Consider the following 55,133-nt stretch of genomic DNA (forward strand, 5'->3'; position numbering starts at 1 on the left):
AGTCTGTTGCGCGTGGGCGGCAGGGTCGTGACGGTGCTGGTGCTGGCTGCGGCCACCGGCGCGGCGGGTGGCTGGTTGGCCAGGCTGTGGAGCAGGCGCTCCAAGGTGGGCAGCAACTGCATCATCAACTGGCTGGACAAGAGTTCGCACTGGGCGCCGGCCTGTCCGGTTTCGGCCACCAGGTGCACCACCGGCAAAGCCGGGTTGCTCGCCAGCACCGTCGCCAAGCGCTTGCGCATCTCGGGATCGCTGTCGTCCACCAGGGCGATGTCTACCGTGGCCGAGGGCGTCCGCTCGGCCACACTGAACTCGTATTTGGCGCTCTTGAGGTGGGTGAGCACGATACCGATCACCCGCATGTCTCGCTGCTGTGAAGTGAACACCGCAACTTTGAGTTCCTGCTTTTTCATAATACCCTTCGGCGCTCAAATAACTGGCACACATGGCCCTGGATTCGAGTTTGCATTATTCAAACCGGGCGTGGCAGGTACCGCAGGCATGAAATCACACAGCTCACCGGTGTTGCACAAACCAACCTTCAGTTACATGAGTAATAAACTCGCGCACCTTTTTGGACGCAGCTAGACTGTTTTCAACCAAGGAGTTGTTGTGAAAGCAGTATTGAATAACCTGTGCAAAATCACCGCTTTGACGATGATATTCGCGAGTTACGGCCCAATCGCCCAGGCGGCCGACATACCCACACCATTGCACATTGAAAAAACCGTTGAAAAACTCACGAACCAGCTGAAACAACTTTGCCCACTGGCCGATCCCGCCAGCCAAAGCGCGTTTGACCAGTGCCGCCAGGCCCTGTTCACCGATTCGCTGCTCAAACAGGCCATGGTCAAACCGGTGGTTTTGTGGGGGCGCCAGAAAGACGCCGAATCACCCTTGAAAGAAACTCACCTGACCGAATTTGACCCCAGTATATTGACCGGCCTTTATATACCTTTGTTCATGTTTGACGGCAAATACAATATCACCTACGTCGCGCGTGAGAAATTATTCCTGGCCACCCTGGGGGTGGGTTTCAGAAACCGGCTGCAACCCGGTCAATTTCCATATCCATTCTGGCACGACGCCAATAAGTGGGAAATGTATGAAAATGCCCGCTCCCTTTACCTGTGGATGGATCCACGAACCGGTTTGATTCGTTTCGCCCAATTTTCAAACCGAGGCCATCAGGCCGAGGGCCACGTGGTGAACAAAGCCACCTTGCCGGCTTTCGATGGGAAATGGCTCTGGACCGATGCACAAGGCAAAACGCAACCCGCCGTCACCCTGTTCGATGGCCTGTACCGCGAAGACAACCCCTACAAGGCGCAATTGGACAAGTCTTACCGCGAGTTCGCCACCTCACTGCGCGATTCGCAGTGCCTGAACTGCCACGTGCCCAACAACCCGGAAAAGATGAAGCGCCTGGTGCTGCTGCAATCGCCCGCCCACGCCTCGGGCGAGATCCACCGGGTATTGAAATCGGTGCGCGAACGCAAGATGCCGCTGGACGAGCAAGGCATCGAGAAAACGCTCGACCCGGCCATGGAAAAAACACTGCTGGAAAAAGGCGGCGCCTTCGAGAAGTTCGTCGATGCCGCCATCGAATGGGAGCGCACGCAAGCGCCCCGCCCCATCAAGTAACCGAGGGCTCTGAAGATGCGCTGCGCTTCTTTGCTGATGGCCGTGTTGCTGGCCCTGCCCTGGTCGGCACAAGCCCAATTCGTGCGCCTGAACGACGCGGTGAAGTACCGCAAGGCGGCCTTCCAGGTGCTGAGCACGCATGTGCAACGCGCGGGGGCCATGGCCAAGGGCGAAGTCCCTTTTGACAAGCCCGCCGCCGAAACCAACGCCGCCCTCATCGAAATGCTGTCCCGGCAACTGGCCACGGCGTTCCCGCCGGGGTCGGACATGGCGCCCTCCAAGGCCAAGCCCGAGGTCTGGCAAGAGGTCGCCCAGTTCAAGACCCATAGCGACCAATGGCAAAGCGCGGCGGCCAAGCTGTCTGGCGCCGCCCGGTCCGGCGATGCGAACGCGTTCAAGACGGCCTTCAATGCCCTGGCCCAGACCTGCAAGTCCTGCCACGACAGCTACCGCAACCGCTGAGGAGCCCATCATGAAAACGATCAGGGTGTGGGACCTGCCCACGCGAGTCTTCCATTGGGCACTGGTGGTGATCATCGCGGGCGCGTTCATCACCCAGTACCTGGGCGGCACGGCCATGGACTGGCATTTCCGATTTGGCTACGCGGCCTTGGCACTGGTGCTGTTCCGCGTGGCGTGGGGCCTGATCGGCCCCCGGTATGCGCGCTTTGCCAGCTTCCTGCGCTCGCCCGCCACCATCGTGGCCTACCTGCGTGGTCGTGCGGGAGGGCAGCACTCGGGCCACAACCCGCTGGGCGGCCTGTCGGTGCTGGCCATGCTCGCGGTGATCCTGCTGCAGGCCGGTTCAGGCCTGTTCACCAACGATGACATCGCCAGCGAAGGCCCGCTGGCCCACCTCATCGACAAGGACCTGTCGGACCAGGTGAGCTGGCTGCACGCCCAGGTCACCAGCAAGCTCATCTATGGCTTGATCGGGCTGCATCTGCTGGCCATCGTCCTTCACCGCGTGCTCAAGAAGCGCGACCTGGTCACGCCCATGATCACGGGCGACCAGGTGGTGGAAGGCGACGCCCTGCCCGCCAATGACAGCGCCCCGGTGCGCACCGCCGCCCTGGTGCTCATGAGCGTGTGCGCCATGGGCGTCTACGGAGTGGCTCACTGGTGAGCTGACAAACTAGGGATGGCAGTCCCTACCCAGGCTCCTATGCTGAGGCCGATCGTTTCGCCCACTTTCAGCCTCACTCAGGAGCCCACCATGCCCGCACCCAAATGCTGCTTCGACCGCATCCTTCCCCGTGACCTGCTGCGCCCCCGCACGATGATGGCTGGCCCTGGCGGGCGCATGCGTGCCATCAACCCCAAGGGCAAGAGCTGGATGAACGGCTCGACACTGCAGGTGCGCTTCATGGGCGGCACCGCCTCGCAACAGGCCAAGGCGCGCGAGCAGGCCGCGTGGTGGTCCGACGTGTGCAACCTGAAGTTTGATTTCAACAACGCACCACAGGCCGACATCCGCATCACCTTCGACGACAACGACGGCGCCTGGTCCACCGTGGGCACCGATGCGCGCAGCGTGCCCTTCAACCAGGCCACCATGAACCTGGGCTTCCTGGACGGCGGCACCGTCGCGCACGAGTTCGGCCACGCCATCGGCCTGGCACACGAGCACTCCAGCCCGGCCGGTGGCATCCAGTGGAACGAAGCGGCCGTGCTGAAGGCCCTGGCCGGCCCGCCCAACTTCTGGGACGCCGAGACCACGCGCCACAACGTGTTCTTCAAGTACTCGGCCGATCAGATCAACGGCACGGCTTTTGATGCCGAATCGATCATGCTCTACGCCTTCCCGGCCGAGTGGACGACCAACGGTGTGGCCACGCACGCCAACGACGTGCTGTCATCCATGGACAAGGAGTTCGTGGCCGGGGCCAAGATGTACCCCAAGTCCAACCCGGGGCTGCCAGGTGCCACGGCCTTGACCGTGGGCGCGCCTCGCCTGCAGGCCAACATCGGCCAGGCTGGCGAAGAAGACCTGTTCCGCTTCCGGGCCGACACCGAAGGCGTCTACGTGATCGACACCCGCGGCCAGACCGACGTCTACCTCAAGCTCTTCGGCCCCCACAGCGCCACCGCCCTGATCGACGAGGACGACGACAGCGGCTACGGCCTGAACCCCCGCATCTCCACGCCCTTGCTGGCGGGCGACTACTTCGTGCAGGTGCGGCACTACGACCGCACAGCGGGCACGGGCAAGTACACCATCGGCGTGGTCAAGCGCTGACCACGCTGCCGCCCATCAACTCACAGCTTCGAGAAATCGGGCCGACGCTTTTCCATCACCGCGCTGATGGCTTCCTTGGCGGCCGGTCCGCGCAGCAGCTCGCCAAAGTGGCTGAACTCCTGCTTCATCACGGCCGACAAGCTGGGGTGCGCCTGCTTCATCAGCGCCTTGGTGATGCGCAGTGATTCAGCCGGTTTGGCCGCCAGTTTCAAGGCTTGGGCCTGGGCGTAGCCAGCCACCTCATGCGGCGGCAGGATGCGGTTGACCAGGCCCATGTCCACGGCCTCTTCGGCATAGAAGGCCTCGCCGAGCATCAGCTTTTCAGCCGCGCGCAGGTAGCCCACCTGTGCGGGCAGCAGCAGGCTGGCACCGGCTTCGGGGCACAGGCCCAGGTTCACGAAGGGCAGGCTGAAGGCCGCGTTGTCACCCGCGTAGACCAGGTCGCAGTGCAGCAGCAAGGTCGTGCCAATGCCCACGGCCGGGCCGCTGACGGCCGCCACCAAGGGCTTGGGAAAGGTGCGCAGGGCTTCCAGGAAACGGAACACCGGCATCGACTCCATCTGGTCGGCGGAGGGTGGGTTTTTCTTGAAATCGGCCAGGTCGTTGCCCGCCGTGAAGATCTGCTCGTGGCCCTGGATCACCACGGCGCGCACAGCGCTGTCGGTGGCGGCCTCGGTCAAGGCATCGGCCAATGAGGTGTACATCGCCGTGGTGATGGCGTTCTTCTTGTCCAGGCGGTTGAAGGTCAGCGTCAGCACGCCGGCTTCGACGTGGACCAGGATGGCTTGGGCTTCGGTCATGGGGTGTCTCCTAGTGTGAGAGAGGGGCAAGGGGTCAGTCGGCGATCCACGTCAGGGCCAAGGGCCACAGCGCAGTCGCCGATTGAGGTTTGAACAAACCGAAATGCCCCACGCGCTGGAGGCCATGCGATTGGGGACGCAGGGCTTCAAAGCGCGTTGGCGCATTGGGGTAAAGGCGGTACAGACGGCGGATGCCCTCGGGGCTGATCAGCTCGTCGTCTTCGATCAAGGTCGCGGTGATGGGCGTGCGCACCTGCGCATAGCGGGCACGCAACTCGTTGCCCTCGGCCCCGATGTAGTCGGGGTTCAGGCACCAGCGGCGCCATTGCCACATGGCTTGTTTGGGGATGGTGCCCAGCACGCCCAGGCGCTCACCCGGGAAGTGCCCGAACAAGGTCACGGCCACAGGCGCGATGAACCACCACAACACGTGCACCGAAAAGCGCAACTGCGGCGCGTTGTAGCGCCAGTAGCCACTGCCACTGGCCACCGTCACCATGCGGTCAAAATGCTCGCGGCCATCCAGCCAGCCAAAGATCTGGCCGCCCAGACTGTGGCCCAGGTAGGTGCGCGGCACGCCAGGCCAGCGCCGCAACAGCTCGGCCAAGGCGGCCGGGTGATCCTGCTTGACCCAATCAGTGATGCTGGCCACATAGCCTCGCAAGGACGCGGGCGCGGACTCGCCCATGCCCCTGCAATCAAAGGTCAGGACCGCGATGCCTTGCTGGGCCAGCCAGGTGGCAAACGGGCGGTAGAAAACTTGGGGCACGCCCATGGCCGATGACAGCAGCACGGCGCGCCGCACTTCGCCGTCCGGCTGATAGGCCCGCGCCACCACGGTGCGGCCATCGAGGGTGGTCAGGCGAAGTGTTTCTTCCAAAGCGATCTCCAAGAAAAAGCCCGCACGGTGGCGGGCTTTTTCAACAGGCGTCAACCGACGGTGAACCAGGAACGGATCACAGGCGTTCGATGATGCCCGCAGCACCTTGGCCGGTGCCGATGCACATCGTCACCATGCCGTACTTGCCGCCGGTGCGTTGCAGGCCATGAACCACCGTGGCTGCGCGGATGGCACCGGTGGCGCCCAGCGGGTGGCCCAGGGCGATCGCGCCGCCCATGGGGTTGACCTTGGCGCGGTCGAGCACGTGGCCCTTGGCGTCCAGGTCCTTCAGCACGGCCAGCGATTGCGCAGCAAAGGCTTCGTTCAGCTCGATCCAGTCCAGATCAGAAGCCTTCAAACCGGCGTACTTCAGTGCCAGGGGGATGGCTTCGATCGGGCCAATGCCCATGATCTCAGGCGGCACACCCTTGACGGCGAAGCTCACGAAACGGGCCAAAGGCTTCAAGCCGTACTTCTCACAGGCTTCCTTCGAAGCCAGGATCAGGCAGCCAGCGCCGTCAGACGTTTGCGAGCTGTTGCCAGCCGTGACGCTGCCTTTGGCGGCGAACACGGGGCGCAGCTTGGCCAGGCCTTCCAGGCTGGTGTCAGGGCGAGCACCTTCGTCTTGCGTGATCGTCTTCTTGGTGATCGTCACTTCGCCTGTTTCCAGGTTGGGTGTGCGCACTTCGATTTCGATAGGCGTGGTCTCGGCCTTGAAGAAGCCAGCTTGTTGAGCGGCCACGGCGCGGCGGTGGGATTCGACCGCGAAAGCGTCTTGCTCCTCGCGGGTCACCTTCCACTGCTCGGCGACCTTTTCAGCGGTCATGCCCATGCCGTAGGCGATGCCCACGTTCTCGTCGTTGTTGACGATCTCGGGGTTGAAGGACGGCTTGTTGCCGCCCATCGGCACCATCGACATCGACTCGACACCACCAGCGATCATGACCTCGGCCTCACCCACGCGGATGCGGTCGGCGGCCATGGACACGGCGGTGATGCCAGCGGCGCAGAAACGGTTGACGGTGGCACCGGCCACGGTCTTGGGCAAGCCCGACAGCAGCACGGCGATCTTGGCCACGTTCATGCCTTGCTCGGCCTCGGGCATCGCGCAGCCAATGATGGCGTCTTCGATGGCAGCAGGGTCGAGCGTGGGCACTTGCGACAGCGCGCTCTTGATCACGGCCACCAGCAGGTCGTCCGGACGGGTGTTCTTGAACACGCCACGACCAGACTTGCCGATCGGGGTGCGGGTGGCGGCGACGATGTAGGCGTCACGAAGTTGAGTCATTTGGATGCTCCGATCGATCAGTTGCGGACGGGCTTGCCGGTGGACAGCATGCCCATGATGCGCTCTTGCGTCTTGGGGTTGTCCAGCAGCGAGCAGAAGTGCTTGCGCTCCAGGGCGTGCAGGTATTCCTCGGTCACCAGGGTGCCGTAATCGACGTCGCCGCCGGTCAGGACATCGGCGATGGCCGAGCTGATCAGGTAGTCGTGGGCGCTGATGAAGCCACCGTCACGCATGTTGATCAGCGAGGATTGCAGCGTGGCCTTGACGTTGCGGCCAGCGACCGGGAAGGTGCGCTTGGCCGGGGCACGGTAGCCCGACTCGAACATGGCCTTGACCTGGGCGATCGCCACGTACAGCAGTTCGTCCTTGTTGGGGACGATCACGTCGCCGTCGATCAGGTAACCGAACTTCTTGGCTTCGACCGCCGAGGTGGCCACCTTGGCCATCGCGGCAGCCTGGAAGGCTTCCTTGATGAAACCGATCAGGTCGCCACCGATCTGGCCGGACACGCCCTTGGACGGCTCCAGCAGTTCGGCCGCGCGGCGGGCCAGGTAAGCCAGGCCACCGCCGCCAGGGATCAGACCCACGCCGACTTCAACCAGACCCACATAGCTTTCCATGGCAGCGACGCGCTTGGAGGCGTGCACGGCCAGCTCGCAACCACCGCCCAGGGCCAGGCCATGCATGGCCGCCACGGAAGGCACGTTGCTGTAGCGCAGGCTCAGCATGAAGTCTTGCAGCTCCTTCTCGAACGGGGCAATGGCCTTGCCGCCGCCGGACATGAAGGCAGGCATCATGGATTGCAGGTCAGCACCGGCCGAGAACGGGCCGTCTTGCGACCAGATCACCAGGCCCTTGTAGCTGTCTTCAGCCAGCTTCAAACCCTTGGCCAGGCCAGCGGTGACTTCGGCCGAGATGGTGTGCATCTTGGACTTGATCGAGGCGATGACCACTTCGTCGTCCAGCGTCCACAGGCGGATCGCGGCGTCTTCATGCAGCGTCTTGCCAGCGGTGTCGGCCGAGACCACGCCCGAACCCAGCACGTCTTCGCGGAAGAACTGGCGGTCGTACACGGGCAGCTTGCGCTGGGCCACGTAGGTCTTCTTGGCGGGGCTCCACGAACCTTCGGGCGTGTGCACGCCGTCACGGCCGTCGAACACCCAGGCGGGCAGCGGCGTCTTGGTGATGGCCTTGCCGGCTTCGATGTCGGCATTGATCCATTCGGCCACTTGCTTCCAGCCGGCTTCTTGCCAGATCTCGAAGGGGCCTTGCTTCATGCCATAGCCCCAGCGCAGGGCCAGGTCCACGTCGCGGCAGGTGTCGGCGATGCTTTCACCGGACACGGCAGCGTAGTGGAAGCCGTTGCGCAGCATGGCCCACAGGAACTGGGCTTGCGGGTTACTCGACTCGCGCAGGGCCTTCAGGCGCTCGGCGGCGGGCTTGCGCAGGATGTCGGTGACTTCCTTGTCGGCCTTGTTGCCAGCGGGCACGTACTCGCCGGTCTTCACGTCGAATTGCGTGATGACCTTGCCGTCCTTCTTGAAGAAGCCGGCCTTGGTCTTCTGGCCAAAGTTGCCCTTGTCCAGCAGCGCTTGCACATCGGCAGGCGTGGCGAAGGCGGCCGCGAAAGGATCAGCCGCGCAACCCACTTGCAGGGTCTTGATCACGTGGGCCATCGTGTCGATGCCAACCACGTCGCAGGTGCGGTAGGTGCCCGAAGAGGCACGGCCCATGCGCTTGCCGGTCAGGTCGTCGACGATGTCGTAGCCCAGGCCGAAGTTCTTCACTTCGATCATGGTGAACAACAGGCCGGCCACGCCCACGCGGTTGGCGATGAAGTTGGGGCTGTCTTCGCAGCGCACGACGCCCTTGCCCACGGCGGTGGTGACAAAAGCTTCGAGCTGGTCGACCACCACGGCATTGGTGTACGAGGTCGGGATCAGCTCGACCAGGTACATGTAGCGCGGGGGGTTGAAGAAGTGGATGCCCAGGAAGCGCGAACGCAGCTGTTCGGGCAACACATTGGCCATGGCCGTGATCGACAGGCCCGACGTGTTGGTGGCCAGGATCGCGTGGTCATTGACGAAAGGTGCGATCTTCTTGTACAGATCTTCCTTCCAGTCCAGGCGCTCGGCGATGGCTTCGATGATCAGGTCGCAACCGCGCAGCTCTTCGAGGTGCTCTTCGTAGTTGGCTTGCTGGATCAGGACGGCATCGTCGGTCACGCCCAGGGGCGAGGGCTTCAGCTTCTTCAGGCCTTCGACGGCCTTGGTGACGATCCCGTTCTTGGGGCCTTCCTTGGCGGGCAGGTCGAACAGCACGACCGGCACCTTGCAATTGACCAGATGGGCGGCGATCTGCGCACCCATCACGCCGGCGCCGAGCACGGCGACCTTGCGGACATTGAATCGACTCATTGTTCTCTCCTAGCGGAACACTCTGTGGATGTGGAGATGGTGATGAGGAAGCGGCGTGAAAACCCCGCCTCCCCGCAAAGCCCGTTGATTAGAACAGGGCTTCGTCCATTTCCGTCAGGGGCTTCAGACCGGCCTTGGCGGTGATCATCAGGGTTTCGACTTCAGGCAGCAGCTTGGCGAAGTAGAAGCGGGCCGTGGCCAGCTTGGCGATGTAGAACTTGTCGCCAGAGCTTTGCTTTTCCAACGCGATCTTGGCCATGCGGGCGAAGAAGTACGAGTACACCAGGTGACCGACCACGCGCAGGTAGTCGACCGCAGCGGCGCCGACTTCGTCGGGGTTCTGCATGGCCTTCATGCCGATTTCCATCGTGAAGCCCTGCACCTTTTCGCCCAGAGCCGCCAGGGGCTTGGTGAACTCTTGCATGGCTTCGTTGTCGGCGTTTTCCTTGACGAAACGGCCCACGATCTTGCCGAACTTGGTCAGCTTGGCGCCACCGTCGCCCAGCACCTTGCGGCCCAACAAGTCCAGCGACTGGATGGTGTTGGTGCCTTCGTAGATCATGTTGATGCGGGCGTCGCGCACGAACTGCTCCATGCCCCACTCGTGGATAAAGCCGTGGCCGCCATACACCTGCTGGCAGTGCACCGTCGCGGCGAAGGCGTTGTCGGTGATGAAAGACTTCACGATCGGGGTCAGCAGGGCCACGATGTCGTCCGATTCCTTGCGGACGGCTTCATCGGGGTGGTTGTGCGACTTGTCCAGCTCGATGGCGGTGTAGTACACCAGGGCACGGGCGCCTTCGGCGTACGCACGGGCGGTCAGCAGCATCTTGCGCACATCGGGGTGCACGATGATGGGGTCGGCGGCCAGGTCAGGGCGCTTGGGGCCCGACAGGGCACGCATTTGCACGCGGTCCTTGGCGTACACCACGGCGTTTTCATAGGCGACTTGCGTCAGGCCCAGGGACTGGTTGCCCACGCCCAGGCGGGCGCCGTTCATCATCACGAACATGGCAGGCAGACCGCGGTGGGGCTTGCCCACCAAGGTGCCGTTGGCGTTTTCCAGAACGATCTGGGCCGTGGCGTTGCCATGGATGCCCATCTTGTGTTCCAGGCCACCGCAGTAGATGCCGTTGCGCGAACCGATCGAGCCATCAGCGTTCACGTTGAACTTGGGCACCACGAACAGCGAGATGCCCTTCGAGCCTTCAGGGGCGTCGGGCAAGCGGGCCAGCACCAGGTGGACGATGTTCTCGGCCATGTCGTGTTCACCAGCCGAGATGAAGATCTTGGCGCCCGTGATCTTGTAGCTGCCGTCGGCTTGGGGTTCGGCCTTGGTGCGCAGCAGGCCCAGGTCGGTCCCGCAATGAGGTTCGGTCAGGCACATGGTGCCGGTCCACTGGCCACTGGTCAGCTTGGGCAGGTACAGGGCCTTTTGCTCAGGCGTGCCGTGGGCTTCCAGGGCAGCGTGCGCGCCATGGCTCAGGCCGGGGTACATGGTCCAGGCCTGGTTGGCCGAGTTCATCATTTCGTAGACAGCCTGGTTCACCAGCTGAGGCATGCCTTGGCCGCCCCACTCCGGATCGGCGCTCAGGCCGGACCAGCCGTTTTCGGTGTAGGTCTTGTAGGCTTCCTTGAAGCCGTCGGCGGTCTTGACTTCGTGCGTGGTCTTGTCCAGCACGCAGCCTTGCACGTCGCCCACCAGGTTCAGCGGGGCCAGCACCTTGGAAGCGAACTTGCCGCCTTCTTCCAGCACGGCATTGACCGTGTCGGCATCCAGATCGGCGTAAGCGGGGATCTTCTTCAATTCATCAACCGCGCCCAGCAGCTCATGAATCACGAACTGCATGTCGCGCAGTGGGGGGTTGTAAGTAGGCATCGTGGAGCTCCTCGGTCACAAAAACACGGTTAATGAGAAAGACCTGATCACACTTGTGGTGTCGGTGATTACAGGGTGGGACGGGTCAAACGGCTGCCAGGGGTGCCGAAGCCAACCCGGCTTTGGCAGCGTCAGACGCCACCATTCCAGACGGTGTCGATGGCGCGCCCAGTGCATAGAACTGGACAACGCGCTCGAACGCCGCGCGGGCCCGATCCTCTGCCCCTTGCGAGCGCAGAAAACGCGCATCGTGGTGGAGCGACAGGATCAGACCATGGATCTCGAACAACATTTGCATCGGGTCGGTGTCTTCGCGCAGATGGCCCATGTCCATGGCCATGCGGATGGCGCGCCCCAGGGCACCGTGCCAGGTCAGCACCATGCCAGCCAGGGCATCGCGCACCGGGCCGGGGCGGTCGTCGAATTCGACCGCGCCACTGATGTAGATGCAACCCGAATCGATCTCGGTGGCGACCATGGCCACCCAGCGCTCGAACATGGCGCGCAGGCGAGGCAGGCCGCGTGGCTCGCGGATGGCGGGCAGGAAGACCTCGGCGGAAAAGCGCTCGTGGTATTCACGGATGACGGAGATCTGAAGTTCTTCGCGCGAGCCAAAGTGGGCGAACACGCCCGACTTGCTCATGCCGGTGACTTCGGCCAAGGCGCCAATCGACAAGCCCTCGATGCCCATTTGCGAGGCCAGGTTCAGCGCGGCTTCCAGGATGGTGGCACGGGTTTGCTGGCCCTTGGCCACGCCCTGGCTGACCCGCCCACGCTCACGCGCCGCTTCGGCGGTCTGTTTGGCGTCAAGGGGCAGGGATTCAGACAAGGCGGCTCCCGGGGAATAAAACGAACGATCGTGCTATTTTGCAGAAAACCGAGCGGTATGTGTGCGTTCCATTCAACTTTTTTTGCGGATTTTTAGACAATCGATCCGTTCAGATCACATGCAGGCCGGGTCCACCCTTGGTTTTAAGGTCGTTTAGACACGGTTCTGTCGCCAAAGTGTCGTGATCTTTGCGCAGAGTGTTGAGAATGTCATACAAGGTGATCTATCCTGTAGGCGGCAATCCCCCCTTTGGAGACTTTGTGGAGAGGCTGTATGGACGTGCTGCAACTTGACGTGTCAGGCCGTCCGCAGGCTTGGCTGTCGGCCAAGGAAGCGGCGGTTTTATATGCCAGTGACGGTGTCGCGTGGACACTGGGCGAGCCTTGCATGGTCTTGCGCGGCGGCGTGCAGCGGCGCACCGGCTTGCAGTCGCGGCTGGAGCTGCACCCGATCATCGCGGTGCACGGCAGCGTCCCCAGCCGGGCCTGGCGCCAGGAGCCGGCCTTGTCCAACCCCAAGTTGTTCACCCGCGACCGCCAGGTCTGCGCTTATTGCGGCCACCGCTTTCAACTGGATGACCTGACCCGCGAGCACATCGTGCCCACCTCGCGCGGCGGCATCGACTCCTGGAAGAACTGCATCACCGCCTGCCGCAACTGCAATGGCCGCAAGGGCAACCGCACCTTGAACGAGCTGGGCTGGCAACTCTATTACCTGCCGTACGTGCCCAGCCTGCACGAAGACATGATCCTGCGCGGGCGCCGCATCCTGGCCGACCAGATGGAATTTTTGCTGGCCAGCGTGCCAGCGCACAGCCGATTGCGGGCCTGACCCTAAACCAAGGGCCGCTGCGGTGGCCGCCCGTCGCCATACAAATCGGCCAGGCGTGCCAGGGCCTTCACATCGCGCATGTACAGCCGCCCATCGGCAATGCGGTGCAGGCCGCGCCGCTCCAGTTTGCGCAGGGTCTTGTTGGTGTGCACCAGCGACAGGCCCAGGCCGTCGGCGATGTGCTGCTGCGTCAACGGAAAGCGCACGCCATCGGCCCCCCCATCGGATTGAAGCGCTGCGGCGCGTTTGAAGAGCAGGATCAGCAACATGGCGATGCGCTCCTCGGCGCTGCGGCGACCCACCGACAGCAAAGTGTCATCGACCAAAGACTCTTCGTGGGCGGTCAGCCAGGTGATGTTGAAGCCCATCGAGGGCGAGCGCCTGTGCAACTCCCACAGCGCGTCGCGCTGAAAAACACAGAAGATGGCATCGGTCAGGGTGTCGACCCCATGGGCCGCCGCGTCACCCATCTTCTGCTGCACCCCGATGAAATCACCCGGCAGTAAAAATGTGAGGATCTGGCGGCGACCGTCGCTCAAGGTCTTGTAGCGAAAGGCCCACCCATCCAGCAGGGTGTAAAGCGGCGCATCGGTCTGCCCTTCGTGGATCAGCGTCTCATCGGCCTTCAGGCTGACCTCGCGCTTTTTCAAGGACTGGACCAACGCATGCTCCTCGGAGGTCTGCTCAATGAAGAGCGGCAAGGGCCTCAGAGGGCAAGTGGCGCACGGCACGTCAGGCATGTGAGTTCATCCGGTTGAACATGTCAAATGACACAACGATCAATGGACACTGTGCCTACATTGTCACGAATGTTTCAATGAACCGCCCACGGAGCGGGCCCAGATGACCCCAATTTCGATCGAGTCCGCATTGCATGCCCACGGCGACCGCGTCGAGGCAGGCGATTGGGACCTCCTGTTTCGCGCCGTTCAGACCAGGCTGAGGCAGGCCGCCGACAGCATGGCCGACCGCCTGCCCATCCAGGATTGCCTGGTGGAATGCCTGGATGCCTTTGAGCAACTGCGTGCCACGGCCCTGCGCGAATGGCACCGGCCTGCGCCAACACCCGGCAGCACCAGCCTGGAGCGCCACGCCGCCTTGCACGACAGCCTCACCTCGCTGCCCAATCGCGGCTTCTTCCGCACCCTGCTGGACCACGCCCTGGCCCACATTCAGGCCGAACGCAGTGCACTGGCCGTGCTGTACCTGGACCTGGATGGCTTCAGGGCGATCAACCAGGCCCATGGCCAGGCCATCGGCGATGAGCTGCTCAAGCTGGTGGGCGCGCGGATCAGCCGGGCCGTGCGCGCCGGTGACATGGTGAGCCGCCTGGGCGATGACGACTTCGCCTGCCTGCCCGCCGACCCGATGGACGCGGCCCAACTGAGCCGCCTGGCGCGCAAGCTGTTCGACGCCGTGTCGGTGCCGTTCAGGATCGGCACACTGGAGATCACCGTGCGCCCCAGCATCGGCATTGCCATCAGCCCGGCCCATGGCGCCACCACCCAAGTTCTGCTGGAGCGGGCGGAAGACGCCATGTACCGGGCCAAGGAAAGCAAGTCCGGATTTGCCTTCTTTGATTGACCTGCCCGGCCATCACACCCCGAACAGGGCCTCCCTGGCCGACTGCGTGATCGCCACCACGCAGGGGTGCGTGATCCGCCGCTCCACCGAAATGGCGTAGAACTCCTCCACCAGCTCAGAGGTGCGCCCCAGCACCTCCACCCCATGCTGGGCGCAGGTTTCATCTTCCAGCACCGTCGGCGCCATGAACACGCCACGCCCTTCGCCGCCAAATGCCTTCATCAGCGCGGCGTCGTCAAACTCGCCGATGGGACGCGGGTGCAACTGGTGCTCCGCCAGCCAGACATCCAGCCGTTGTCGCATCGCGGACGCCGCCCCTTGCAGCAGCATCGGCGCGCCATCCAGGCACTGCGGAAAAGCGCGCCCACCCAGTTCCAGCTTTGATTTCAACACTGGCGTGGCGAAGAAACTCATGGCCGTCGTGCCCAGCGCATGGCTGAAGGCCTTGACGCTGACCTGCTTGCCCATGGGCTCATCGGCGATCACCAGGTCCAGCCGGTGCACCGCGATCTGGCCCAACAGGTTGTGAAAATCGCCTTCATGGCAGATCAGCCGCACAGGTTCGGCCAGCCCCAGGGCGGGTTCCAGCAAGCGGTAGGCAATGGCCTTGGGCACCGAATCGGAAATGCCCACGCGAAAATCCAGCACGGTTTGCCCGCTGCGCACCTTGCCCACCGCCGCTTCCAGCTGGGTACCCAGGGCAAAGATCTGGTCGGCATAGCCCAATGCCACCCGGCCTTCCTTGGTTAATTCAAGCCGCCGCCCCACCTTCTGGAACAAGGCGCAACCTAGCTGGGCTTCCAGCAACTTGATCTGCCCGGACAGGGTTTGCGGCGTGGTGTGCAGTTGCTCGCCCGCCTTCATGACCCCGCCGGATTTGGCGGTCGCCCAGAAGTAATAAAGGTGCTTGAAATTCATTGACTGCGGCTTTCTCGAAGTGAAGCTTCAGAAAATTCGACTTTACGCGAAGTGTTGGCTCCGTTAGATTCAAGGCTCGCTCAACTTTGACCAAATCGTGGACTTCCTGCTCGACCCCAACATCTGGATCGCTTTTGCGATGCTCACCGCCCTCGAAATCGTCCTGGGCGTGGACAACATCATCTTCATCTCCATCCTGGTGGGGCGTTTGCCGCCCGAGCAGCGTGACAAGGCACGGCGCCTTGGCCTGGGCTTCGCGATGTTCTCCCGCCTGGCCTTGCTGTTCTCGCTGAGCTGGGTCATGGGCCTGACGGCCGAACTGTTCAATGTGGCAGGCAACAGCATCAGCGGGCGCGACCTGGTGTTGCTGTTCGGTGGCTTGTTCCTGCTCTACAAGGCCTCGCACGAGATTTTTGTCGAGGTGGAAGCCCGTGAACAAGATGGTCCCCCACCAACCGACACCGTCGCACTGGCCAAGGCCGGCAAGAAATTGATGTGGGGCATCATCGGACAAATCGCTGTGATCGACATCGTGTTCTCGCTGGACTCGGTCATCACGGCAGTCGGTATGGTCGACGAGATCGGTGTGATGGTGGCGGCTGTGGTCTGCGCCGTTGGCGTGATGATGATCGCAGCCAAGCCCATCGGCGATTTCGTTGACCGCCATCCTTCGGTCAAGGTGCTGGCCCTGGCTTTCCTGGTGATGGTGGGCATGGCGCTGACCGCCGAAGCTTTCGATGCGCACGTGCCCAAGGGTTACCTGTATGCTGCCATGGCCTTCTCGCTGGGGGTTGAAGCCCTGAACATCCGTGCCCGCAACAAACGCATGCTGGCCAAGTCGGCCGCCTGATCTGTCCCACCACTTCTTTTGTTTTTGACTGGAGGTTCACCATGAATCAATCGCTTCAAACCATCGACCAGGTCTATGGCACCTCGGTCGCCCAACGCAACCGCGTGTTGCGCAACACCTATGCCCTGCTGGCGCTGTCGATGATCCCGACGGTGCTGGGTGCCTGGCTGGGCGTGGCCTCGGGCATCGCCAGCATGATGACGCCCGGCGTGGGCGCGATCGTGTTCCTGGCCGGTGCTTTCGGCTTCATGTTCGCCATCGAGAAGACAAAGAACTCGTCGGCCGGTGTGCCCGTGCTGCTGGCCTTCACCTTCTTCATGGGCCTGATGCTGGCGCGCCTGATCGGCACCGTGCTGGGCCTGGCCAACGGCGCCAGCCTGGTGATGACGGCGTTTGCCGGCACCGGCGCAATCTTCCTGGGCATGGCCTCCTTGTCCACGATCATCAAGCGTGACCTGACCTCGATGGGCAAGTTCCTGTTCATCGGCATGATCATGCTGCTGGTGGCTGGCATCGCCAACATCTTCATCCAGTCCAGCGCCTTGATGATCACGCTGTCGGTGATCTCGATCGGCATCTTCTCGGCCTTCATCCTGCACGACCTCAAGCGCGTGCAAGACGGCTATGAAACCAACTACATCACGGCCACGCTGGGTGTCTACCTGAGCATCTACAACGTGTTCCAGTCGCTGCTGGCACTGTTGGGCATCTTTGGTGGCCGCGACGAATAAGCAAGTCACGCCATCAAGCACAAGCCGGGGCCTGCCCCGGCTTTTTTCATGGGCGCCTGGCCAGGCCCGAAAAGCAGCTCTCGATCAACCACGCGATGATCTGTTCATGCGCATGGCCACCGGCCTTGAGCACGCCCAGCACCGGGTCGCAGGCGCGGGCGAACAGCGTGTACAGGATCACCTCGGGGGGCAGGTTCTGGCTGAGCTGGCCGTCGGCCTGGGCCTGCACGATCCATTCACCCAGCTTTTCGCTCACGGCCATCAGCAGGTTCATGTAGTCGGCATCGGCCATCAGCTCGGCGCGCAGGCTGGAGTTTTGCGCGGGCAAAGAGGGCATCTCACCCGCCAGTTGCACTTCCATGGTCCAGCGCGCCACGGCCTTCAGGCGCTCGACCGGGTCGGTGGGGCCGGGCGGTTGTTCCAGCTCGGTCAGGTAATCCATCGAACGACGCAGGATGCGGTTCATGGCGGCGGCGGCCAGCGCTTCTTTCGAGGTGAAGTGCTTGTACAGGCTGGCCTTGGCGATGCCCACATCCGCGGCCACCTCGTCCATGGTCATCAGATCGAAGCCCTTGTCGGCCAGCAAGCGGTTGACCGAGGCCACGATGGCCTCTTCGCGCGCCTTGAGCACCTGCTGCTTGAACGAGACTTTGGGATTGGCCATGCCGCTGATTGTAGGCAGGCTCAGACTTTGCGCGGCCCGGGCACGCCCCGGTCGATGACGTAGCGGGCTTGCGTGTGCAGGCGCGAGTCGGCGCGCACCGGGTGGGGCGTGGCTCGAAACTCGCACGCCACCTGCTGCGGCGTCACGTCCAGCAGCACGAAACCACGTTCATCACTGCGCAGGTGCAGCAGGTCCGGGTTGACCGCTTTCATCCACTGCGAGATGAGTTCGCTCAGGCCCGGGCTGCTGATGGACGAGGTGACGATTTCGCTGGCCACGACGGGCGATTGCAGGTCGGAAGGTTGCAATCGCAGGTTGGCCGCCACGTGGCGGTGCACATCGCCCCCCAGGCAGACCACATCGGGCACGCGCGGCTGGGCGATGGCGGCCATCAGGCGCTCGCGCGCGGCGGGGAAGGCGTCCCAGCCATCGCCATACAAGAGTTTGCCAAAGCGGCCGGTCAACCCGGAAGGACTGATCTGCGTGCTTTGGACGATGAACTTCCAGGCCCGCGTGCTGGAGGCCAGGCCCTCGGCCAGCCAGAACTCCTGGTCCTGGCCCAGCATGCTGCGCTCGGGCTTGAGGGCATCGGGGCAGCGCCACAGCATGCGCCCATTGCGCGGGCCACGCCAGGTGCTGCACACATGTTCGCTGCGGAACTGGCGCGTGTCCAGGGTCCACAACTCGGCCAACTGGCCCCACTCGTAGCGGTCGTGCATGCGCATGCTGGCGGCCACGGGTGCACGTTTGGGCGAGATCGGCAGGTGCTCGAAGTAGGCCTGGTAAGCGGCCGTTCGCAGCTTGACGAACTGGGCCTGCTTCAGGGCGTCGTCCGGTTCGGTCAGGCCCGCGTAATCATTGAGCACATCGTGGTCATCCCACACCATCAACCATGGGTGCGCGGCATGGCAGGCGCGCAGGTCCGCCTCCTGGCGGTAAGCGGCATGGTGCAGGCGGTAGTGCCCCACAGTGAACTTGGCCTTGCTGCGCGGAAACTGGTGCGAATGCTGGCGCACGCGCAGGTAGCCCGGCAACTGGTTCTCATAGAAGTAGTCGCCCACGAACAGCACCAGGTCCACATCGCTGGCGGCGATGTCGCGGTGCACGCTGAAGTACCCGGCCTCGAAGTGCTGACACGAAGCCAGCGCGATGCGCAAACGCGGGGTGGCGTCACGTGAATCAGGGGCGGTGCGGGTGCGGCCAATCGTGCTGACCTGGCCTGCCACCTGGAAGCGGTAAAAGTATTCGCGCCCTGGCAGCAAACCCGACACTTCGACATGGACGCTGTGCGCGCGCGCTGGCTCGGCCAGCTCCGAGCCTTGGCGGACGATGTGGTCAAAGCGGGAATCGCTGGCCACTTCCCAGTGCACGGCCACGGACTGCGGGGGCATGCCGCCATCGGCTTGGTCAGGCTTGGGGGCCAGGCGGGTCCACAGCACCACCGAGGTGGGCCGGGGCTCGCCACTGGCCACGCCCAAGGTGAAAACCTCGGCACTTTCGCGCCAGTTGTCCAGCGTGGGGGCCTGCGCCCGCGCCAGCGGCGAGAACATCTGCTGCCAGGCCAGTGCTGCGGCGGTTCGACTGAGGTGGCGTAGGAGTTCTCGACGTTGCATGAAGCTCGTGATTATGCGGTGGCTTGGGGGCACAATGAGCCGTCGATTGCCTCAGGAGTTTTGTCCATGCCCACACGCCCGACCAGTCCCGATCCCAGCAATGCATCCGGCGGCGATGCCGCCTCGGCTTTTGGCGGGCTGGGGGCCGGCATGGCCTTCTTCCAGGATTGGATGAAAGCCGCGGGCAGCGCGCTGCCCAACCTGCAGGCAGCCCAAGGCGTGGGTGGCAAAAGCGCCACACCCTGGAGCCTGCCCACGCTCGATCCGGAAGAGCTGGACAAGCGCATCCAGGACCTGAAAACCGTGCAGTTCTGGCTGGAGCAGAACTCGCGCCTGATCGGCATGACGATCCAGGGCCTGGAAGTGCAGCGCATGACCTTGACCACGCTGCGTGGCATGAACGTGTCGATGGACGCCGTGCGCGAATCGCTGAAGGCGCGCACCGCCTCGCCCGCCCCTGAAGCCCCTGCGGCAGAACCCGAGCCCGGACCGACCGCACCGCCCACCACGGCCAGCGCCGATGACGAGTCGGCCGACCAGCCCGCCGTGAACCCGCTGCGCTGGTGGGACACCCTGACGCAGCAGTTCAGCAACCTGGCCAACCAGGCCGTGCAGGTGGCCCAGGCCAGCGCGCAAGGCATGGAGGCCGCGGCCAGTGCGCCGTCAGCGGCCCCCCCAGAACCTGCCTCACCACCCAAGGCCCGCAAGGCCACGGGCACCGGAAAAGTGGCGGCCAAAACCGCAGCACGGCCCACCCGCAAGACCTCCGCCGCCAGCGTTCGCCAGCGATCGACAGACAGTGGCTCATCTGACTGATCACCCGCCATGCCTCACACCTCCACCCTGACCATGGCGCCGCGCTTTTTGCACGCGCACGCCACGCATCCGCAGGCGGACCTGGCCTTGTCGCTGGTGTGGGCACAGTTGGAGTCGCAAGGGGCCGCCACCATGGGGGCCACGCTGGGTTGGTGTTACCTGACCGACGCGCTGGCACCGCAGGCCGAGGCCATCCTGCACGGCCTGCGTGAGCGGCTGCCCGGTGTGGCCTGGGTGGGCGGCGTGGGCATGGGGGTGTTGGCCAGCGGGGTCGAATACATCGACGAACCGGCCCTGGCGGTGATGGTGTCCACCTTGCCCAGCGAGGACTTTCGGGTGTACTCGGGCCAACAACCCTTGCCCGCCCTGCCCCGCGTTGGTTTGACGGCGCTGTCGATGTCGTCCGGCGTGGGCTTCGTGCCGCACGTGGCGCAGGTGCACGCCGACGCTCACACGCCAGACCTGCAAGAGCTGATCACGGAGCTGGCAGGCCGAACCCGAACTGGCTACCTGTTCGGCGGCTTGAGCACCGGGCGCACGCGCAGCGTTCACCTGGCACTGGACCCTCTGGCCGAGCATGGCGAGCAAGCGCAGGGCGTGTGGTCGGGCGGGGTCTCGGGCGTGGCGTTTTCAGACCGTGTGCACCTGGTGTCGCGCGTGACCCAGGGCTGCCAACCCATTGGTCAAGCACGCCAGATCACCGCCGCCGAGCGCAATGTGGTCTACGAACTGGACGGCGAACCCGCCTTGAGTTGCCTGCTGCGCGACCTGAACCTGACCGCTTCGGTGACGGCCAATGGCCTGCCGCGCGAAGCCCTGCCCAAGGTGCGGGCCACGCTGGTGGGCCTGACCGACGCGGCCAGCGACCTGCTGGAACACCGCAACAGCTTTGGCGCCGACACCCGCGTGCGCCACCTGGTGGGCCTGGACCCGCAGCGCCAAGGCGTGGCCGTGAGCGACCTGGTCGAAGTGGGCATGCAACTGGCGTTTTGCCAGCGCAACGTGACTGCCGCGCGGCGCGACCTGGTGCGCGCCTGCGCCGAGATCCGCGAAGAGTTCGACCCGCAAGACGGCCCCAGCCGCACGCCGGCTGGCGCCATCTACATCAGCTGCGCGGGCCGGGGTGGGCCGCATTTTGGCGGCCCCGACGCCGAGATGCAGATCATCCGGCACGCGCTGGGCGACATCCCCCTGGTGGGCATGTTCGCGGGCGGCGAGATCGCCCGCCATCACCTGTACGGTTACACCGGTGTCCTGACCGTCTGGGCCTGAGCCCCGACTCCCCCATCAGGTGGCCCCCTTTTGGGTTCCCCACCCAAGGGGATAGGCACCGAGAGGCCCCCCGAGCACACTTCTTCCTGTCGGCCGCGCTGGGCCAGTCAATCCACAGGATGTCGCCATGATTGCTCGCGTTTACACCAAGACCCAACCCATCCCCTTCAACACCAAGTCCCTGTCGGACGACGCCCAGCCCGAACAGCGCACGGCCGTGCCGTTGGCCACCGTGTCGTGGGCCCGCCCGGCGCTGGGCACGCACAAGATCACCACCACCGTGCGTCGCACGGCCTTGAGCAGCAGCCACGCGGCCGAACCTGCAGCGCGCCCCACGACTGCACACTCATCCATCACCCACAATGCACCCGCCCCCACGCCACGCCGCACCACGCAGCTGAGCGCCAAATACCTGGGTGGCGGCAACCTGAGCGTGCGCTCGTCGGTCACCGGCCGGCACTACCGCTTTGAAGGCCACGGCGCCACCTTGGCCATCGACAGCCGCGACCAGCTCATGCTGGGCCGCATCGCGGAGCTGCTGATCGCCTGAGTGCCTTACAGTGGGGCGATGGACACCCAACGCACCCAACGCCAGCGCGACGTGGTCGCCGCCCTGCACCGCGTGCTGCCCGCGCGCAGCGTGCTCTGGCACGACGAAGCCGTCGCCCCTTTTGAATGTGATGGCCTGAGCGCCTACCGCCAACGCCCACTGGCCGTGGCCATGCCCGAAACCCACGAAGAAGTGGGCGCCGTGCTGAAAGCCTGCCATGCCTTGCAGGTGCCCGTGGTGGCACGCGGCGCGGGCACCGGCCTGTCGGGTGGGGCTTTGCCTGACGCCCTGGGCGTGACGCTGTCGCTGGCCCGACTGACCAGCATCGTTCAGATCGACCCGCTGGCGCGCACCGCCATCGTCCAGTGCGGCGTGCGCAACCTGGCGATCAGCGAAGCGGCCGCGCCCCACGGCCTGTACTACGCCCCCGACCCCAGCAGCCAGATCGCCTGCACCATTGGCGGCAACGTGGCCGAGAACGCAGGCGGCGTGCATTGCCTGAAATACGGCCTGACGGTGCACAACGTGCTGCGCGTGCGCGGCTTCACCGTGGAAGGCGAGTTATTGGAATTGGGCAGCGAGGCGCTGGATTGCGCCGGGCTGGACCTGTTGGCCGCCTTCATCGGCAGCGAAGGCCTGCTGGGCGTGGCCACCGAAGTGACCGTGCGCCTGCTGCCCAAACCCCAGGTGGCCTGTTGCCTGCTGGCCAGCTTCGACGAGGTCGGCAAGGCCGGTGACGCCGTGGCCGCCATCATCGGCGCCGGCCTGATCCCCGCTGGACTGGAGATGATGGACGGCCCCATGACGGTGGCCGTGGAAGACTTCGTGCGCGCGGGCTACGATCTGAGCGCCGCGGCCATCCTGCTGGTCGAAAGCGATGGCACCCAGGAAGAAGTGGACGAAGAGATCGCGCGCCTGACCGCCGTGCTGCAGTACGCGGGCGCCACCCGCATCGACTGCAGCCAGGATGAAGCGCAACGCCTGCGCTTCTGGAGCGGCCGCAAAAACGCCTTCCCTGCCACGGGCCGCATCAGCCCCGACTACCTGTGCATGGACGCGTCGATCCCGCGCCGTTGCCTGGCCGAGATGCTGCACGCCATCGGCGCCATGGCCATCACCCATGGCTTGCGCTGCGTCAACGTCTTCCACGCGGGCGATGGCAACCTGCACCCCTTGATCCTGTTCGATGCCAACAACCCCGATCAGCTGAAACGCGCTGAGGCGTTTGGCAACGACATCCTGTGCACGGCGGTGAGGCTGGGCGGCACCATCACGGGCGAACACGGCGTCGGCGTTGAAAAGCTGGATGCCATGTGCACGCAGTTCAGCGACGCCGAACGGGGGCAGATGCTGGCCTTAAAGGCCGCGTTTGATCCCAAGGGCCTGCTCAACCCGGGCAAGGCGATCCCGATGCTGGCGCGCTGTGGCGAGCTGCGCGGCGTGGTCAAGTCCAGCGCCTTGAACATCGCCTTGAGCGACCTGCCCCGCCTTTGACCTCAGCTGCGGCGAGCTTGGTAGAGCATGTCCAGCGTGATGTGCCGCACCTCCAGCTTGCTCTGCTCGATGTGCGCGCGCATCAGGCGCTGGGCTTCGTCGCTGCGGCGTTGCGTGATGGCGCGGATGATGCGCGCGTGCTCCTGGTAGGTGGCTTCCACACGGGCGGGCTTGGTGAAGTCCAGGCGGCGGATGATACGGATGCGCTCGGTGATGTCGTCGTGCACGCGCGCCATCTCGGCATTGCCGGTGGCGTGCACCAGCGATGAGTGAAAGGCCTCATCCAGCATGTCGACCATGCTGGTCACCGGGTGGCGCTCATCGGCCTTGACCAGCCAGGTGTCGGCCAAGGTTTTGAGGATGGGCCGGTCTTCGGCCTCGCACAGCTTGACCACCGCGTGGGTTTCCATCAGCACGCGGAAATCGTACAACTGGTCAAAAACTTCGAAGTTGAGCGGCTCGACCTGCCAGCCGCTTTTGGGGAACACCTGCAAAAAGCCTTCACTTTGCAAGCGCTGCAAAGCCTGGCGCAAGGGCGTGCGGCTGACCTGCACACGGCCCGCCATGTCGCTTTCCGAAAAACGATCACCCGGCAGCAGCACGAAGTCGAAGATGAGTTGCTTGATCTGCGCGTACGCCCGTTCAGCCAGTGTCGCGGGCGACGAGGTGTTGAAGGGCGGCGCGATCAGGCTCACGGTGTCATCCAGGGGTGAAGGGGATCATGCTGACGTGGGCCGAGACGATTTTCCAACCATCAGAGAACCGCACCCAGGTCTGGGTCTGGAAGCCACGCAAGGTGGTATCGCTGCGGGTGAACTCGGTCATGGCCACGGCCATGTCGGGCCCGAAGGCGGTGATGCGGACTTCGTGAAGCTGGCGAGTGTAATTGGGCGGCGGCACGGTCTGGCGGTAGGCCACCAGGGCCTCGTGGCCCAACTGCTTGTCGCCAATGCCATAGCGGGTGGTGCAGGGATTGGCCCAGAAGTAGGCGTTGAGCGCGTCCACATCGTTGGCCACCAGGGCATCTTCATACCGCAGGAAGACGGCGGTGACTTCCTGCAGCACCTCGGGGTGGTTGAGCTGGCTGGTCGACAAGGTCATGAGGATTTCCTCGTCATGTAGGCACGCCAGCCGCCGTATGAACTGATGTCGTCGGCACCGACCAGGCCACAAGGTTCGCAGATGAAGCCCTTGACCCAGCTGCCGTCCTCCAGCTCGACCGAGCCCAGGCCCAGGGGTGGCGGGATCAGGGCCAGGAAGGAGCCGATGCTGGCTTGGGGCATGGCGTAGACCTCGACCGCGATGGCGTGGCCCTCGGTGGGTGGCGCATCGGCCGAGACGCGGACCAGGCCGGGCTTGGGCGGCACGGTGCCCGGCAGGGCAAACAGGCGGTAGCGCGGGGCGGTGCGGGTGCTGGACACCAATCGGGCCTGGCGCTCGGTGAGTTGCTTGTGCAGGGGCATGCCGCTCAGGTGCGCACCCACCACCGACACCATCAAGCTGGGTGCGGCCGAGGCCTGCACGCCACAAGGCCAGGTCAGCTCGGCATCGGTGGGCGTGTTCAGGCCGTGGCCCAAAGGCGTGGTGGTGCTGCGGGCCAAGGCTTTTTGCCACAGGGCACCCACGTCCAGCAAGGCCGCATCGCTGCCACCCGGGGCGATCAGGGTGATGCCGAAAGGCAGGCCGGTGGCCGTGAAGCCACTGGGCAAGGCCAGTGCCGCCAGGCCCAGCAGGTTGACGAAGTTGGTGTAGGTGCCCAGCTGGCTGTTGCGGCCCACGGGGTCGGCCTGCACGCTGGCCAGGGTGGGCATGGTGGGCGCCGTGGGCACCATCATCACGTCGATGTGTTGCCAGGTGGGCAAGGTGGCCTGGGCCAATTCACGCAGGCGGTACTGGCCCTTGAAGGCCGAAACCGCGTTGTGATTCTTGGCCCCCTCAATGATGCCGCGCACGACCGGGTTGATGTCATCGGCGTTCGATTCGATGAAGTCGCTGATGGCGGCGTAGCGCTCGGCCACCCAGGGGCCTTCGTACAGCAGGCGGGCCACGGCCATGAAGGGGCTCAGGTCCACGGGCACGAGTTCGACCGGCCAGGGCTGGCCATCGACATCGCGCAAACCAGCCCATTGCGCCTGAGCCCGGTCAAAAGCTCCCGCGTATTCGGCGTCGCCAAAGAACTCGGGTGCGATGGGCACGCCCACGCGCAATTTGGCGGGCAGGCGTGGGGCCTGCAAGCTCACCTGGTTGAAGACCGGTTCGCCCGCTTGCGGGCCCTCCATGACGGACAGCACGCGCGCGGCATCGGAGGCGGTGAGCGCGAAGATGGAGACGCAATCCAGCGACTTGCAAGCGGGCACGACACCACCCGTGGGCACCAGGCCCGGCGTGGGTTTGACGCCGACCAGGTTGTTGAAACCTGCGGGCACGCGGCCTGAACCGGCCGTGTCGGTGCCCAAGGCAAAGGCCACCTCACCACGCGCCACCACCACCGCCGAGCCGGAGCTGGAACCACCGCTGACGTGTTCATCGCTGAAGGTGGACGCGGGGATCCCATAGGGCGAGCGGGCACCCACCAGGCCGGTGGCGAACTGGTCGAGGTTGGTCTTGCCCACCACGATGGCCCCGGCCTTCATCAGGCGCTGGACCACGGTGGCCGACTGATCGGGCGTGTAGGCAAAGGCCGGGCAGGCCGCGGTGGTGGGCAGGCCCGCCACGTCAATGTTGTCCTTCACGCCAAAGGGGATGCCGAACAGGGGCAAGGTCGCGGGGCTTTGGCCGGCCAGGGCGTCCAGCTGCGCCTGGATGAAAGCGGCGGGCGCGCGGTGAATCCACGCGGGATCCTCCGGCGTGGCGGGTGGCAGGGTGAGGAAGCTGGCGAACACCTGCGCAGGCGTCAAGGTGCCTTCGCGGTAGGCGGTCAACAGGCCCGAGATGGTGTGGGGAATGGACATGGTGGTCAACAAGATCGATCAGGAGGGCAGGACCGCCAACAGGGATGCGCTGGGCGCCGTCCAGCCCACGATGGCGCCTTGCGCGCGGATCATGGCCAGGGCGGCTTCCTTGAACGCGGGGAAATAACTTTCGGTGCCGTCTTCGACCAGCAGGCAGTCATAGCCACGGTCATTGGCTTCGCGCATGGTGGTCTGCACGCAGACTTCGGTGGTCACGCCCATGACGATGAGGTGGGTGATGCCGCGTGTCTTCAGCACCTCGCCCAGGGCGGTGTCGTAGAAGGCGCCTTTGCCGGGCTTGTCGATGACCAGCTCACCCGCGATGGGGGCCAGCTCGGGGATGATGGCGTGGCCAGGCTCGCCGTGGATCAGGATGCGGCCCATGGGGCCCTCGTCGCCGATGCGCAGCTTGGGTTCGCCGCGCAGGCGTTTGGCGGGCGGGCAGTCGGACAGGTCGGGCGCGTGGCCCTCGCGGGTGTGGATGACGTAGCCGCCGCTGGCGCGCCAGGCCTGGAGCACGCGCTTGACGGTGGGCACGATGGCGGCCAGCAGTGACACGTCATTGCCCAGCGTTTCACCAAAGCCGCCCGGCTCGATGAAGTCGCGCTGCATGTCGATGATGAGCAGGGCCGTGTGCGCCATGCTGAAGCTGTATTCAAAGGGCTGAGCGGGCACTTTCAGGAGGGTGGTGTCAGCGGTCATGCGGCTTGCTCCAAAGGGGCGGTGACTTCGTGGTGGCCGCCGCCCATGAAGGCACCGAGCACGCGGCGGTCAGCGTCGGCTGCCTGGCATTCGTGGACGATGCGGCCTTCGCTCATCACCACGATGCGGTCGGCCAGTTTCAACAGCTCGTCCAGGTCTTCGCTGACCAACAGCACGGCTCCGCCTTTGTTGCGCACGCCCATGATGCGCGAGTGGATCTCGGCCACGGCGGCGAAGTCCAGACCGAACACGGGGTTGGACACCAGCAGCACATCGACTTGCCCATCCAGCTCGCGGGCCAGCACGGCGCGCTGCACATTGCCGCCCGACAGGGATTTGATGGGCGCGTTCTCGCCTTGCGTCTTGACGCGGTACTCGGCGATCAACTGTCGGGCCTGGTCGCGCAACACGCCGCCACGAATCCAGCCACTGCGCGCGGCCGGGGCTTGGTCGAATCGGCGCAGGCCGATGTTCAGGGCCACGCTCAGGTCGCCCACGCAGGCATTGCGCAAAGGCTCTTCGGGCAGGCTGCGCACATTGAGGCGCTGGTTCTGCTCGCGACGCGCTTGGTACGATTCATTGGCGATCTTCACCTGGCCAGATTCGCGGTCGCGCTGGCCCACCAGGGATTCCATCAACTCACGCTGGCCATTGCCGGAGACACCGGCGATGCCCAGGATCTCGCCAGCGCGCACGTTCAAGCTGAGTTGGTGCACGGCGCGCTCGCCCCGGTCACCTTGCACGTCGAGCTGGTCAACTTCCAGGCGCAGGGGCGCGGCGGGGTTGAGCAGCACGCGGTGCAAGGGCGCGGTCGAGACCACCTCTTCCAGCACGGCTTCGGGCACCAACTCGATCACATCATCGGCCGCCTTGCTGGGGGCCTTGCGCGCATGGCTCTCACCCACCATCTCGGCACCCAGCAAGGTGGGGTTGGTGTCGGCAACGCGGTGGCTGCCCACCAGGCGGCCTCGGTGCAGCACGCTCACGTCATCGGCGATGTCCATCACCTCGCGGAACTTGTGCGTGATCATGATGATGGAGACCTCGCCCGCGTGCGCCCGGTCGCGCAGCAGGCCCAGCACCTCGTCGGCCTCTTGCGGCGTCAGCACCGAGGTGGGTTCGTCCAGGATCAGAAGGCGCGGCTTGAGGTAGAGCTGCTTGAGGATCTCCAGCTTCTGCTTCTCGCCCGCCGACAGGTCCATGGGCCGCGCGTCCAGATCGAGCTTGAAGGGTGTGGTGGCCAGGAACTCCTTCAGCTCCTGGCGCACCTTGTTCCAGGGGATGATGGTGGGCAGCGTTCCCCGCGCCAGCAGCAGGTTCTCAGCCACCGTCATGCCGGGTACCACGGTGAAGTGCTGGTAGACCATGCCGATGCCCAGGTCGCGGGCCACCACCGGCGAGGTGATGGCGTGCTCGCGGCCATCGATCAGCACCGAACCTTCTTCCGGCTGGTGGTAGCCGACCACGGCCTTGACCAGGGTGCTCTTGCCCGCGCCGTTCTCGCCCAGCAGCGCATGCACGGTGCCGGGCCGCACGTCGATGGAGACCCCGTCCATCGCGGTGAAGCTGCCAAAGCGCTTGGTCAGCTTGTAGGTGGACAGCGCCAGCGCGCCGGTCTTGGGGGGGACGGGATCGAGGGGGGCTGTCATGGTGATGGTGCTCCGGTCAGGCTTTCATCTCGCGCCGGAAGACTTCCAGCGTGTGCGCCTTGACGCGCACGAACTCGGGGTCGGCGACCGACTCGGGTTGACGCGGCCGCGGCAGCCTGAACGGCACGATCTCGGCGATGCTGGTGGGCCTTCGCGTGAGCAGCAGGATCTCATCGGCCAGGAAGACGGCATCTTCCAGATCGTGCGAGACGATGATCATGCTGACGCCAGTGGCCAGGTGGGCCTCTTGCAGTTTTTCGCGGATGAACAGGGTCATCTCGAAGTCGAGGGCCGAGAAGGGTTCGTCCAGGAACATGACCTCGGGGTTGGGGGCCAGGGCCCGCATGATGCAGACCGTCTGCATCTGGCCGCCGGACAACTCATAAGGGTAGCGTGCCAGGTCGAAGCGGATCTCGAACAGCTTGACCAGCTCGTCCACGCGCGCCTGCACTTCGGCCTCTTTCATGCCGTGGCGGCGCAGGGGGTAGGCGATGTTGTCGCGCGCGGTGATCCAGGGGAACAGCGCATCGCGGTAGTTCTGGAACACGTAGCCGATCTTGGTTTCCTTGAGTGTCTTGCCATCGAACAGGATCTCGCCTTTGTCCAGGGGGATCAGGCCGGCGATCATGTTCATCAAGGTGGACTTGCCGCAGCCATTGGGGCCAAAGATCGAGACGATCTTGTTGCGGGGCAGGTCGAGGTTGAAGTCGGTGTACAGCGGCTTGCCCGCGAAGGACTTGCTCAGGCCGCGCACGGTGACATGAGGACGAGAGGTGGTGGGCATGGCCACAGGTTCATCGGGTTGGAGAACGGCGTTCATGTCAGGTGCTCCTTGAGCTGTTGATGCTGATGGAGATGGTGGGTGGGCGCGTTGAACGGGGCAGACAAGCGGGGCGCATGACTGCGCTCATGTCCCCCGTCATGGGCTTCGCCCATGCCTCCTCCTTTACTTCGCTCCGCCATGCGCCCCGCCCGTCCGCCCCTCACAGCGCGGTGGTGGTGGGAAGGACATTGGCAGCGGCTCACGCCGATGCCAATGTCCTGGCCCTCGCGAAGCGAGGGCTTTGCCAGAGCGCCGCCAGACAGAGCGAGGCGGGTGGACAGCGGAGCGAAGTAAAGGAGGAGACCAGGCGCAGCCTGGGCGGGGGACATGAGCGTAGCTGTCCACCCGCCTCGCTCTGTCCCAACCCCAAGCGACGGCAACACCAGGCCTCTCATGCCTTGCCACTCCAGTGAACCACCTTGGTCTCAATCAACAAAAACATCAAGTTCAGCAGATAGCCCAGCGCCCCCGTGATGAGGATGGAGGTGTACATGTCTTTCACATTGAACACCTGCTGCGCATCAATGATCCGGTGCCCCAACCCGGTCTCCGAGCCAATGAACATCTCCGCCACGATCACGATGACCAGCGACATCGACACCCCCGTGCGCAAACCCACAAAGGTCTGAGCCAGGCTCTCCATCAGCATCACATCCTTGAACACGTGCCAGCGCGACACCCCCATGATCTGCGCCGCCATCACCCGCGTCTTCTTCGCGTTCATCACACCGTAAGCACTGTTGAACAACACCAGCAGCACCGCCGCAAAAGCCGCGATGGCGATCTTGTTCGCATCGGTGATGCCGAAGATCAGCAGGAACAAAGGGATCAGCGCCGACGAAGGCGTGGAGCGGAAAAAGTCGATCAGGAACTCGACGCTGCGATAAGCGTTCACCGAACTGCCCAGCATCACCCCCAGCGGCACCCCAATGGCCACGGCGATGCCGAAGGCTGCCAAAGTGCGCCACAAGGTGGCCAGAAAATCGGCCTTGATGGCACCACTCCACACGCTGTCCCAAAGGTGAAGCAAGGTCTCGCCCGGCGGCGGCAGCAGCACCGGCTTGACCCATTGCGCGGCAATGACCAATTGCCACAGCGCGAACAGCAGCAGCGGCCCAATCAAGGGCAGCAAGCGCGCATCGAACAAGCGGTCGAGCTGTTTGGGGATCATCGCGTTCAACCTGTGTAGATGAGGGGCTTGACCGGCACGGCGCGCGAGAAGATCTTGCGCTCGGTGAACACGTCGAAGAACTTCTGGAAGTAGCCCAGGTCCGACGCCGTGAACTCGTTGTAAAGCGTGAAGCCCGACAGCGGCACCTCGTTGACCAGCGAGGGATCGATGGAGGTGAAGCCATCCAGGTGCTTGCGCACTTCAGCCGGGTTCTTGCGCACGAAATCAACCGCGCGCGCATAGGCCGCGATGTACTTCTTGGCGGCGTCCGGGCGGTCTTTCAAAAAGCTGGTGGTGACGCTGGCCGAGCCGCCAAACCACGGGGCATCGGCCGCGCCCAGCACGTACTTGGAGATCACACCGTTTTCCAGCACGCGGGTCAGGCCCTTGAGGCGGCCTGCGGTGCCGGTGGGCTCCAGCGTGTAGACGGCATCGAGCTGATCGGCCGCCAGCGCGGGCACGTGCTGGCCAATCGGCAACTCGATCACCTTGGGGTCCACGATGCCGTTCTTCTCAAGAATGATCTTGGCCAGGGTGACGTTCTGGATGCCGGGCCCAGAGGCCACGCGCTTGCCCTTGAGCTCGGCGATGGACTTGATGGGGCTGTCCTTGGGCACCACGAACTGGTCGAGCACCAGCTTGTGGTTGGAGGGGTTGGAGCAGATGATCTTGTACAAGCCCGGCGAGACGATCTCGGCCAGGCCCAGCGCGGCCGAGGCCGTGCCATTGGCCGAGCCATGCGTGCGGCCCGCGATCATGGCCTCGGCCACCTGCTGGGCGCTGGCGAACTTCACCCCTTCCACATTCAGGCCGGCCTCCTTGAAGTAGCCCCGCTCCAGCGCGGTGTACAGCGGCAAGCCCGAGGCGATGGGCCAGTAGCCGATGAGGATCTTGTCGTCGTTGGCCTGCGCGGTGCGCGCCGACATGAGCCCGGCGCCCAGGGCCACCGACGCGGCGCCAGCCTGGAGAAACTGGCGGCGCCCGGGTTTGTTCGAAGAGGATGAGTTCACAAGGTCTCCAGTGCTTTGATGACGGATGGGGAATCAGACACGGTGCCGAACACGCCGCCCTGCATCAACACCATGTTGAAGGCGGCCGCGTGGTTGGCGGGATCGGTGGCGCCGGTGCAGTCGGTCAGGATCACGCACTCGAAGCCGCGGTCATTGGCCTCGCGCATGGTGGTGTGCACGCACACGTCGGTGGTGATGCCGGTGAGGATGATGTTCTTGATGCCCTGGGTGTGCAGCAGCATCTCCAGGTCGGTGGCGCAGAAGCAGCCCTTGCCCGGCTTGTCGATGATGGGCTCGCCTGCAATCGGGTACAGCTCGGGGATGATGTCCCAGCCGGGCTCACCACGCACCAGGATGCGGCCGCATGGGCCCACGTCGCCAATGCCCACGCCATTGGTGCCGATCTGGCGAGAGCGCCAGCGCTTGTTGGCGGGCAGGTCGGTCAGATCCGGGCGGTGGCCTTCGCGGGTGTGGATCACCAGGATGCCGGCCTTGCGCGAGGCGTCGAGCAGCTTCTTGATCGGCTCGATCGGCGCGCGCGTCATCGACAGGTCGTAGCCCATCTTGTCGACGTAGCCACCCACGCCGCAGAAGTCGGTCTGCATGTCGATGATGATCAGCGCCGTGTTCGAGGCTTGCAGGTCGCCGTCATACGGCCAGGCGTAGGGTTTGGAGTCGATGGTGATGGTCATGCCGCATCCTTGAACAAGGGACTCTGGGCCTTAGCGCCCAACAGATTGGGCTCGTTGCCCTGGAACTCGCGGGTGGGCGCGGGGATGCCGCACGAAGTGCCGTCCGTCACCACCACCTGCTCATCCCAGGGCAGCTCGTACTGGCCCGACACCATGTCCTGCATGTAGGTGTAGGGGCAGTCCTGCGCCCCACCCTTCACAGCGGCGTAACCACGGCGGTAAAGCTGGTAGATGTTGTTCTCGACGCCCCAGTTCAGGCGCGCCTCGCGGATCAGGTCGGGGCGGATCTCGGCGCAGATGATTTCATCGGGCCGACCGCCGCCTTGCACGGCCACCGTGCCGTCAAAGTTGCACACCATGGCCTCGCCCATCGAATCAAACGTGCCATCGCTGCCGCACAGACACACGCTGGCCGTGGCCATGAGGTTGTGAAAAGCATTGGCCTGGTTGGTGATGCTCCAAGCGTGGCGCACCGGCGCGGTGTAGCCCGCCGTGCGGATCATCAGCTCGGCGCCCTGGTAAGCGCACTCGCGCGCCATCTCGGGGAACATGCCATCGTGGCAAATGATCAGCGACAGCTTGACGCCCTTGGGGCCATCGATCACCGGGATGCCCATGTTGCCGGGCTCCCAAGGCTCCACCGGCACCCAGGGATGGAACTTGCGGTAGTACAGCTTGAGCGCGCCCTGGTCGTCGAAGATCAGGCCCGTGTTGTACGGGTTGCCTAGCGGGTTCTGCTCCATGATTGAGAAGCAACCCCAGATTTTGTTCGCGATGCAGGCCGCGCGCAGGGCCGCCACTTCGGGGCCATCCAGCGTCACCATCAACTCGGGCGCGGTGCTCATCGACAGGCCATGCAGCGAGTACTCCGGGAACACCACCAGGTCCATGCCCGGGTAGCTGCGCCGCGCCTTGCCCACCATGTCAACCACGCGCTGTGTTTGCGAGGCCAGTTGCGCCGGGGTCTCGACCACCGGCAACTGCAATTGCACCAGGCCCACGACCACGCCGTTGGGCGATTTGTTGAGTCCACTGAGTCCGCTCATGCTGTGCTCCTTCTCGTCAACGTGACACGTTCAATTCCATCGGGGCGCCTTGCAGAGACCGCTTGGGCGAGCAGGTCCAGATCAGGATCAGCAAGGTCAGCGCGTAGGGCATGGCGTTGAACAGGTGATAGCCCGCGCTGATGCCCACCGATTGCAAGGCCGGTCCCAAGGCGCCCGCGCCACCGAACAGCAAGGCCGCCCACAAGCACTTGATGGGTTGCCAGCCCGCGTAGATCACCAGAGCCACCGCGATCAGGCCTTGCCCGCTGGACAAGCCCTCGTTCCAGCTGCCCGGGTAATACAAGGACAGCGAAGCACCACCCAAGCCTGCGATGAAGCCGCCCGCCATCGTGGCCAGCACGCGCACCGTGTTGACCGAGTAGCCCAAGGCGCGCGACGCATCGCTGCTGTCACCCGCCATGCGCACGATCAAGCCCCAGCGCGTGTTGGCCATGGCCCAGGCCATCAAGGCCGCCAGCGCCACGCCAATGGGGAACAAGGCATTGATGCGCAAGGCCGCTTGGACTTGTTGTGAATCACTCCAGCCGCCCAGGTCAATCGAAGGGATCTGCGCGGCTTGCGGCTGGATCAAGCCCTTGCCCAGGTAGAAGGCCAGGCCCGCACCCAACAGCATCAAGGCGATGCCGGTGGCGATGTCGTTGACACCCTTCAGGGAGCACAGCAGCCCGTGAAGCAGCGCCAGCAAGGCGCCCGCACAACCCGCCAGCAACACGCCCAACCACGGTGAGCCCGTCAGGTAACTGCCACCAAAACCGGCCATGGCCGACAGCACCAGCACGCCCTCCAGGCCCAGGTTGATGCGGCCGGATTTTTCCGTCAGGCACTCGCCCAGGCTGACGAACAGAAACGGCGTGCCGACCCGGATCGCGCCGCCCAGCACCGCGATGATCACGTCGAACCAGATGGAGGACTCACTCATGCGGGCACCTGTGACAGGCTGTTGGCAGGGATGCCAGGACGGCGGGCCAGCAACTCACCCAGGCGACCGCGCAGGGCCTCGCTGGCCAGAATCATGACGAAAGCAAAACCTTGCAGCACCAGCACCGAGGCATCGGGCAGATCCAGGCGACGTTGCAGCAAGCTGCCCGCCGAACCAAAGCCGCCGAACAGGATGGCCACCGGGATCACGGCCCAAGGGTTGTGGCGCGCCACGAAGGACACCAGGATGCCCGTGTAGCCCAGGCCCGCAATCAAAGAGGCATTGGCATTGGTGTGCACCGCAGACACCTCGATGGCGCCTGCCAGGCCCGCACACGCCCCACCCAAGGCGCAGGCCGTGATCACCAGGCGGTGGCTGGGCAAGCCCACCAGGCGCGCGGCCCGGGCATTGCCGCCCACCACCCGTGTGGCAAAACCGTGCGTGGAACCGTACAACCAGAAGCCCGCGATCAGGCAGCACGCCACGCCCCAGACCAGCCCCCAGTGCACCTCATAACCCGGGATCAAGCCCATCAGAATCGCTGGGTCCAGCGGCAAGGTCGAAGGCTTGTTCAAGCTGGATGGGTCGCGCATGGGCCCTTCCACAAAGTGCTTGAACAGTGCCACCGCCAGGTAGCCCATCAGCAGGGAACTGATGGTCTCGTTCACACCCCGGTACTGCCGCAGCGCCCCCACGATGCCGATCCACGCGGCACCCGCCGCCGCACCGGCCAGCAACACCATCACGGTGCCCGCGGCCGAGGCCGGTGGTGCAAACAGGTAAGGCAGCCCCGCACAGGCCAGGCCGCCCAACACCAAGGCCCCCTCACCGCCAATCACCATCAGCCCCGCCCGCTGCGGAATCGCCACGCACAAGGCGGTCAACATCAAAGGCGCCGAGCGCTGCAAGGTGTTCTGCCACGAGAACGCATCGCCAAACGCGCCCTTGAACAGCAGGATCCAGGTCTCGGTGGGCGAGGTGCCACCCAGCCACACGAAGCCGCCAAACAGCAGCACCGCCCCGGCCAGCGCCAGGATGGGCAAGGCGATGCTTTCCACCGCCGACGCCATCGATGAAGAACCGCTCATGTGAACCGCCTTTTCAAGCTACAACCGGAACTCAGACCTTGCCGATGACGCCTTCGACCAGGTAGTTCATGCCTTCCAGCACGGGGTCAATCTGCTTGATCGTTGTGCCCTTGGGCACCACCACCTTGCCGGTGTTGTCCTTGATCTCACCCTTGAAGATCTCGAACTCGTCTTTCAGCATCAAGGCCTTGATGGCGTCGGCGTTCTTGCGCGCACCCTCAGACACGGCGGGGCCGTAAGGCGAGGTTTTGACGAAGCCTTCCTTCAAGCCACCACGCAGGAAGTTGGGGTGCGGCTTGCCGGTGCGCGCGGCATCCACGATCTGCTTGTAGGGGGTGACCCAGTTCCACTCGGCACCCGTGAGGTAAGCATTGGGCGCCAGCTTGGCTTGCGAGGCGTGGTAACCGCAGACGAACTTGCCGCGCTTGGCCGCTGTTTCGACGATGACCTTGGGGCCGTCCACGTGCATGGTGAACACGTCCACGCCCTGGTCGGCCAGGCTGTTGGTGGCTTCGGCCTCTTTCACCGGCATGGACCAGTCACCCGTGAAGATGACCGAGCAGGTGATGTCCGGGTGCACCGAGCGCGCGCCCATCGTGAAGGCGTTGATGTTGCGCAGCACCTGGGGGATGGGCTTGGCCGCCACGAAGCCGATCTTCTTGGACTTGGTGGCGTGGCCGGCGATCACGCCGTTGAGGTATTGTGCTTCGTCGATGTAGCCAAAGAAGCTGCCCACGTTCTTGGGGTGCTTGGCCGCGTCCCACATGCCGCCGCAATGGGCGAAGCGCACGTCGGGGTTCTTCTTGGCCACGTCCAGGATGTGGGGGTTGAAGTAACCGAAGGAGGTGGGAAAGAGCAGCGTGGCGCCGTCTTGCGAGATCATGCCCTGCATGGTCTTTTGCACCGATTGGGTCTCGGGCACGTTCTCTTCACCCACGATCTTGATGCCGGGCATCTTCTTGATCTCGGACGCCGCTTCATAGTGCGACTGGTTGTAGCCAAAGTCGTCCTTGGGGCCCACGTAGATCATGCCGATGGTGATGGGCTTTTGCGCCAACACCAGGTCGGACCAGCCCGCCATGGCGACACCCGCCCCCGTGGCGCCCACCGTTTTGAGCCAAGAACGACGATTCCATTGATCCAGCGACATGCGTTTTCTCCTTGCACCGGCTTGATGCACCGTTGATGTACCAGCTTGTATACCAGCAACATCCATGCCAATACAGGCAAATGCGGTCCGGACCTGAGGCTCCTGCAAACCCCTACCACTAGGGGTGGACATGGGCCTTCAATCAATGAAAGGATCGCAGTTAAACCAATGGGAGGGTGCATGAAGAAAATCCTGGGAAACCTGTGCGTTTGGATCACCCCTGCGCTTTTGCTTGGCTGCCAATCTGTTCAAACCCTTGGCAAGGTGGATGGTGACGACCAGGTGATCTTCAACTCGGCGGACAAACGAGCGGTGTTCGTGACAACCCAGCCAGTCAAGGACTTTCGTGCATTTGCAAACACAGGCAAGGCTGGGGATGCCAGCCAGGTGACCGCAGGTGCACGTCGCCGTGTGATCTGCGCAGAACCCAGTCCGGACGTGGCCAAAGCCATCAGTGAAGCCTTGCAACTGCAGCTCAAGGCCACCGATGGGAAAAACGAAGTGGGCGCAGGTGTCAGCAGGTCGGTCACGGAAAGCATTGCCCAACTCGGGCAGCGCATCGCAACGATTCAATTGTTGCGTGATGAGTTGGCGGATCTTTGCCGCGCGTACTCCAACGGGGCGGTCACCAACATCACTTACACCCTTCGGCTCAGCCGCCTGGACCGCAAGATGATCACCCTTCTGATCAGCGAAGCAGGCGCTGGCGCGCTCACTCGAGGACTGATCGCCCTGACCGGATCGGCCCAGGTGGAGGGGGGTGCTGTCAGTCCAGAAACTCTGAAGCGAGCGGACGAACGGATCAAAGCCAGCGCAGAGCAACTCGCGGACGAGACCAAGGCCCTGAGAACCCTGGACGCGCAAGTGAAAGACAAAAAAAGCGCGATTGATCAGGCCAAAGCAAATCAAGCAGAGACCGCATCCCTGCAAGACGAGGCCAATGAGCTAGGCTCCAAGCAAGCAGCGGCACAGAAGAAGATCGAATCGCGCCAGCAAGAGCTTGCGGATCTCATCGCGGCCAAAGGCGCACTGGAAATCGCCTCCAGTGGCGGCGTGAAGAGCAACGGACAGGCTCTGGCCGTGGCCACCTTGCTGAACGGTGGCAAAGATGGTGACCCTCAGCCACACAACGGCTCGCCCGTCGATCTGCTGAAGATTCACCGCAACTACATGGACGACGTGGATGTTGGCGTATTGCTGGACGCCTGCTTCACCACCATGGAAGACTCGTCCAGGGAGCCGGTGAGCGACCAAGGTGCCACCCAACGACAAAATCGCCTGAACGATATCAACAAAGAGCTGAACACCTTGCAGTCAGAAATATCTTTTCTGAGCAGCCAAATTGAAGCCAGCGAAGCAGAGTTCATGGCAACCAATCCAAATCCCACGCAAGTCGACCGGTCAAAGTTCCACGCTTCACAAATGCGCAGCGACGGGCGCATCAAATTCAGCCAGGCCTTGTCGCGGGAGAAGAAGTTGATCGAAGAGGCCGCTGGCATCAAGCAAGATCTGGAGACTGGATCACAGCCCGTGGCCAACACCTTGCTGGCCACTTGGTGCAATCGAGAAGGCATGACTCAGATCATCAGCGCCGTGAATCAGCAGGTGAATGCCAATTTGCTCAAACGTCTGATCGCCCAAGAAAGCACGATGGACATCAAAAACATCCTGCCAGTGCTGGCCTTACAAACCTGCACCCAGATCAACAGTGGCTTATCTTCCCCTGCGGCTGAGCGGGGCTCGAACTCGTATGGGTCCATTGTCAGTTCAAGCAGGAGTGAGCTTCAAACCTGCGTGCTGGACCTGATGAGCGCATTGTCAACACCGGCCAATCATGAGAACGGCCCGACCGCAGCCGGCGCTACCAGACTTGCCATCAAGGATCCAGTCAAGGCCAAGAAAGCCAAAGCTCAACCTTGACCAGCCCAATCAAGCCAGGCCGGTTCGACCGCTTCAGGGTAATCCCCCGGGCGGTGTCTTGGTCAGGGCTGGGGAAAATGCAGCGTCTGCGTCGGAAACGCGACCTGGGCACCGTGCTGCGCCACGATCCGGCCGATCTTCAGCAGCACGTCTTGCTTGACCTCCTGGTAGGCCACCCACACCACGGTTTTGGTGAAGGCGTAGACCATCAGGTCCAGCGATGAGGCCCCGAACTGGTTGAAGTTGACGATCAGCGTCTGCGTGGCGTCGATGTCGGGGTGCGCCACCAGCATCGCGCGGATGTCGGCCACGATGGGCTCAATGCGGTCGATGTCCTCGTAGCGCAGGCCGATGGTCTCCTTGATGCGCCGGTGGCTCATGCGCGAGGGGTTCTCCACCACGATGGTGGTGAACACCGCGTTGGGCACGTAGATCGGGTTCTTGTTGAAGGCGCGCACGCGCGTGTGGCGCCAGCTGATGTATTCCACCGTGCCTTCGATGCTCTTGTCGGGCGAGCGGATCCAATCGCCCACGCTGAAGGGGCGGTCCAGGTAAATGGTCAGGCCGCCAAAGAAGTTGGCCAGGATGTCCTTGGCGGCAAAGCCCACCGCGATGCCGCCCACGCCGCCCAGGGCCAACAGCCCGGTGATGTGAAAGCCCAGCGTCTGCGCCACCATGAGCACCGCCACCACGAAGGTGACCAGGCGCGCCAGCTTGCCCAGGGCATCGATGGTGGTGTCGTCCACCTCTTCGCCACGCGCCAGGCGGGCGGCGATGATGTGGCGGCTGGCCTTGCCAATGAAGCGCAGCAGAAACCAGACCACGCAGGTGATCAGCGCCACATCGCGCAAGGACTGCACCTCGGCCAGGAAGGGCTCTTCCACATGCCGTTGCAGCACACGCGCCATGTAGCTGAAGCCCACCACCCACATGGCCACCAGGATGGGCCGGCGGGCGGTGCTGACCACGGCTTCATCCCAGGCCGTGGCCGTGTTCGCCGTCCACTTCGCGGCCTGGCGCAACAACACTTGCGCGAGCTGGTTCAGCACAATGGTGACGATCGCAATGGCGATCAAGGACGCCACCCAAGGCTCGATGCCCACGTGGCGGCTCAACCAATCACTCAGAATGTTCATGCCCCCACTGTAACGGCCCGGTGCCCAGGAGAAACCATGGACCTCAAACGCACGCTGGTCAGGACCGCGCTCTGGGCGGCTGCCATCAGCGCATCAAGCAGCGCCTTCGCCCAGGACACCTTCAACTACCAGGGCCTGTGCGATGCATCGGCCGCCGTGGCGCTGGATGCAGATCACTTCGTGGTGGCCGACGATGAGCGCAACACCCTGGTGGTGTATCGGCGCGGGCAAGCGGCGGCGGTGGACAAGCTGGACGTCTCAAGCTTTCTGGGCACCAAGCCCGACAAGGAGTCGGACATCGAAGGCGCGGCGTCCATCGGCCAACGCACCTACTGGGTGTCTTCGCATGGGCGCAACAGCGAGGGCAAGCGGCAGGATCGGCGTTTGCGCTTCTTTGCGACCGAGGTGATCAGCCGCGCTGCGCCGCCAAAGCAGCCCCCTTTCAAGCTGGTGACCGTGGGCAAGGCGTACTCGGGCTTGTTGGACGACCTGTTGGCGGCCCCCTCATTGGCGGCGTTCAAGCTGGCCGGTGCGGCCGCCAAAGCACCCGAGGCGGAGGGCGGGCTGAACATCGAAGGCCTGGCTGCCACGCCTGACGGGCGCCTGCTCATCGGGTTCAGAAACCCGGTGCCCCAGCAGCGCGCCTTGCTGGTGCCGCTGGAGAACCCCAACGAGGTGATCGACCACGGTGCACGCGCTCGCTGGGGTCAGGCCATTCAGCTGGACCTGGGGCGGCGGGGGATTCGCAGCATTGACTGGGTGGGGTCGGCTTACCTGATCGTGGCGGGGCCCCCGGAGGACACGGGGGCGTTTGCGCTGTACCGCTGGTCAGGCGACCCTGGCCAGGCGCCCGTGCTGGTGAAGGGTGTTGACTTGAAGGGCTTGCACCCGGAGGCGGTGTTCGCGGTGCCCGGCACACAGGGGTTCCAGGTGTTGAGTGACGATGGGCAGCGCAAGCATCGTGGCCTGGTGTGCAAGGTGCTGCCTCGTGGCTGGCAAGGCTTTCGGAGTTGGGGCCCGGGCTGAGGGGCGGCTTAATGAACCCGCAGCACCTCAAACTGCTGTCGGATTGGAGCGACCTGTATCGACACCTCATCACCCTCGCATTTACCCAGCATGGCCCTGCCCAAAGGAGCTTCGATGCTGATGACCTGAATGAGCTGCGCGCCGCTGACCAACTTCATGCTGCCTCCATCGGGGCCGAGAAAGAGCTGTTGCTGCTTGTCGTCGGCATCGACCAGGCAGACCAGCGCGCCGAGCTGTATACCTTTGCTGGCATCGTAGGGGAGCGGGCGGAATTGGCGCCAATGGGCCATCGCCTGGCGGATGGCTTCGGCGCGACGAGCTTGGCCGGTGGCCAGGTAGGCGGCTTCGAGTCCCAAGGTGTCGTATTTGTTTTCGGCGATGTTTTCTTCGTGAGTCGCCGTTTCATGGGCCGCCCGCGCTGCCTGCTCAGCTTGCAGCAGGTCTTCGGCGAGCCGTTCCAGCACCTGCTGCTGCAGCAAGAATTTATCCATGATGAAAGGTGGGCATCTCGAACAAGCGGGGGACAGGTCTTGATTATGAAGGGCTCCACCAGCCGTTTCCTGTCGCCCATTTCGGTGCATCAAACGGCAGGAACTGGCCGGGAACGGGTCCCGACCCCGAGCCGTCGCTCATGAAGCAGATCTCATTGCCGCAAAGCGGTCGGTTCAAGCGCTTCAGACAGACACCAGTTTTTCATCTTCATGCGGCGACGAACGGCTGAATGCGACTGGACAGCGCGCTCTTGCGAGCAAGCAGGAACGCGCGCAACGATGCCGGGTAGTTCGCGCTGGCAGCTCCCTTGACCGAGTCTGTTGCGGCCAGAGCGACGCGCCAAGCACGGACGCGGGGCGTCTGGGCGAAGAACCCGAAATCCTCGAACTGCTCGAAAACATCGAAGTAGCGGAACACCGGTCCGAACACCGCATCCACCATCGTGAAGCGCTCGCCGGCGAAGTACGGCCCCGTGGTCAGTTCGGTCTCAATCTGCTCGAACCTGCTGCGGATGTCCGCGACCTTGGCCAAAAGCGTTTCTTCGTCGGGCGCGTTGTAGAACGCGCCGATGGCGTTGAGCACCGCCGAGCCGAACTCCATCCAGCCACGATGTCGGGCGCGCTCCAAGGCGTCTTGCGGATGCAGTCTAGGTGACGCAGTCTCGTCGAGATATTCGCATATCACCGCCGATTCAAAGATCGGCTGCCCGTCAACCAGAAGCACCGGCGTCTTGCCAAGGGGCGACACTTTGAGAAACCAGTCTGGCTTGTGGGTCAGATCGATGTCAACGCGCTCGAACGCAATGCACTTTTCTGACAAGACGATCGCAGCGCGCTGCACATAAGGGCACAGGCGGTGGCTGATCAAGGTCAGTGCCGGACGGCCGAACAGGTGCACAGGCTTCGCGCCTTCCGTAGGAAGGTCGACGAATTTGCACAATACGCTTCTCATTGCATTTCTCCTTGGCTCAGGCTCGCGCCAAACGGGGAACGAGCCACGCCCCTCGGCGCAGCGCGAATGCGCCGTCACCGAGTAGCCACAGCGCGAGCGACGCGATGACCAGAAACACCGGATACTCCCAGCCTCCGTTGGGGCTGGTGTGCATCCAGCCGTTGGGCAGATGCACCCACGCGGCCGTCGTCATGACTGGAACCAGTGCCAACGACATCTGGCGCGCGTAGACACCGAAGACGAGCGCCAGGCCGCCCAGCAGTTCGGCAGCGAACACCGGATAAGCAAGGAAGCCGGGGAGGCCGACGCTTGCAAAGAACTGGGCGGTACCTGGCAACGTGAAAACGAACAGCTTCAACAGCGCATGGGCGATCCACATCACGCCCAGGCTGATGCGAAGCAGTGCCACGCCATAGGGCACGGTTCCATGGACATCGGTTGGGTTCATTTGCATTTCCTCATTGAGTAACGATGGCGAGACTGTACGATTGCGAATTAGCAATGAAAATAGGCACCTCCGCAAACCATGAATGCACCCACGCAATACAAGCTCAGCGCGGCCGATCTGGAGACGGTGTTGTCTCTGGTTCGCTCAGGCACCCTGGCCGATGCCGGCGAGCGGCTGGGCGTGGACGCCTCCACGGTGTTCCGTTCGTTGCAGCGCATCGAGCGCGGCCTGGGGCAGGCACTCTTCGAGCGTTCGCGCGCGGGTTACCAAGCTTTGGAACTAGCGCAGTCGCTGGCCGAGCACGGCGAGCGCCTTGAGGCGGCGCTGGAGTCAGCGCGGTCAGCGGCCCAGTTGCAGCCCGACGAGGTGTCGGGCACCGTGCGCATTACCACGACCGACACTATCCTGCACGGCCTGGTAGCGCCGGCCCTGAAGGTCCTCAGGGAGCGGCATCCCTTGCTGAGTTTCGAGTTGCACACCGGCAATGAACTGGCCAGCCTGACCCGACGGGACGCCGACATCGCTATCCGCGCCACCAAGCGGCCGCCGCAGCACTTGGTGGGCAAGCACGTGGGTCCCATTCGGGTGGCGTTGTTCGCCGCGAAGAGGGGGGCCATCAAGCGTTACAGCGATGTCGAAGCCGGCAAGGCGGCTTGGGTGGCACCAGACGATGCACTGCCCGAGCATCCTTCGGTCGTGTGGCGCAAACGGCACTTCCCGAAGGTCGTGCCGACCTACCGTGTCAACAGCATCCTGACGGTGATGGAACTGGTCAGCCTGGGTCTCGGCGTGGGTGTTGTGCCCCTGTTCCTGGCGAAGTCCCACCCGAACCTTGTGTCGTTGACCGAAGTGCTCGACGAGTGCCAAACGGAGCTGTGGCTGCTGACTCATCCCGAGTCACGGCATCTGCGCCGGGTGTCGACGGTGTATGGACACCTTTCGCAGGTGCTTTCGATGGACTGACTGGCGCGAGGATGGCCTGGCCGCTGCTGGTCTGATGGAGCAGTGGCAGGCCGCCGGTCATGAGCACCCGCTTGTGGCCGCAAGCGTGAGCACGCGGCAGTGCCAGGAAGCTGACCTTCGCTGTCTGAGCTTTCGCCAATCAAAGTCAGCTGTCGGCGCTGCCCACGAACTGGCACTCGCGGCCATGACCTGCCGCTCGCCACGGTCAGCTTTGCGGCACGGAGCACAGTAGCTTAGACCAGGTAATTACTCCTGGAAAATTCGGTGGCCACGGGACTGGCTTTACCCCGTGAGCCCAATGGAGGTAAAAACAGAATCGCCTTGACATCGCTACGAGGGTTTGAACAGTTCACAGTCACTTATGTTGGACAGCGGCCTGAAGCGTCAATGACAGTGGAGCGCTCCAAGACGACGACATCTGTTGACTTGCCTCAAGCTTCAACGACTCTTTAACACTATGCTTCCAACGAACGCGCCCAGGCGCTCTACCACTGCAGGGGACTCCGTCATGAGCATTTCGCCCGGCCTGTCACATCGCGTCGCACTCACCGCCATTGTCCTTGCCGGTGCTGCCGGAGCCTGCCCGGGCCAGGCGGCCGCCGCGACTTTTTTCAGCTCATTCGCCGACGTGACCGCCACGGTTAGCCTTGGCCAAGGCGCGTCATGGTCCGGCCTCGGCTTCGCTGCGGGTTCGAACTTTCTTGATGCCTCGGCCCAGGTGGCGACACCGGGGGATGCGGCCTACCAGATCTCGCACGTCAACCAATCGGTCAATCGCGGCGACTACGCACCGCCGATACCCTACGATGAGGTCAACCTGAACGGCGGAATCGCCCCGCTGATCTTCAAAGACGAAAACGGCTCCCTGGACTATCCCTACGCAGCCGCCAGTTCGTCGATGGGGACAGCAAGTGCGATCGCGACGCCGTCCGGGTCAGGGTTTTCATTCACGATGAATTCCAACATCACTGGCGAGGCGTTTGAACCGAAAGGCTACGCGACGGCCAGCGTGGACTGGCTGGCGAACACGTTCTTCAAAAATCTGACAGCAGATCCGCTAACCGTGGTCTGGACCGTGGCCTACAACTTGACAGCCAAGGCGCATGCCGATCATCCACCCAGCGACAGTGCCGTAGTGGAGACCAAGCTTTTTGCTGGAATCGGAGCGGGTCTTCCTTGCTGCGATCCAAAAGATGCCTTCGCCTTCAATGTCGCAGGAGATCCTCCCCGTGATCCGCCGGTGTCCATGGTCCCGGTGCGGCCGAATCCGGACCCCAGGATCGGGGAAAAGAGGTACGAGATCACTCTTGCCCCGGGTGCGACTGACCAATTTTCGATCCACCTCACACAGTCCGGTTTCGCCGAGGTTGCCCATGTGCCGGAGCCGGCCACCGTGTGGCTTGTCGCCGCCGGGCTTGGTGCGCTGGCCATCGCCGCACGACGGCGGGTGGCCTGACGTCAGGTACGGGTTGCCCAAATATCCGGCCAAGCGTGGTGCGCAGCGCAGCATGCGCGCCGCCGTTTCCGTGGCCTTGCGCAGATCGCTCTCAGCACCCCTGAAGCTCAACTCAGGCCCAAACACCAGCAGCTCGGCGGCCCGGCCAGCCAGGCTGGCCACATGGATCTTGACCTCTTGCGGTGCGCGGCCAAACAGCAAGGCATGAACCAGCCCGTGGCCGGCCTCGTGCACGGCCAGCGGAGTGCGAAAGTCCGGGTTGCTGCGCTGGCGCAGGCGGCTGATCTCAAACGGTGCCGCAATGGCCTGCGTCTGGCCGCGCCAATGCGCGATCAGGCTGCGGCCATCGGCCGTGAGGGCCACCGTGTCGTCCGCCGTGGCGCCGCATCCCAGCGCCCACAGCGCAGCCTTCGCCAGGCCGGCGCCCAGGATGGCGTGCAGCGACGAAAACAGCGGCCGAGTCCCCTGGGCGGGGAAGACGGCGTTGGCGTAGATCTGCTCGTGCACGCTGGCGTCCACCTCAAAGCGCAGGCCGCATCGCGCGGCCGTTTCACGGGCATAGCGGGCGCAGCCTTGGTCGATCAACTGCTCGTAAGCGCGCCGACTGAGCGACGGGTAGACCACATGCTCATTGCCCAGGCGCGCCACCTGCTCGGGCTTGAAGCGCTTGTTGAGCGCCTGCTTGACGTCGATGACGCTCAGCTTGCTGGTCAGGGCATGGAAGGTGTCGGCGTTGGCTGTAGTCGGTCTCCCATTGCCTCGGCGCGTTCGGCATCGTAGGCGGCCTCCGCGATGGACGATTCGATGTCGCCCAGCAGCGAAAGCGCGGGCGGCATGCGGCCGTCGGACAGCAGGGCCCAGACGTCCTGGTAGCGCTCTACACGCACCTCGGCGCGCTTGTTGTCGATGGTGCAGAAGCGCTGGAACCCGTCGAGCGCCAGGATGCCGGGCTCACCCTCTCGCGCCCGGCGCCGCACCGGCTGGGTTTTGCCGGTGCCCGTGAGGCCCCAGAGGCAGACGATCACTGGCCGCGTGACGAGCTCGGGCAGCACGTACCAGGCCCGCACTGAATCGATGACGCGGTCGATGCCGAACAGCTCGGTCTTGAGTTGAACGGCGATGTCCTGCAGCTGTTGGTTTCTCTGCGCGAGCTGCCCGCGCAATGTCTGGATGTCATTCATCCCAGTCCTTTCGTCGCACCAGCGCTTGCAGCGCCATGCGGTCTGCGCGGCGCTGTGCGCCACGGCTTTGGATGTGTTGACCTGCGCCACGCAAGCCACGCTGGCTGAGTGCGCGCGCCACAGGGTCGCGCGCACCGGGGCTCGTTTTTTCGAGCACCAGCGTCATGGCTTGTTTCAGGCGGCGCAGGGCTTTGATCCGGCCCTCTTGGAGGGCGCGGGAGCGGAGTTGTGCACTCATTCGGTTTTTGAAAGCAAAAGCCCCGGCTCAATGGCTGCGGGGCTTGCTTAGCCGGCGCGGTCTGAAAGCCGTATCTGTGAACAGACACGGTTCAGCCGGGGCTCGGGAACCGTGTTCAGTCGATGGTGGGGATGAACAATGAGGACATAAGAGGGATCTCCGTCATGCAGGAGGTTTTGCGGGCGCTGTCGTGGGCGCCTTCGGCAATGGGGGCGGATGATACAAGCGTCTATGCCAATCCGCAAGCCTAGCTTCTCAGGCTCAGCGCATAGCAGAAGAGACTGATGGGCCTGCCGTAGTGATCCCATGCGTACTGGTCCACATCCAGCAGGGGCAGCCCGTCTTCCCATGAACCGGTCTGGAAGAGCCCCCCGCTGGGATCAAAGATCATCGAATTCGAGTAGGCAATCGCATGCCCGCCAACAACGCCGAGGTCGGCATTGTTGTAGACATAGGTCAGCACCAGTGTTGGCCGGCTTGGCAAGGGGCCCAGCTGGTAAGCCACGCACACGTTGTGGCCCTTGTTCTGCAGATTGAACTCCTGCACATCGATCGCCTTCCCGTAGCGGCGCGCGATGTTGGCACTCCATTGCTTGATGGCGGCGAAGGCGATGGATTGGTTGGCTTCGGGGTTCGGTGCTTGCTCGCTTTCTGCGGCGTAGATGCGGTGTTTTTCCAGGGTGCTTGTCCAGCGCGATTTGTCGGCACCGACCGCAGGGCTGCTTGCCAGCACCATCTGCTGAAGCCCTTCGTCGCCGCCGAACATCTCATGGCGCACCGTGGCCAATCGTTCACGCCATCGCCCCTCCGGCTTGTCGGTGCTTTTGTGTCCCAACCACTCTTCCCTCGACTGGAAGAAGTTCACTGTGCCTCCACACAGCGAGGTAGCGGCCCACTTGACGGCCAGGCGCAGGCATGCGCCTTTCGGCGTGATCTGCGATTGCTGGAACGACTGTGTGTTGACGTAGCCCATGGATTCCTCCCGAAGTTGCGAATTGCCAGGCTCAGCCCCAGTGGTGAAGCTGCACACCATGCAAACTTGCCCATCATGATGGCGGCCTTGAGAGCACGCGCACCAGCTCGACCCGATATGGCAAACCACCAATCACTTGGCCCCCGCCATCGGCACGCGCGATGTCACCGCACCAACACGCGAGTAACCCTCAGTCGTGTCCAACCGGCCATCCCCATCGGTGTCCATGTCGGCGCTGACGACCGAGCCCAAGCGCAAATGCTCAAGCCGAGCCACTTTCTGCGTGATAGGGTCAACGTACTCCACCGTGTGCGCCACGCCATCGCGGTACAGCGTTCGCACATCGGTCACGCCATCGCCATCCAGATCCACCTCGGCCAACTCGGGGTTGTTGCGCTTGTAGTGGATGCGCGTCTCCTTGACCCCATCAAAGTCCTCGTCCAAATCTGAGCGAACAAGCTGACCATGGCCATCGAAGGTGCTGATCGAATCGATCCGCTGGTCGAAGTTGTGATCCACCTCGGTCGACAGGTGTCGGCCCGAAGCCGAGAAACGCCAGCGTTCATCCAGCACGCCGTCGCCGTTGTTGTCCCGGCCTTCAGTGGAGGCGGGCGCGCGCATGAAGGCCAAGGACAGCGCCACGCCCAGGGCCAAGCCGCCCAAGGCAGGCAGCGCCCAACGCGAGCGGCCGCCGCGGCCATCCGCCGTGGCGCCAACCGGCGTGTCGGGCACGGGGCTGGCGGCTTCCCAGCGGTCAATCGCCTCCCGGGCGCGCAGGTGATCTTCTTCCGCCACCTCCAGCCGCACAAGGCCGGCGGCTGGCAACTCGCCCATGGCACCTTGGAGGTACGCGCCACGGAGGTGGGCCGTGATGCCCTCTTGCCGGAGCACGTCCAGCAGCATCTGAGCCTCCAGCACATTGGCGGCGTTGTACACGGTCTTCATGGGCGATCTTTCAATGCTGGCACCATCAATGCCCGCCAGTGCAGGTGGGGCATCGCTCCTGCCCGACGTGGCCGGGCTTGCCGGTCAGCATAACGCGCCGCCAAGCCCAGAAGCGAGGGGAACATGCGAGGCGCTGCCCAGGTTCAAGCAGGAGTTTCGGAGCGGGTTGGTGGTGCCTTGATGTGCGTCAGATGCTGGGCCAGTTCCAAGGAAAACCGATGCGCCAGGGCATAGATGCTCAATTGAGGATTGGCGCCAATGCTGGTGGGCAGGACCGATCCGTCGTGGATGGAGAGGTTGTCCAGCGCCCAATGGCGCCCACCTTGGTCAACCACACCTTGGTCTGGCGATGAACCCATCGGGCAGCCACCCATGACGTGGGCTGAGCCAGCACCCTGGTGGTGGGGCACTTTGCTGAACTGCTGGATGGCTTGCGCCGCTTCAGCCGGGTTCCGGTAAGGCTTGGCCTGTTCATGCAGGGGCAGCACCTCACGCGCACCCGATGCAAACTGAACCTCGGCCATGGCCTTCCAGGCACGCTTGAAGCCCGATGTCACATGCTCATCGAGCGGATAGTGCAGCAATGCCGAGCCATCCAGGTTGAGGTGAACGCGGCCGCCCTGTGACGCGGGCTCGAAACCATCGCGCAGCAAGGCATGGAGCATTTGCGTTCCAGCATAGCCCTCAAAGCGTTGCATCAACTCATGCCCCACACCACCGAACAGGATCGATGCCAGACCAGGGTGAATCGGTATGGCCTCAATCTTGAAGCCGATGCCCGGGTTCAATCTGGAGCGGCGAATGAAGTCATCGCAATACACCGTTTGAGGGGCGCCGGCCCACGCCGCCACCTTCTCGTCGAAACGTGCGGCGGAGAACGCCACCGGATGAAGGAAGGTTCTGCGCCCGATCAGGCCCGCAGCGTCAGGGGCGTCTGAACGCAGCAGCAGCGCAGGCGAATTGATGCCGCCCGCCGCCAACACATAGTGGCGCGCCTGGATGGTGATGGGCGATCCAACCGGGTCACCTGACGGGGCCACAGGCCTGGCCACCAGCTGTTGCACGCGGCCATGGCCCAACTCGAAACGCTCTGCGCGCAAATGGTGCAGCAGGGTCGCGCCGCCTTGCAAAGCAGCCGGGATGGTCGTCACCAGCATGGATTGCTTGGCGTTGGTGGGGCAACCCATGCCGCAGGACCCCAGATTCCAGCAGCCTTTGACGTTCCGCTGGATGCGTTGGGACTGCAGACCCAACGCCTTGAGCCCCTCTTCCAGCAAGCTGTTGTTGCGGTTGAGCGGCACCTCCCAGGGCGCGATCTGGAGGCGCTGCTCCATCGCCGCAAAGCTGTCCTGCAAAGCGGTGGAGGTGATCTTCTTCAACCCCAGCTCATCTCGCCAATGGGCCAGGGTGTCGTCGGGTGTGCGAAAGCTGGTCGTGTAGTTGACGACCGTGGAGCCTCCCACGCAGCGCCCCTGCAAGATGGAGATGGTGCGATCCAGCGTTTGGCGCGCCCCACCCTCCTGGTACAAGGTGGCGTAGGCCTCGGCTTCGTTCTGACGAAAATCCTGGCTGGTCTTGAGTGGGCCTTCCTCGATGATGAGGACCTTCAAGCCGGCCTGCGTCAGCAGTTCTGCCGTGACACCGCCGCCCGCACCCGAGCCGATGATGGCCACGTCGCATGAGAGCTTGCTTGAGTTCAGAGCGCGGGCATCGTGGACTTTCCAGCCACTGGCCATGCCTTGCGCAAAGGGATCGGGTAGTTTGCTCATGCGGGGTCAGATGTCCATCGGGCCAGGGTAGGCGGTCATGGCCTGCAAGCGTGGGTCGGAAAACACCTGCAGGCACACCAGATTGCGCAAGGACTTGTAGGCCACCAGCGTGGGCAGGTCAGATGACAAGCGCATGCGGTCAAGCGCTTGAGCGACTTGCAGGTCGGACAAGCGGGACCAGGGTTGGTTCACCCCTGTCAACAGGTACCTGGACGGAGGGCTTTCCACGGCGCCCAGCAACCCCCCCAACTGCAGCTTCACCAAGTGCGGGAGTTTGGCCGCGCCAGCTTCGACGCGTTGCCTGACGGCATACAGAAGATGTTCTCGCTGCGAGGCGTTCGCGGCCAGAAAACCCGCCAGCACCCCGCGTGACATGTGCCCAAGGATCTGTTGGCCCCGGGCCGTCAACACACCTTCATCCACCCCGCGCACCACCCAGATGTGGGCCAGCGATCCCAGCCCACCGGCCAGCACCACGCCGGAGGTGCCCAGCGCCCCACGCAGCCATGATCGTCGGTTCATGCCACCACCTGAGCGGCGATTTCCAAGGTCGGCACGCTGAGTCAAGACGTCACCTTTGATCCTTATTTAAGATTACACTATTGTAACGATAATTAGGCGTTGGACAACACCATGCACAACACACCGCAGCCATCAACCCGTTCCGACTCATCGAGCCGACTCGACGTTCAGTTCCCTTCTGGAAACAGCCAGTGCAGTGCATGGCTCTACCTGCCCGATGCGCCCAAAGCGCCGGTGATCGTGATGGCCCACGGCCTTGGCGCTGTTCGCACCATGCGGCTGGACGCCTTCGCCGAACGGTTCAGGCAGGCCGGCTATGCCTGCCTGGTCTTTGACTACCGGCATTTCGGCGACAGCGAAGGAACCCCGCGCCAGTTGCTTGACGTCAAGAAACAATTGCAGGACTGGCATGCCGCCATCGCCTGCGCGCGGCGTCGGCTAGATGTGGATGGGCAGAAAGTGATCCTTTGGGGCACCTCCTTCAGCGGCGGCCACGTGATCGCGGCGGGCGCTGAAGATGGCAAGGTCGCCGCGGTGGTGGCGCAATGCCCCTTCACCGACGGCTTGGCGTCCACGTTGGCGCTCGGCCCCATCAGTGGCGCGAAAGTGTCCGTGCTGGCCATCCTTGATGTGCTTGGCTCGGTCTTCGGCGCCGCTCCGGTGATGGTGGCGACCAGCGGCAAGCCTTACTCGGCCGCGTTGATGACGGCGCCCGACGCCGAGCCCGGGTACAAGGGCATCATGCCGTCAGGCCAGCCCATCCCCAACGAGGTGGCGGCCCGCTTCGGCCTGCAGATCCTGACGCACTACCCGGGCCGACGTGCCGCTGCACTGAACTGCCCGAGCCTGTTCTGCGTGTGTGACAAGGACTCCGTTGCGCCCTCAGGCCGAACGCTGAAGCATGTGCGCAAGGCCCCACGCGGCATCGTCAAAACCTATCCTGAAGGCCACTTCGACATCTATGTGGGGCAAGCTTTCGAACGGGTTGTGGCTGATCAGATCGAATTTCTGCATCGCACCGTTCCCCCTTCCGCTTGAGCGACCATCAAGCCAACCACGCCATGATGGCCGTCGCGATCACGCCTTGTCATCGCGCCTTTCCGGGCGCCAGGCGAGTCAGCTCAAATCGCTTGCTCAGGATTCGGTCCAGCAGCGCGGTCGGCAGCACCTGCTTGAGCAAGGGCAGCAAGGTGCTCTTCTTCCCAATCCGGATGACAGCAGGCGGGCGCTCACGCTTCAACTGGTGAACGAGTTCATCGGCAAACACATCGGCCGATGTCGCATCTTCCTGGCTTTCATTCGCCCGTGCCAGCACCCCGGATCGGACGGCCTGGTAGGGTGACTCCAAGGCCAGATTGACCTGGTTGGCCGCGCGGTCGCCAAACGAGGAACGAATGCCACCGGGTTGAACCGTGACCACGTCGATGCCCAGTGGCCGCAACTCCATGCGCAGTGCATCCGAGGCCGCATTCAGGGCCGCCTTGCTGGCGCAATAGGCGCCCGCGAAAGGCGTGGTCATCACGCCCGACACGCTGCTGATGTTCACCACCGCGCCACGTTGGTGCTGGATCATGCCGGGCAACACAGCGCGGGTCAGGGCCATCGGTGCAAACAGATTGACATCGAACTGCCGTTGCCATTCTTCCGAGGGCACGTCCAGCAACGGCCCCATGGCGCCATAGCCCGCGTTGTTCACCAAGACGCCAACGTGGGCCCCGGCCGATCTCAACGTGGCCAGTACGCGCTGAATGTCTTCGCCGCGCGTGACATCCATGGCCAAGGTCAGGATGCCTTCTTGTGCCAGGTCCTTCATGGTGTCCATGCGCCGCGCGGTCGCACAGACGCTGAACCCTTGTCGATGGAAGGCCAGCGCAAGCGCCTTGCCGATGCCCGATCCGCAACCGGTGATCAGCACCACTTCATTGGCTTGAGGTGTCATGGATTCACTCCTTGTCTGTGGGTGCTTGCAAGGCGTGCAGCAGCGCGATCTGTTGTTGATCCCGGATGGAGGCCAACTCGTCGATGGACAAGCCACCGTAGCTTTGCTTGACCTGGGCGATCAGCGCTTGCTTCGTGCGCCCCGTCAGCAAAACCGGGCGCAGGCGCATGTGGAGCCACAGCAACTGCAAGCCGGTGGCAAATTGCTGGAAGAAGGCCTGGATGCCGCCCGCCCCGCCCCCCAGGTGGGCAGACTTGAACGGCCCACCAGTGGCCCACCTCAAGCCCAGTGAAGACTGCACCGCGATGTCCAGATCCTCCACGGACACCACCCCCTGCCTGACCAAGGCCACGCTTTCCCGAATCATCGCGGCCTGAATGCGGTTGGCCACGAAGCCGGGGATCTCTTTGCGCAGCACAATGGGCCGCTTGCCCAGCCCGGCATAAAACTCACGGGCGCGGCGCACGGCGTCTTCACTGGTGCGCTTGCCTGGCACCACCTCCACCAGCGGGACCAGGTGCGGTGGGTTGAAGGGGTGCCCCACGAGCATGCGCTGCGGCGATTTCATTTTGCGGGATTGCATGGACGCCGTGATGCCCGAACTCGACGACAGCAGCAAGGCCTCAGGCTTGCAATGCGCCTCCACATTGGCCCACAGCGCTTGCTTGAACGTCAGGCGCTCCGGGCCGCACTCCTGCACCACGTCCGCCTGGCCCACCGCCCGAGGCAGATCAGCCTCGAACGACAAGCCTGGGCCCTCAGGATCCAGTGAATGCCCCAGTTGCAGCATGAAGGGCTGGATGCGCCGCAGTTCGGTGCGCACGCGCGAGGCCACGTCTGGCGCCACATCATGGATGCACACGCGGTGCCCATGCGCCAGAAACAGCGCCGCCCAGGACGTGCCGATGAGCCCGCCTCCGATCACAGTCACGTTCATGTTCTTCTCCATGGATCAGCTCATGCCGGAGGGATGGCCCAGGCCACGATGCCACAAGCCGCAGGCTTTCATGAACACCTGGCTTGAGGCGGGGGCCACGCTGTACAGGCGCATGGCCCATCGCAATTGCCAAGGAAACACGACCTCGCGCTTGTCATGTCGGATGGCGGCGACCACTTCCTTGGCCACCCGCTCGGGCGTCAACACCGGGAACACTTTGGAGATCGGAGGATACCAACGCATGTCCGCGCCATTGTTCAAGAAGTAGGTGGTGTCCACCTGTGACGGGCACACCAGCGACACCTGAATGCCCGTGCCCTCCAACTCACCGGTCAAGCCCCGGCTCAATGCGACCATGGCATGGCGAGCAGCGGTGTAAGGCGCCATGTAGGGCATGGGCATCAACCCAGCCGGGCTGGTGAGGTTGACGATGTGCCCCCGCTTCTTGTGGAGCATGCCCGGCAGGACGGCCTGGCAGGCCACCACGGCAGGCACCATGGGCAAGGCCAGGGCCAGGTCGCACTCCGCGTCAGAGGTCAGGTGCAAGGGCTTGAAGGTGCCCGCCCCCACGTTGTTGACCAGCACATCGACCGGGCCATGCCGACGCACGGCCTCCGCCATGGCCGCCCGAACCGCTGGCGGTGTGCCCAAGTCGGCCGCCACGAAATCGGCCTGGCCGCCCATGCGTTTGATCTCATCGACCAGCATGGCCAGCTTGTCCTGGGAGCGCGCCATCACCACCACGATGGCGCCTTGCCGCGCGATTTCCAAGGCAATGGCCCTGCCGATGCCTTCTGAGGCTCCTGTGACCACGACCACCGCACCAGCAAGCTGAGTCAAAACGTGCCCTCTTGAGTCTATTTAAGATTACAATATTGTAACGATAAATAATGTGGTCCACACCATGCGCAACACGCCGCCGCTGTCAACCCGCTCCATCGGGCAACTCAAAGAGGTCTTCCGCGCAGGCCGTTCGGTCGATGCCCATGAATTGGCGGGCTTTTATGCTGGAGAACCAGCGGGCCCTTGGTGGTTTCGGCTCAGCAGCGGCCCCACTTTGGACTTCACGGGGTTCGGTGGATGGCTGGGCAAGCAGTTTCTTGGAGAAAACCGGGCCGTCAACCTGTTCGATTGCAGCGGCGGCAGGCAGCAACTCTTCCCCATGACGCTGGCGCGAATGCCCTCCCGGGTGGATGGTCAAGACACGCTGGTGCTTCTTTATCCGAGCACGGCACGGGCTCCGTGGTGCTGGGTCACCGATGAGCTGCGGTGGGCCAGCGATGGCAGCATCCTGGGCATGACGTTTGTCGATCGGCCCCTGATCAGGCACATGGTCTTCCCGTTCGTGCTCAAGCCTGGCAAGGTCTGATCTGGCCAGGGCAACGCCAAACTTCAGCTCAGCTTCACCTCAAGAATCTCAGCCAGCTGAATGGCGTGCGCCCATTCGAGCGGGCCGCCGAGCAGTCCTATTGCCAACCTGATCATGGCTTGCCTTGTCCGCTGCCACAGCGCATCGGACGGCGCTTCAGGGCCAAAGTGGAAACGATAGCCCAGGTACTCGACACCAATCACGAACGACTCCACTTGCAGAGGATCGAACGGTGCCCGCTCCAGGCTGATCGCCATCTGATTGAGCTCGACCCCGATGGCCTCCAGCACGCGCTGGCGATGAGCCGAGGCAGGAGACCGTGCGTCATGCATTTCTGCATAGATGGCGCG

General features: G+C 63.8%; 56 protein-coding genes and 1 pseudogene (1 of these 57 running past the window's edge). 19 read left to right on the top strand and 38 right to left on the bottom strand.

Annotated features, from left to right (window positions below; all coding sequences use genetic code 11):
* Positions 1–359, bottom strand: a pseudogene (locus Q7V20_RS12550) (hypothetical protein); the annotation flags it as partial.
* Positions 360–609: 250 nt separating this feature from the next.
* Between Q7V20_RS12550 and Q7V20_RS12555 the strand changes: the two are divergent.
* The 4 genes from Q7V20_RS12555 to Q7V20_RS12570 all read left to right on the top strand — a co-directional run bounded on the left by Q7V20_RS12555 (position 610) and on the right by Q7V20_RS12570 (position 3,880).
* Positions 610–1,641, top strand: a complete 1,032-nt coding sequence (locus Q7V20_RS12555) for a hypothetical protein (protein WP_304791408.1) — start codon at positions 610–612, stop codon at positions 1,639–1,641.
* 15 nt (positions 1,642–1,656) lie between these two features.
* A complete protein-coding gene (locus tag Q7V20_RS12560) occupies positions 1,657–2,103 on the top strand; it encodes a cytochrome c (RefSeq protein ID WP_304791410.1) in 447 nt (148 codons plus the stop codon).
* A 10-nt stretch (positions 2,104–2,113) separates the two neighbouring features.
* Complete coding sequence (locus Q7V20_RS12565) at positions 2,114–2,767, top strand: cytochrome b/b6 domain-containing protein (RefSeq protein ID WP_304791413.1); 654 nt, start codon at positions 2,114–2,116, stop codon at positions 2,765–2,767.
* A gap of 90 nt (positions 2,768–2,857) precedes the next feature.
* Positions 2,858–3,880 (top strand): M12 family metallopeptidase, encoded by a 1,023-nt coding sequence (locus Q7V20_RS12570; protein WP_304791416.1) that lies wholly within the window; start codon positions 2,858–2,860, stop codon positions 3,878–3,880.
* 20 nt (positions 3,881–3,900) lie between these two features.
* Here the strand turns inward: Q7V20_RS12570 and Q7V20_RS12575 are convergent, their stop codons facing one another.
* From Q7V20_RS12575 to Q7V20_RS12600, 6 genes are all read right to left on the bottom strand, one after another.
* Complete coding sequence (locus tag Q7V20_RS12575; RefSeq protein ID WP_304791419.1) at positions 3,901–4,680, bottom strand: enoyl-CoA hydratase; 780 nt, start codon at positions 4,678–4,680, stop codon at positions 3,901–3,903.
* Positions 4,681–4,714: 34 nt separating this feature from the next.
* On the bottom strand, positions 4,715–5,560 hold the full coding sequence (locus Q7V20_RS12580; protein WP_304791421.1) for an alpha/beta fold hydrolase: 846 nt from the start codon (positions 5,558–5,560) through the stop codon (positions 4,715–4,717).
* A 76-nt stretch (positions 5,561–5,636) separates the two neighbouring features.
* A complete protein-coding gene (locus Q7V20_RS12585) occupies positions 5,637–6,848 on the bottom strand; it encodes an acetyl-CoA C-acyltransferase (protein ID WP_304791424.1) in 1,212 nt (403 codons plus the stop codon).
* Between the two features lie 17 nt (positions 6,849–6,865).
* Positions 6,866–9,265, bottom strand: coding sequence for a 3-hydroxyacyl-CoA dehydrogenase/enoyl-CoA hydratase family protein (locus Q7V20_RS12590; protein WP_304791427.1), 2,400 nt, complete (start codon positions 9,263–9,265; stop codon positions 6,866–6,868).
* A gap of 88 nt (positions 9,266–9,353) precedes the next feature.
* Positions 9,354–11,144 (bottom strand): acyl-CoA dehydrogenase C-terminal domain-containing protein, encoded by a 1,791-nt coding sequence (locus tag Q7V20_RS12595; RefSeq protein ID WP_304791430.1) that lies wholly within the window; start codon positions 11,142–11,144, stop codon positions 9,354–9,356.
* Between the two features lie 85 nt (positions 11,145–11,229).
* On the bottom strand, positions 11,230–11,898 hold the full coding sequence (locus Q7V20_RS12600) for a TetR/AcrR family transcriptional regulator (RefSeq protein WP_304791596.1): 669 nt from the start codon (positions 11,896–11,898) through the stop codon (positions 11,230–11,232).
* Between the two features lie 348 nt (positions 11,899–12,246).
* Here Q7V20_RS12600 and Q7V20_RS12605 point away from each other — a divergent pair, with 348 nt between their 5' ends.
* A complete protein-coding gene (locus Q7V20_RS12605) occupies positions 12,247–12,804 on the top strand; it encodes an HNH endonuclease (RefSeq protein ID WP_304791432.1) in 558 nt (185 codons plus the stop codon).
* Between the two features lie 2 nt (positions 12,805–12,806).
* Here Q7V20_RS12605 and Q7V20_RS12610 read toward each other — a convergent pair whose 3' ends face one another.
* Positions 12,807–13,544 (bottom strand): Crp/Fnr family transcriptional regulator, encoded by a 738-nt coding sequence (locus tag Q7V20_RS12610; RefSeq protein WP_304791435.1) that lies wholly within the window; start codon positions 13,542–13,544, stop codon positions 12,807–12,809.
* Between the two features lie 103 nt (positions 13,545–13,647).
* Between Q7V20_RS12610 and Q7V20_RS12615 the strand changes: the two genes are divergently transcribed.
* Positions 13,648–14,388 (top strand): GGDEF domain-containing protein, encoded by a 741-nt coding sequence (locus Q7V20_RS12615; RefSeq protein WP_304791438.1) that lies wholly within the window; start codon positions 13,648–13,650, stop codon positions 14,386–14,388.
* A 12-nt stretch (positions 14,389–14,400) separates the two neighbouring features.
* On the opposite strand, the gene nhaR is transcribed toward Q7V20_RS12615, so the two are convergent.
* Positions 14,401–15,306, bottom strand: coding sequence for a transcriptional activator NhaR (gene nhaR / locus Q7V20_RS12620; protein WP_304791441.1), 906 nt, complete (start codon positions 15,304–15,306; stop codon positions 14,401–14,403).
* Between the two features lie 139 nt (positions 15,307–15,445).
* Between nhaR and Q7V20_RS12625 the strand changes: the two genes are divergently transcribed.
* Together Q7V20_RS12625 and Q7V20_RS12630 are read left to right on the top strand one after the other, a co-directional pair.
* Entirely contained in the window at positions 15,446–16,156 is a 711-nt protein-coding gene (locus Q7V20_RS12625) for a TerC family protein (protein ID WP_370652463.1), read from the top strand.
* Between the two features lie 41 nt (positions 16,157–16,197).
* A complete protein-coding gene (locus tag Q7V20_RS12630) occupies positions 16,198–16,887 on the top strand; it encodes a Bax inhibitor-1 family protein (RefSeq protein WP_304791444.1) in 690 nt (229 codons plus the stop codon).
* Positions 16,888–16,933: 46 nt separating this feature from the next.
* On the opposite strand, the gene Q7V20_RS12635 is transcribed toward Q7V20_RS12630, so the two are convergent.
* Positions 16,934–17,551: a TetR/AcrR family transcriptional regulator gene (locus tag Q7V20_RS12635; protein ID WP_304791447.1), complete on the bottom strand. Its 618-nt coding sequence runs from the start codon at positions 17,549–17,551 to the stop codon at positions 16,934–16,936.
* Between the two features lie 20 nt (positions 17,552–17,571).
* Positions 17,572–19,164: an alkaline phosphatase gene (locus Q7V20_RS12640; protein WP_304791450.1), complete on the bottom strand. Its 1,593-nt coding sequence runs from the start codon at positions 19,162–19,164 to the stop codon at positions 17,572–17,574.
* A 66-nt stretch (positions 19,165–19,230) separates the two neighbouring features.
* Between Q7V20_RS12640 and Q7V20_RS12645 the strand changes: the two genes are divergently transcribed.
* The 4 genes from Q7V20_RS12645 to Q7V20_RS12660 all read left to right on the top strand — a co-directional run bounded on the left by Q7V20_RS12645 (position 19,231) and on the right by Q7V20_RS12660 (position 23,296).
* Positions 19,231–19,980, top strand: a complete 750-nt coding sequence (locus tag Q7V20_RS12645) for a PhaM family polyhydroxyalkanoate granule multifunctional regulatory protein (RefSeq protein ID WP_304791453.1) — start codon at positions 19,231–19,233, stop codon at positions 19,978–19,980.
* Positions 19,981–19,989: 9 nt separating this feature from the next.
* Positions 19,990–21,252: an FIST N-terminal domain-containing protein gene (locus Q7V20_RS12650; protein ID WP_304791455.1), complete on the top strand. Its 1,263-nt coding sequence runs from the start codon at positions 19,990–19,992 to the stop codon at positions 21,250–21,252.
* A gap of 127 nt (positions 21,253–21,379) precedes the next feature.
* Complete coding sequence (locus Q7V20_RS12655) at positions 21,380–21,802, top strand: hypothetical protein (RefSeq protein ID WP_304791458.1); 423 nt, start codon at positions 21,380–21,382, stop codon at positions 21,800–21,802.
* A gap of 18 nt (positions 21,803–21,820) precedes the next feature.
* Positions 21,821–23,296 carry an FAD-linked oxidase C-terminal domain-containing protein gene (locus Q7V20_RS12660; RefSeq protein WP_304791461.1) on the top strand — a complete coding sequence of 492 codons (1,476 nt, stop codon included), beginning with the start codon at positions 21,821–21,823 and terminating at the stop codon, positions 23,294–23,296.
* A 2-nt stretch (positions 23,297–23,298) separates the two neighbouring features.
* Here the strand turns inward: Q7V20_RS12660 and Q7V20_RS12665 are convergent, their stop codons facing one another.
* The 13 genes from Q7V20_RS12665 to Q7V20_RS12725 form a co-directional block, all read right to left on the bottom strand.
* Entirely contained in the window at positions 23,299–23,991 is a 693-nt protein-coding gene (locus Q7V20_RS12665) for a GntR family transcriptional regulator (protein WP_304791464.1), read from the bottom strand.
* 4 nt (positions 23,992–23,995) lie between these two features.
* On the bottom strand, positions 23,996–24,397 hold the full coding sequence (gene hpxZ / locus Q7V20_RS12670; RefSeq protein WP_304791467.1) for an oxalurate catabolism protein HpxZ: 402 nt from the start codon (positions 24,395–24,397) through the stop codon (positions 23,996–23,998).
* Complete coding sequence (gene atzF, locus Q7V20_RS12675; protein ID WP_304791471.1) at positions 24,394–26,247, bottom strand: allophanate hydrolase; 1,854 nt, start codon at positions 26,245–26,247, stop codon at positions 24,394–24,396. The genes hpxZ and atzF overlap by 4 nt, the downstream gene beginning before the upstream one ends.
* Before the next feature lie 18 nt (positions 26,248–26,265).
* Positions 26,266–26,949 (bottom strand): cysteine hydrolase family protein, encoded by a 684-nt coding sequence (locus tag Q7V20_RS12680; protein ID WP_304791474.1) that lies wholly within the window; start codon positions 26,947–26,949, stop codon positions 26,266–26,268.
* Positions 26,946–28,598, bottom strand: coding sequence for an ABC transporter ATP-binding protein (locus Q7V20_RS12685; RefSeq protein WP_304791476.1), 1,653 nt, complete (start codon positions 28,596–28,598; stop codon positions 26,946–26,948). Before Q7V20_RS12685 ends, Q7V20_RS12680 begins: the two co-directional genes overlap by 4 nt.
* A gap of 16 nt (positions 28,599–28,614) precedes the next feature.
* Positions 28,615–29,418, bottom strand: a complete 804-nt coding sequence (locus tag Q7V20_RS12690) for an ABC transporter ATP-binding protein (RefSeq protein WP_304791479.1) — start codon at positions 29,416–29,418, stop codon at positions 28,615–28,617.
* A 394-nt stretch (positions 29,419–29,812) separates the two neighbouring features.
* Positions 29,813–30,592 carry an ABC transporter permease gene (locus Q7V20_RS12695; protein WP_230177478.1) on the bottom strand — a complete coding sequence of 260 codons (780 nt, stop codon included), beginning with the start codon at positions 30,590–30,592 and terminating at the stop codon, positions 29,813–29,815.
* A 5-nt stretch (positions 30,593–30,597) separates the two neighbouring features.
* Positions 30,598–31,602, bottom strand: coding sequence for an ABC transporter substrate-binding protein (locus Q7V20_RS12700; protein ID WP_370652459.1), 1,005 nt, complete (start codon positions 31,600–31,602; stop codon positions 30,598–30,600).
* Positions 31,599–32,294 (bottom strand): cysteine hydrolase family protein, encoded by a 696-nt coding sequence (locus Q7V20_RS12705; protein WP_304791486.1) that lies wholly within the window; start codon positions 32,292–32,294, stop codon positions 31,599–31,601. The genes Q7V20_RS12700 and Q7V20_RS12705 overlap by 4 nt, the downstream gene beginning before the upstream one ends.
* On the bottom strand, positions 32,291–33,340 hold the full coding sequence (locus tag Q7V20_RS12710; protein WP_304791489.1) for a formamidase: 1,050 nt from the start codon (positions 33,338–33,340) through the stop codon (positions 32,291–32,293). The genes Q7V20_RS12705 and Q7V20_RS12710 overlap by 4 nt, the downstream gene beginning before the upstream one ends.
* 16 nt (positions 33,341–33,356) lie before the next feature.
* Positions 33,357–34,280 (bottom strand): ABC transporter permease, encoded by a 924-nt coding sequence (locus Q7V20_RS12715; protein ID WP_304791491.1) that lies wholly within the window; start codon positions 34,278–34,280, stop codon positions 33,357–33,359.
* On the bottom strand, positions 34,277–35,368 hold the full coding sequence (locus Q7V20_RS12720; RefSeq protein WP_370652460.1) for an ABC transporter permease: 1,092 nt from the start codon (positions 35,366–35,368) through the stop codon (positions 34,277–34,279). Before Q7V20_RS12720 ends, Q7V20_RS12715 begins: the two co-directional genes overlap by 4 nt.
* A gap of 31 nt (positions 35,369–35,399) precedes the next feature.
* Positions 35,400–36,518: a BMP family ABC transporter substrate-binding protein gene (locus Q7V20_RS12725; RefSeq protein WP_304791494.1), complete on the bottom strand. Its 1,119-nt coding sequence runs from the start codon at positions 36,516–36,518 to the stop codon at positions 35,400–35,402.
* Positions 36,519–36,563: 45 nt separating this feature from the next.
* Here Q7V20_RS12725 and Q7V20_RS12730 point away from each other — a divergent pair, with 45 nt between their 5' ends.
* Positions 36,564–38,438 carry a hypothetical protein gene (locus Q7V20_RS12730; protein WP_304791497.1) on the top strand — a complete coding sequence of 625 codons (1,875 nt, stop codon included), beginning with the start codon at positions 36,564–36,566 and terminating at the stop codon, positions 38,436–38,438.
* A 62-nt stretch (positions 38,439–38,500) separates the two neighbouring features.
* Here the strand turns inward: Q7V20_RS12730 and Q7V20_RS12735 are convergent, their stop codons facing one another.
* Positions 38,501–39,574: a mechanosensitive ion channel family protein gene (locus Q7V20_RS12735; protein ID WP_304791500.1), complete on the bottom strand. Its 1,074-nt coding sequence runs from the start codon at positions 39,572–39,574 to the stop codon at positions 38,501–38,503.
* Positions 39,575–39,610: 36 nt separating this feature from the next.
* Between Q7V20_RS12735 and Q7V20_RS12740 the strand changes: the two genes are divergently transcribed.
* Positions 39,611–40,600 (top strand): DUF3616 domain-containing protein, encoded by a 990-nt coding sequence (locus Q7V20_RS12740; RefSeq protein WP_304791502.1) that lies wholly within the window; start codon positions 39,611–39,613, stop codon positions 40,598–40,600.
* 8 nt (positions 40,601–40,608) lie between these two features.
* Here Q7V20_RS12740 and Q7V20_RS12745 read toward each other — a convergent pair whose 3' ends face one another.
* The 3 genes from Q7V20_RS12745 to Q7V20_RS12755 form a co-directional block, all read right to left on the bottom strand.
* Positions 40,609–41,091 (bottom strand): GreA/GreB family elongation factor, encoded by a 483-nt coding sequence (locus tag Q7V20_RS12745; protein WP_304791505.1) that lies wholly within the window; start codon positions 41,089–41,091, stop codon positions 40,609–40,611.
* A gap of 208 nt (positions 41,092–41,299) precedes the next feature.
* Complete coding sequence (locus Q7V20_RS12750) at positions 41,300–42,043, bottom strand: glutathione S-transferase family protein (protein ID WP_304791508.1); 744 nt, start codon at positions 42,041–42,043, stop codon at positions 41,300–41,302.
* A 16-nt stretch (positions 42,044–42,059) separates the two neighbouring features.
* Positions 42,060–42,491 (bottom strand): DoxX family protein, encoded by a 432-nt coding sequence (locus Q7V20_RS12755; protein ID WP_304791511.1) that lies wholly within the window; start codon positions 42,489–42,491, stop codon positions 42,060–42,062.
* 78 nt (positions 42,492–42,569) lie between these two features.
* On the opposite strand from Q7V20_RS12755, the gene Q7V20_RS12760 reads away from it, so the two are divergent.
* The 3 genes from Q7V20_RS12760 (at position 42,570) to Q7V20_RS24360 (ending at position 45,690) form a co-directional block, all read left to right on the top strand.
* The gene (locus Q7V20_RS12760) at positions 42,570–43,454 is read left to right on the top strand and encodes a LysR family transcriptional regulator (RefSeq protein ID WP_304791513.1); all 885 of its coding nucleotides are present in this window, start codon (positions 42,570–42,572) and stop codon (positions 43,452–43,454) included.
* Positions 43,455–43,962: 508 nt separating this feature from the next.
* Positions 43,963–44,910: a PEP-CTERM sorting domain-containing protein gene (locus Q7V20_RS12765; protein ID WP_304791516.1), complete on the top strand. Its 948-nt coding sequence runs from the start codon at positions 43,963–43,965 to the stop codon at positions 44,908–44,910.
* A gap of 162 nt (positions 44,911–45,072) precedes the next feature.
* Positions 45,073–45,690 carry a hypothetical protein gene (locus tag Q7V20_RS24360; RefSeq protein WP_370652461.1) on the top strand — a complete coding sequence of 206 codons (618 nt, stop codon included), beginning with the start codon at positions 45,073–45,075 and terminating at the stop codon, positions 45,688–45,690.
* On the opposite strand, the gene Q7V20_RS24365 is transcribed toward Q7V20_RS24360, so the two are convergent.
* The 6 genes from Q7V20_RS24365 to Q7V20_RS12795 all read right to left on the bottom strand — a co-directional run bounded on the left by Q7V20_RS24365 (position 45,621) and on the right by Q7V20_RS12795 (position 50,538).
* Positions 45,621–46,091 carry a hypothetical protein gene (locus Q7V20_RS24365; protein WP_370652462.1) on the bottom strand — a complete coding sequence of 157 codons (471 nt, stop codon included), beginning with the start codon at positions 46,089–46,091 and terminating at the stop codon, positions 45,621–45,623. The genes Q7V20_RS24360 and Q7V20_RS24365 overlap by 70 nt on opposite strands.
* Positions 46,084–46,329 (bottom strand): hypothetical protein, encoded by a 246-nt coding sequence (locus Q7V20_RS12775; protein WP_304791519.1) that lies wholly within the window; start codon positions 46,327–46,329, stop codon positions 46,084–46,086. Before Q7V20_RS12775 ends, Q7V20_RS24365 begins: the two co-directional genes overlap by 8 nt.
* 247 nt (positions 46,330–46,576) lie before the next feature.
* Positions 46,577–47,302: a hypothetical protein gene (locus Q7V20_RS12780; protein ID WP_304791522.1), complete on the bottom strand. Its 726-nt coding sequence runs from the start codon at positions 47,300–47,302 to the stop codon at positions 46,577–46,579.
* A gap of 132 nt (positions 47,303–47,434) precedes the next feature.
* Positions 47,435–48,247: a DUF2007 domain-containing protein gene (locus tag Q7V20_RS12785; RefSeq protein WP_304791524.1), complete on the bottom strand. Its 813-nt coding sequence runs from the start codon at positions 48,245–48,247 to the stop codon at positions 47,435–47,437.
* Between the two features lie 143 nt (positions 48,248–48,390).
* Positions 48,391–50,016: a GMC family oxidoreductase gene (locus Q7V20_RS12790; protein ID WP_304791526.1), complete on the bottom strand. Its 1,626-nt coding sequence runs from the start codon at positions 50,014–50,016 to the stop codon at positions 48,391–48,393.
* A 6-nt stretch (positions 50,017–50,022) separates the two neighbouring features.
* Positions 50,023–50,538 carry a hypothetical protein gene (locus Q7V20_RS12795; protein ID WP_304791529.1) on the bottom strand — a complete coding sequence of 172 codons (516 nt, stop codon included), beginning with the start codon at positions 50,536–50,538 and terminating at the stop codon, positions 50,023–50,025.
* Positions 50,539–50,649: 111 nt separating this feature from the next.
* Between Q7V20_RS12795 and Q7V20_RS12800 the strand changes: the two genes are divergently transcribed.
* Positions 50,650–51,576 (top strand): alpha/beta hydrolase, encoded by a 927-nt coding sequence (locus tag Q7V20_RS12800; RefSeq protein WP_304791532.1) that lies wholly within the window; start codon positions 50,650–50,652, stop codon positions 51,574–51,576.
* Between the two features lie 49 nt (positions 51,577–51,625).
* On the opposite strand, the gene Q7V20_RS12805 is transcribed toward Q7V20_RS12800, so the two are convergent.
* Genes Q7V20_RS12805 through Q7V20_RS12815 form a run of 3 tightly spaced genes read right to left on the bottom strand, consistent with a single transcriptional unit; the run spans position 51,626 to position 54,254 of the window.
* The gene (locus tag Q7V20_RS12805; RefSeq protein ID WP_304791534.1) at positions 51,626–52,477 is read right to left on the bottom strand and encodes an SDR family oxidoreductase; all 852 of its coding nucleotides are present in this window, start codon (positions 52,475–52,477) and stop codon (positions 51,626–51,628) included.
* Between the two features lie 4 nt (positions 52,478–52,481).
* The gene (locus tag Q7V20_RS12810; protein WP_304791537.1) at positions 52,482–53,414 is read right to left on the bottom strand and encodes a 3-hydroxyacyl-CoA dehydrogenase NAD-binding domain-containing protein; all 933 of its coding nucleotides are present in this window, start codon (positions 53,412–53,414) and stop codon (positions 52,482–52,484) included.
* Between the two features lie 15 nt (positions 53,415–53,429).
* On the bottom strand, positions 53,430–54,254 hold the full coding sequence (locus tag Q7V20_RS12815) for an SDR family oxidoreductase (protein WP_304791539.1): 825 nt from the start codon (positions 54,252–54,254) through the stop codon (positions 53,430–53,432).
* A 64-nt stretch (positions 54,255–54,318) separates the two neighbouring features.
* On the opposite strand from Q7V20_RS12815, the gene Q7V20_RS12820 reads away from it, so the two are divergent.
* Positions 54,319–54,783, top strand: a complete 465-nt coding sequence (locus tag Q7V20_RS12820) for a hypothetical protein (RefSeq protein ID WP_304791542.1) — start codon at positions 54,319–54,321, stop codon at positions 54,781–54,783.
* A 23-nt stretch (positions 54,784–54,806) separates the two neighbouring features.
* Here Q7V20_RS12820 and Q7V20_RS12825 read toward each other — a convergent pair whose 3' ends face one another.
* Positions 54,807–55,133, bottom strand: the end of a protein-coding gene (locus Q7V20_RS12825; protein ID WP_304791545.1) for a TetR/AcrR family transcriptional regulator. The gene runs 372 nt beyond the window's last position; the window shows 327 of its 699 coding nt (coding positions 373–699); its start codon lies off the right edge, out of view; its stop codon occupies positions 54,807–54,809.

Origin of the sequence: Aquabacterium sp., assembly GCF_030652515.1 — a bacterium.
GTDB lineage: Bacteria > Pseudomonadota > Gammaproteobacteria > Burkholderiales > Burkholderiaceae_C > Aquabacterium.

Coding starts and splice junctions, on each gene's coding strand:
- Q7V20_RS12645 (WP_304791453.1), top strand. CDS start 19,231: ATGCCCACACGCCCGACCAGTCCCGATCCCAGCAATGCATCCGGCGGC.
- Q7V20_RS12590 (WP_304791427.1), bottom strand. CDS start 9,265: ATGAGTCGATTCAATGTCCGCAAGGTCGCCGTGCTCGGCGCCGGCGTG.
- Q7V20_RS12655 (WP_304791458.1), top strand. CDS start 21,380: ATGATTGCTCGCGTTTACACCAAGACCCAACCCATCCCCTTCAACACC.
- Q7V20_RS12605 (WP_304791432.1), top strand. CDS start 12,247: ATGGACGTGCTGCAACTTGACGTGTCAGGCCGTCCGCAGGCTTGGCTG.
- Q7V20_RS12575 (WP_304791419.1), bottom strand. CDS start 4,680: ATGACCGAAGCCCAAGCCATCCTGGTCCACGTCGAAGCCGGCGTGCTG.
- Q7V20_RS12680 (WP_304791474.1), bottom strand. CDS start 26,949: ATGACCGCTGACACCACCCTCCTGAAAGTGCCCGCTCAGCCCTTTGAA.
- Q7V20_RS12705 (WP_304791486.1), bottom strand. CDS start 32,294: ATGACCATCACCATCGACTCCAAACCCTACGCCTGGCCGTATGACGGC.
- Q7V20_RS12755 (WP_304791511.1), bottom strand. CDS start 42,491: ATGAACCCAACCGATGTCCATGGAACCGTGCCCTATGGCGTGGCACTG.
- Q7V20_RS12570 (WP_304791416.1), top strand. CDS start 2,858: ATGCCCGCACCCAAATGCTGCTTCGACCGCATCCTTCCCCGTGACCTG.
- Q7V20_RS12560 (WP_304791410.1), top strand. CDS start 1,657: ATGCGCTGCGCTTCTTTGCTGATGGCCGTGTTGCTGGCCCTGCCCTGG.
- Q7V20_RS12795 (WP_304791529.1), bottom strand. CDS start 50,538: ATGAACCGACGATCATGGCTGCGTGGGGCGCTGGGCACCTCCGGCGTG.
- Q7V20_RS12750 (WP_304791508.1), bottom strand. CDS start 42,043: ATGAGAAGCGTATTGTGCAAATTCGTCGACCTTCCTACGGAAGGCGCG.
- Q7V20_RS12610 (WP_304791435.1), bottom strand. CDS start 13,544: ATGCCTGACGTGCCGTGCGCCACTTGCCCTCTGAGGCCCTTGCCGCTC.
- Q7V20_RS12685 (WP_304791476.1), bottom strand. CDS start 28,598: ATGACAGCCCCCCTCGATCCCGTCCCCCCCAAGACCGGCGCGCTGGCG.
- Q7V20_RS12780 (WP_304791522.1), bottom strand. CDS start 47,302: ATGGGCTACGTCAACACACAGTCGTTCCAGCAATCGCAGATCACGCCG.
- Q7V20_RS12650 (WP_304791455.1), top strand. CDS start 19,990: ATGCCTCACACCTCCACCCTGACCATGGCGCCGCGCTTTTTGCACGCG.
- Q7V20_RS12585 (WP_304791424.1), bottom strand. CDS start 6,848: ATGACTCAACTTCGTGACGCCTACATCGTCGCCGCCACCCGCACCCCG.
- Q7V20_RS12635 (WP_304791447.1), bottom strand. CDS start 17,551: ATGGCCAATCCCAAAGTCTCGTTCAAGCAGCAGGTGCTCAAGGCGCGC.
- Q7V20_RS12785 (WP_304791524.1), bottom strand. CDS start 48,247: ATGAAGACCGTGTACAACGCCGCCAATGTGCTGGAGGCTCAGATGCTG.
- Q7V20_RS12760 (WP_304791513.1), top strand. CDS start 42,570: ATGAATGCACCCACGCAATACAAGCTCAGCGCGGCCGATCTGGAGACG.
- Q7V20_RS12775 (WP_304791519.1), bottom strand. CDS start 46,329: ATGAGTGCACAACTCCGCTCCCGCGCCCTCCAAGAGGGCCGGATCAAA.
- Q7V20_RS12690 (WP_304791479.1), bottom strand. CDS start 29,418: ATGAACGCCGTTCTCCAACCCGATGAACCTGTGGCCATGCCCACCACC.
- Q7V20_RS12640 (WP_304791450.1), bottom strand. CDS start 19,164: ATGCAACGTCGAGAACTCCTACGCCACCTCAGTCGAACCGCCGCAGCA.
- Q7V20_RS12725 (WP_304791494.1), bottom strand. CDS start 36,518: ATGTCGCTGGATCAATGGAATCGTCGTTCTTGGCTCAAAACGGTGGGC.
- Q7V20_RS12715 (WP_304791491.1), bottom strand. CDS start 34,280: ATGAGTGAGTCCTCCATCTGGTTCGACGTGATCATCGCGGTGCTGGGC.
- Q7V20_RS12695 (WP_230177478.1), bottom strand. CDS start 30,592: ATGATCCCCAAACAGCTCGACCGCTTGTTCGATGCGCGCTTGCTGCCC.
- Q7V20_RS12630 (WP_304791444.1), top strand. CDS start 16,198: ATGAATCAATCGCTTCAAACCATCGACCAGGTCTATGGCACCTCGGTC.
- Q7V20_RS12800 (WP_304791532.1), top strand. CDS start 50,650: ATGCACAACACACCGCAGCCATCAACCCGTTCCGACTCATCGAGCCGA.
- Q7V20_RS12810 (WP_304791537.1), bottom strand. CDS start 53,414: ATGAACGTGACTGTGATCGGAGGCGGGCTCATCGGCACGTCCTGGGCG.
- Q7V20_RS24365 (WP_370652462.1), bottom strand. CDS start 46,091: ATGAATGACATCCAGACATTGCGCGGGCAGCTCGCGCAGAGAAACCAA.
- Q7V20_RS12565 (WP_304791413.1), top strand. CDS start 2,114: ATGAAAACGATCAGGGTGTGGGACCTGCCCACGCGAGTCTTCCATTGG.
- Q7V20_RS12765 (WP_304791516.1), top strand. CDS start 43,963: ATGAGCATTTCGCCCGGCCTGTCACATCGCGTCGCACTCACCGCCATT.
- Q7V20_RS12790 (WP_304791526.1), bottom strand. CDS start 50,016: ATGAGCAAACTACCCGATCCCTTTGCGCAAGGCATGGCCAGTGGCTGG.
- Q7V20_RS12745 (WP_304791505.1), bottom strand. CDS start 41,091: ATGGATAAATTCTTGCTGCAGCAGCAGGTGCTGGAACGGCTCGCCGAA.
- Q7V20_RS12595 (WP_304791430.1), bottom strand. CDS start 11,144: ATGCCTACTTACAACCCCCCACTGCGCGACATGCAGTTCGTGATTCAT.
- Q7V20_RS12625 (WP_370652463.1), top strand. CDS start 15,446: ATGCTCACCGCCCTCGAAATCGTCCTGGGCGTGGACAACATCATCTTC.
- Q7V20_RS12615 (WP_304791438.1), top strand. CDS start 13,648: ATGACCCCAATTTCGATCGAGTCCGCATTGCATGCCCACGGCGACCGC.
- Q7V20_RS12710 (WP_304791489.1), bottom strand. CDS start 33,340: ATGAGCGGACTCAGTGGACTCAACAAATCGCCCAACGGCGTGGTCGTG.
- Q7V20_RS12660 (WP_304791461.1), top strand. CDS start 21,821: ATGGACACCCAACGCACCCAACGCCAGCGCGACGTGGTCGCCGCCCTG.
- hpxZ (WP_304791467.1), bottom strand. CDS start 24,397: ATGACCTTGTCGACCAGCCAGCTCAACCACCCCGAGGTGCTGCAGGAA.
- Q7V20_RS12805 (WP_304791534.1), bottom strand. CDS start 52,477: ATGACACCTCAAGCCAATGAAGTGGTGCTGATCACCGGTTGCGGATCG.
- Q7V20_RS12740 (WP_304791502.1), top strand. CDS start 39,611: ATGGACCTCAAACGCACGCTGGTCAGGACCGCGCTCTGGGCGGCTGCC.
- Q7V20_RS24360 (WP_370652461.1), top strand. CDS start 45,073: ATGGATCTTGACCTCTTGCGGTGCGCGGCCAAACAGCAAGGCATGAAC.
- nhaR (WP_304791441.1), bottom strand. CDS start 15,306: ATGAATTTCAAGCACCTTTATTACTTCTGGGCGACCGCCAAATCCGGC.
- Q7V20_RS12720 (WP_370652460.1), bottom strand. CDS start 35,368: ATGAGCGGTTCTTCATCGATGGCGTCGGCGGTGGAAAGCATCGCCTTG.
- Q7V20_RS12735 (WP_304791500.1), bottom strand. CDS start 39,574: ATGAACATTCTGAGTGATTGGTTGAGCCGCCACGTGGGCATCGAGCCT.
- Q7V20_RS12820 (WP_304791542.1), top strand. CDS start 54,319: ATGCGCAACACGCCGCCGCTGTCAACCCGCTCCATCGGGCAACTCAAA.
- atzF (WP_304791471.1), bottom strand. CDS start 26,247: ATGTCCATTCCCCACACCATCTCGGGCCTGTTGACCGCCTACCGCGAA.